Source organism: Elizabethkingia occulta, from assembly GCF_002023715.1.
Taxonomy (GTDB): Bacteria; Bacteroidota; Bacteroidia; order Flavobacteriales; family Weeksellaceae; genus Elizabethkingia; species Elizabethkingia occulta.
On record NZ_MAHX01000021.1, the window covers coordinates 57672 to 115342 of the forward strand.

General features: G+C 34.6%; 52 protein-coding genes (2 of these 52 cut by a window edge). 32 read left to right on the top strand and 20 right to left on the bottom strand.

Translation table 11 applies throughout. The annotated features are described in order from the left end of the window. The 11 genes from tssR to BAZ10_RS17375 all read left to right on the top strand — a co-directional run. A protein-coding gene (gene tssR, locus BAZ10_RS17325; RefSeq protein ID WP_078773097.1) for a type VI secretion system protein TssR domain-containing protein crosses the window boundary here: on the top strand, positions 1-732 show its 3' portion. 1635 nt of this gene lie to the left of the window's left edge; the window shows 732 of its 2367 coding nt (coding positions 1636-2367); its start codon lies beyond the left edge, outside the window; it ends in the stop codon at positions 730-732. Positions 733-853: 121 nt separating this feature from the next. Continuing rightward, positions 854-1261, top strand: a complete 408-nt coding sequence (tssD, locus tag BAZ10_RS17330; protein ID WP_078773098.1) for a type VI secretion system tube protein TssD — start codon at positions 854-856, stop codon at positions 1259-1261. 54 nt (positions 1262-1315) lie between these two features. Continuing rightward, positions 1316-2194 (top strand): lytic transglycosylase domain-containing protein, encoded by an 879-nt coding sequence (locus BAZ10_RS17335; protein ID WP_245803855.1) that lies wholly within the window; start codon positions 1316-1318, stop codon positions 2192-2194. A gap of 74 nt (positions 2195-2268) precedes the next feature. Beyond that, positions 2269-2709, top strand: coding sequence for a GPW/gp25 family protein (locus BAZ10_RS17340; protein WP_034870016.1), 441 nt, complete (start codon positions 2269-2271; stop codon positions 2707-2709). 19 nt (positions 2710-2728) lie between these two features. Next, positions 2729-4609, top strand: a complete 1881-nt coding sequence (locus BAZ10_RS17345; protein WP_078773100.1) for a type VI secretion system baseplate subunit TssF — start codon at positions 2729-2731, stop codon at positions 4607-4609. A 20-nt stretch (positions 4610-4629) separates the two neighbouring features. Further along, positions 4630-5574: a type VI secretion system baseplate subunit TssG gene (locus BAZ10_RS17350; protein WP_078773101.1), complete on the top strand. Its 945-nt coding sequence runs from the start codon at positions 4630-4632 to the stop codon at positions 5572-5574. 54 nt (positions 5575-5628) lie between these two features. Beyond that, positions 5629-6549 (top strand): TssN family type VI secretion system protein, encoded by a 921-nt coding sequence (locus tag BAZ10_RS17355; RefSeq protein WP_078773102.1) that lies wholly within the window; start codon positions 5629-5631, stop codon positions 6547-6549. Positions 6550-6558: 9 nt separating this feature from the next. Then, positions 6559-7704, top strand: a complete 1146-nt coding sequence (locus BAZ10_RS17360; RefSeq protein WP_078773103.1) for a hypothetical protein — start codon at positions 6559-6561, stop codon at positions 7702-7704. Positions 7705-7756: 52 nt separating this feature from the next. Next, positions 7757-8299, top strand: coding sequence for a type VI secretion system contractile sheath small subunit (locus tag BAZ10_RS17365; RefSeq protein WP_078773104.1), 543 nt, complete (start codon positions 7757-7759; stop codon positions 8297-8299). Positions 8300-8326: 27 nt separating this feature from the next. Continuing rightward, on the top strand, positions 8327-9685 hold the full coding sequence (locus BAZ10_RS17370; protein WP_078773105.1) for a DUF5458 family protein: 1359 nt from the start codon (positions 8327-8329) through the stop codon (positions 9683-9685). A gap of 135 nt (positions 9686-9820) precedes the next feature. Then, positions 9821-12313, top strand: coding sequence for an ATP-dependent Clp protease ATP-binding subunit (locus BAZ10_RS17375; RefSeq protein ID WP_078773106.1), 2493 nt, complete (start codon positions 9821-9823; stop codon positions 12311-12313). Positions 12314-12363: 50 nt separating this feature from the next. Here the strand turns inward: BAZ10_RS17375 and tssD (BAZ10_RS17380) are convergent, their stop codons facing one another. Then, positions 12364-12771: a type VI secretion system tube protein TssD gene (gene tssD, locus BAZ10_RS17380; protein ID WP_078773107.1), complete on the bottom strand. Its 408-nt coding sequence runs from the start codon at positions 12769-12771 to the stop codon at positions 12364-12366. A gap of 271 nt (positions 12772-13042) precedes the next feature. Between tssD (BAZ10_RS17380) and BAZ10_RS17385 the strand changes: the two genes are divergently transcribed. The 13 genes from BAZ10_RS17385 (at position 13043) to BAZ10_RS17445 (ending at position 29463) form a co-directional block, all read left to right on the top strand. Beyond that, the gene (locus BAZ10_RS17385; RefSeq protein WP_078773108.1) at positions 13043-15016 is read left to right on the top strand and encodes a type VI secretion system Vgr family protein; all 1974 of its coding nucleotides are present in this window, start codon (positions 13043-13045) and stop codon (positions 15014-15016) included. Between the two features lie 2 nt (positions 15017-15018). Continuing rightward, entirely contained in the window at positions 15019-16665 is a 1647-nt protein-coding gene (locus BAZ10_RS17390) for a T6SS phospholipase effector Tle1-like catalytic domain-containing protein (protein WP_078773109.1), read from the top strand. 55 nt (positions 16666-16720) lie between these two features. After that, positions 16721-17731 carry a DUF2931 family protein gene (locus BAZ10_RS17395; protein ID WP_245803857.1) on the top strand — a complete coding sequence of 337 codons (1011 nt, stop codon included), beginning with the start codon at positions 16721-16723 and terminating at the stop codon, positions 17729-17731. Positions 17732-17756: 25 nt separating this feature from the next. Beyond that, a complete protein-coding gene (locus BAZ10_RS17400; protein WP_078773111.1) occupies positions 17757-18737 on the top strand; it encodes a hypothetical protein in 981 nt (326 codons plus the stop codon). Between the two features lie 28 nt (positions 18738-18765). Then, positions 18766-19233 (top strand): DUF4280 domain-containing protein, encoded by a 468-nt coding sequence (locus BAZ10_RS17405; protein WP_078773112.1) that lies wholly within the window; start codon positions 18766-18768, stop codon positions 19231-19233. Positions 19234-19237: 4 nt separating this feature from the next. Further along, entirely contained in the window at positions 19238-21802 is a 2565-nt protein-coding gene (locus BAZ10_RS17410; RefSeq protein WP_078773113.1) for a hypothetical protein, read from the top strand. Next, complete coding sequence (locus BAZ10_RS17415; RefSeq protein WP_078773114.1) at positions 21786-22253, top strand: hypothetical protein; 468 nt, start codon at positions 21786-21788, stop codon at positions 22251-22253. Before BAZ10_RS17410 ends, BAZ10_RS17415 begins: the two co-directional genes overlap by 17 nt. Next, on the top strand, positions 22231-22947 hold the full coding sequence (locus BAZ10_RS19310; RefSeq protein WP_245803858.1) for a hypothetical protein: 717 nt from the start codon (positions 22231-22233) through the stop codon (positions 22945-22947). Before BAZ10_RS17415 ends, BAZ10_RS19310 begins: the two co-directional genes overlap by 23 nt. A 29-nt stretch (positions 22948-22976) precedes the next feature. After that, a complete protein-coding gene (locus tag BAZ10_RS17425) occupies positions 22977-23759 on the top strand; it encodes a hypothetical protein (RefSeq protein ID WP_131828234.1) in 783 nt (260 codons plus the stop codon). Between the two features lie 338 nt (positions 23760-24097). Next, positions 24098-25159: a linear amide C-N hydrolase gene (locus BAZ10_RS17430; protein WP_078773116.1), complete on the top strand. Its 1062-nt coding sequence runs from the start codon at positions 24098-24100 to the stop codon at positions 25157-25159. 195 nt (positions 25160-25354) lie between these two features. Continuing rightward, a complete protein-coding gene (locus tag BAZ10_RS17435; protein WP_131828235.1) occupies positions 25355-26935 on the top strand; it encodes a hypothetical protein in 1581 nt (526 codons plus the stop codon). A 516-nt stretch (positions 26936-27451) separates the two neighbouring features. Beyond that, entirely contained in the window at positions 27452-27652 is a 201-nt protein-coding gene (locus BAZ10_RS17440) for a hypothetical protein (protein ID WP_078773118.1), read from the top strand. Between the two features lie 20 nt (positions 27653-27672). Further along, complete coding sequence (locus BAZ10_RS17445; protein WP_078773119.1) at positions 27673-29463, top strand: hypothetical protein; 1791 nt, start codon at positions 27673-27675, stop codon at positions 29461-29463. A 233-nt stretch (positions 29464-29696) separates the two neighbouring features. Here BAZ10_RS17445 and fabF read toward each other — a convergent pair whose 3' ends face one another. The 4 genes from fabF to BAZ10_RS17465 form a co-directional block, all read right to left on the bottom strand. Next, positions 29697-30941, bottom strand: a complete 1245-nt coding sequence (gene fabF, locus BAZ10_RS17450; RefSeq protein WP_078773120.1) for a beta-ketoacyl-ACP synthase II — start codon at positions 30939-30941, stop codon at positions 29697-29699. A gap of 2 nt (positions 30942-30943) precedes the next feature. Beyond that, positions 30944-31495 (bottom strand): TetR/AcrR family transcriptional regulator, encoded by a 552-nt coding sequence (locus BAZ10_RS17455; protein ID WP_078773121.1) that lies wholly within the window; start codon positions 31493-31495, stop codon positions 30944-30946. A gap of 165 nt (positions 31496-31660) precedes the next feature. After that, positions 31661-32323 (bottom strand): WG repeat-containing protein, encoded by a 663-nt coding sequence (locus BAZ10_RS17460; RefSeq protein WP_078773122.1) that lies wholly within the window; start codon positions 32321-32323, stop codon positions 31661-31663. A 42-nt stretch (positions 32324-32365) separates the two neighbouring features. Continuing rightward, the gene (locus tag BAZ10_RS17465; RefSeq protein WP_078773123.1) at positions 32366-33196 is read right to left on the bottom strand and encodes a glycoside hydrolase family 16 protein; all 831 of its coding nucleotides are present in this window, start codon (positions 33194-33196) and stop codon (positions 32366-32368) included. 141 nt (positions 33197-33337) lie between these two features. Between BAZ10_RS17465 and BAZ10_RS17470 the strand changes: the two genes are divergently transcribed. Then, entirely contained in the window at positions 33338-33985 is a 648-nt protein-coding gene (locus BAZ10_RS17470; RefSeq protein WP_078773124.1) for a GNAT family N-acetyltransferase, read from the top strand. A gap of 40 nt (positions 33986-34025) precedes the next feature. Here the strand turns inward: BAZ10_RS17470 and BAZ10_RS17475 are convergent, their stop codons facing one another. Both BAZ10_RS17475 and BAZ10_RS17480 read right to left on the bottom strand, forming a co-directional pair. Further along, positions 34026-34853, bottom strand: a complete 828-nt coding sequence (locus BAZ10_RS17475) for a CPBP family glutamic-type intramembrane protease (protein ID WP_078773125.1) — start codon at positions 34851-34853, stop codon at positions 34026-34028. A gap of 4 nt (positions 34854-34857) precedes the next feature. Next, a complete protein-coding gene (locus tag BAZ10_RS17480; RefSeq protein WP_078773126.1) occupies positions 34858-36015 on the bottom strand; it encodes an alpha/beta hydrolase-fold protein in 1158 nt (385 codons plus the stop codon). 346 nt (positions 36016-36361) lie between these two features. Between BAZ10_RS17480 and BAZ10_RS17485 the strand changes: the two genes are divergently transcribed. The 3 genes from BAZ10_RS17485 to BAZ10_RS17500 all read left to right on the top strand — a co-directional run bounded on the left by BAZ10_RS17485 (position 36362) and on the right by BAZ10_RS17500 (position 40529). Continuing rightward, entirely contained in the window at positions 36362-37831 is a 1470-nt protein-coding gene (locus BAZ10_RS17485) for an AraC family transcriptional regulator (protein ID WP_078773127.1), read from the top strand. A 525-nt stretch (positions 37832-38356) separates the two neighbouring features. Beyond that, positions 38357-38551 carry a hypothetical protein gene (locus BAZ10_RS17495; protein WP_078773129.1) on the top strand — a complete coding sequence of 65 codons (195 nt, stop codon included), beginning with the start codon at positions 38357-38359 and terminating at the stop codon, positions 38549-38551. Between the two features lie 88 nt (positions 38552-38639). Continuing rightward, on the top strand, positions 38640-40529 hold the full coding sequence (locus BAZ10_RS17500; RefSeq protein WP_078773130.1) for an FISUMP domain-containing protein: 1890 nt from the start codon (positions 38640-38642) through the stop codon (positions 40527-40529). Positions 40530-40664: 135 nt separating this feature from the next. Here BAZ10_RS17500 and BAZ10_RS17505 read toward each other — a convergent pair whose 3' ends face one another. Next, on the bottom strand, positions 40665-42083 hold the full coding sequence (locus BAZ10_RS17505) for an aminotransferase-like domain-containing protein (protein ID WP_078773131.1): 1419 nt from the start codon (positions 42081-42083) through the stop codon (positions 40665-40667). A 96-nt stretch (positions 42084-42179) separates the two neighbouring features. On the opposite strand from BAZ10_RS17505, the gene BAZ10_RS17510 reads away from it, so the two are divergent. After that, the gene (locus BAZ10_RS17510) at positions 42180-43076 is read left to right on the top strand and encodes a DMT family transporter (protein WP_078773357.1); all 897 of its coding nucleotides are present in this window, start codon (positions 42180-42182) and stop codon (positions 43074-43076) included. 41 nt (positions 43077-43117) lie between these two features. Here BAZ10_RS17510 and lgt read toward each other — a convergent pair whose 3' ends face one another. The 8 genes from lgt to BAZ10_RS17550 all read right to left on the bottom strand — a co-directional run bounded on the left by lgt (position 43118) and on the right by BAZ10_RS17550 (position 51226). Continuing rightward, positions 43118-43957: a prolipoprotein diacylglyceryl transferase gene (gene lgt, locus BAZ10_RS17515; protein ID WP_059323596.1), complete on the bottom strand. Its 840-nt coding sequence runs from the start codon at positions 43955-43957 to the stop codon at positions 43118-43120. 7 nt (positions 43958-43964) lie between these two features. Then, entirely contained in the window at positions 43965-44432 is a 468-nt protein-coding gene (locus BAZ10_RS17520; RefSeq protein WP_078773132.1) for an OsmC family protein, read from the bottom strand. 47 nt (positions 44433-44479) lie between these two features. Beyond that, positions 44480-45559 carry a serine hydrolase domain-containing protein gene (locus BAZ10_RS17525; RefSeq protein ID WP_078773133.1) on the bottom strand — a complete coding sequence of 360 codons (1080 nt, stop codon included), beginning with the start codon at positions 45557-45559 and terminating at the stop codon, positions 44480-44482. A 131-nt stretch (positions 45560-45690) separates the two neighbouring features. Further along, positions 45691-46512, bottom strand: coding sequence for a GLPGLI family protein (locus BAZ10_RS17530; RefSeq protein ID WP_245803859.1), 822 nt, complete (start codon positions 46510-46512; stop codon positions 45691-45693). A 350-nt stretch (positions 46513-46862) separates the two neighbouring features. Next, positions 46863-47318 carry a GyrI-like domain-containing protein gene (locus BAZ10_RS17535; RefSeq protein WP_078773135.1) on the bottom strand — a complete coding sequence of 152 codons (456 nt, stop codon included), beginning with the start codon at positions 47316-47318 and terminating at the stop codon, positions 46863-46865. A gap of 224 nt (positions 47319-47542) precedes the next feature. Next, positions 47543-49075 carry a hypothetical protein gene (locus BAZ10_RS17540; protein WP_078773136.1) on the bottom strand — a complete coding sequence of 511 codons (1533 nt, stop codon included), beginning with the start codon at positions 49073-49075 and terminating at the stop codon, positions 47543-47545. A gap of 442 nt (positions 49076-49517) precedes the next feature. Beyond that, on the bottom strand, positions 49518-51014 hold the full coding sequence (locus BAZ10_RS17545; protein WP_078773137.1) for a hypothetical protein: 1497 nt from the start codon (positions 51012-51014) through the stop codon (positions 49518-49520). Positions 51015-51046: 32 nt separating this feature from the next. Beyond that, complete coding sequence (locus BAZ10_RS17550) at positions 51047-51226, bottom strand: hypothetical protein (RefSeq protein WP_078773138.1); 180 nt, start codon at positions 51224-51226, stop codon at positions 51047-51049. An 827-nt stretch (positions 51227-52053) separates the two neighbouring features. Between BAZ10_RS17550 and BAZ10_RS17555 the strand changes: the two genes are divergently transcribed. From BAZ10_RS17555 to BAZ10_RS17565, 3 genes are all read left to right on the top strand, one after another. Continuing rightward, entirely contained in the window at positions 52054-52236 is a 183-nt protein-coding gene (locus tag BAZ10_RS17555) for a bacteriocin (RefSeq protein ID WP_078773139.1), read from the top strand. A gap of 71 nt (positions 52237-52307) precedes the next feature. Next, positions 52308-52589 (top strand): hypothetical protein, encoded by a 282-nt coding sequence (locus BAZ10_RS17560; RefSeq protein WP_131828236.1) that lies wholly within the window; start codon positions 52308-52310, stop codon positions 52587-52589. 16 nt (positions 52590-52605) lie between these two features. Continuing rightward, on the top strand, positions 52606-53307 hold the full coding sequence (locus BAZ10_RS17565; RefSeq protein WP_078773141.1) for a hypothetical protein: 702 nt from the start codon (positions 52606-52608) through the stop codon (positions 53305-53307). A 91-nt stretch (positions 53308-53398) separates the two neighbouring features. On the opposite strand, the gene BAZ10_RS17570 is transcribed toward BAZ10_RS17565, so the two are convergent. The 4 genes from BAZ10_RS17570 to BAZ10_RS17585 form a co-directional block, all read right to left on the bottom strand. Continuing rightward, positions 53399-54946, bottom strand: a complete 1548-nt coding sequence (locus BAZ10_RS17570; RefSeq protein WP_078773142.1) for a glycosyltransferase family 39 protein — start codon at positions 54944-54946, stop codon at positions 53399-53401. Positions 54947-55049: 103 nt separating this feature from the next. Next, positions 55050-56093, bottom strand: coding sequence for a phytase (locus BAZ10_RS17575; RefSeq protein WP_078773143.1), 1044 nt, complete (start codon positions 56091-56093; stop codon positions 55050-55052). 12 nt (positions 56094-56105) lie between these two features. Further along, positions 56106-57368: a right-handed parallel beta-helix repeat-containing protein gene (locus tag BAZ10_RS17580; protein WP_078773358.1), complete on the bottom strand. Its 1263-nt coding sequence runs from the start codon at positions 57366-57368 to the stop codon at positions 56106-56108. Positions 57369-57375: 7 nt separating this feature from the next. After that, positions 57376-57671, bottom strand: partial view of a TonB-dependent receptor domain-containing protein gene (locus BAZ10_RS17585; RefSeq protein WP_078773144.1) — the final stretch only. The gene runs 2461 nt beyond the window's last position; 296 of the gene's 2757 nt are visible here — the last part of the coding sequence; its start codon lies beyond the right edge, outside the window; the stop codon is at positions 57376-57378.

Below are 57671 nucleotides of genomic sequence, written 5' to 3' on the forward strand. Positions count from 1 at the left end.
GAAGACAATAGCAATTCGCTTCTCATTAAGGCAATGGATACCTTGGTAACGCAGGTTACAGATGAAAATAAAATCACAGATAAATCTTTAACAGCTTATTTTAAGTCTGCTGTAGGATCTGCTAAGACTACTGTTGACGGTAGATATGCATTTATGTTTCAGGATGTTCCCAATCCGCTTCCGACTTCTTTTGCATCACAATTGGTTACTTATGATTATCCGACAGTTGCTTCAGGATACCTTCCTGTTGACATGAGAAAAAATAATCCGGGAATAGAGAAGGGAATATTGGTTTCTGAACAAGAGTATGACCAGCTTAAAAACTTCTATGATAAGATATATAAGGAAACAAATCCTGATAGTAAAGATTTTAATCAGAAAAGAGCAATATCACGTTATGTAAAGTTATTAAAAGAGAATAATCCTACTTTGGATGAATTTGATACGAATAAAATTTACAGTCAGCCAATGAGAGTAGCGGTTGCTAAAAGTACAGGTATGGATAATTCTGATGAGGTTATGATGTCTGAAATTAATCTGGAGCGTTGGAAAGATAAAAAAATAATAGGCAGAGAAACGGTACAGACCTATTTCAGGAATTATAAAGTACTGTCCAATAGGTTGTTGGAGAATAAGAATAACCCAAAGTATAAGGTGATTCAGAACGGAACAACGTTCTATTGGCTGAATGAATATTTTATGCCTTTTGTTACCGACAGAACAAAATCTTAATGAATTGGACAGTAGTAGAATTACTACAATTTGTAAATTTTTCCTAAAGGGGCAATTTACTCTGATAACAGAATATTATTTTTGATAATAACGAAAATTTTCTTTTAAAAGTATTGAAATTATGGCAGTGAATAATTCCAGAGGTGTGCTCAAGTTTAATGGAGGAGAAGCACAGAAAGTATTGAAACTAAACTATAGCGTACAACGCTCTACAGATGTATCCGGAAGAGTAGCATCTGATGCTTCTAACGCGTTGGTTAAGATTACAATAGAAGCAGGAGAAAGCGCTCATGTTCTGGAAAGTTTACTTAATAATAAATATAAGCCTACAACTGGTGAGGTTACTTTCAATAAAGCACATGAGGAAGGAACCCTTATTAGGCTTAATTGGGAAAACGGTTATGTAATCCAGCATGAAGTAGACTTTAATGCATTCAATGATAATAACATGCATATCACCTTCGTTGTAAGCGCCGAAAAGATTAATTATGGCGGGTCATCCTATGATGGCATGTGGCCGGGAAATTAAGTAAAACACCAGATCGTTGGGATAATAAGTTTCAGCGGTTATATTTCACAAGATATGAACTTAAACTTTTGCAAATTATTAGCTTGCGTAACTATACTTATGTTTTCTGGCAGAAATGCTACGGCACAGGTTTTAACAGTTACCGATACTTCCGATGCTCATGCAATGAGGATAAAGAGTACAATAAATGCTAACAGAGAAATTGTCGACTTTATAGAGCATAGTCTTGCTCAGAGAAAGTTACCTAAGCATTTAAGAAATCTTCCTCTTTTAGAATCAGGATTCGACAGAACAAGAGTTTCTTCTACAGGTGCTGTAGGGATATGGCAAATTATGCCAGCTCATGCTAACTATTATGGATTACGCGAAAGCGATCGTTCAGATATTTATAAAAGCACTCAGGTAGCTTTAAATTCTCTGTCTAACCTCCACCGAAAATATAAAGACTGGATTAGTGTTTTGGCAGCTTATAGCTGTGGTGAAGCCAATGTAGCAAAAGCTATGGAAAAGGCGGGATCCAAAAATTATGCAGATTATTACATCTATCTGCCGGATGAAACCACCAATGCGATCAGAAAGTATATCAACGCTTGTTATGTAACAGGCGAGCTGGATGAGCTTTTGCCAGGTGGTTCTGCTAATGCAACTAAGCTTAGAGCGAGAGTTGCAGATAATAATACGGAACCACAAAACAATACAGAAGAACAGCCTGTTGATTCATCGCTTTTAAAAACAACGATCAATTCAGGCTATGACTTGGCAACTATTGCACAATTTTTAGGTATTAAATTAGAGGATCTTCTTTACTGGAATCCTAATATTGAAAAGAATTTAAACGAAAAACAAGAGGTTAATTTTTATCTTCCTGCAGAACAAATGGGAAGATTCGAGGCAAACAGAAATAAGATTCTAAGGCTCTCTTTAACGAAGTAAAAAAAGATTTTATTTATAGCAAAACTCGATTAAATGTTATAATTTAATGGAGTTTTATGTTTATTAAAATAGCAATGGAAGGCATTAATTACAGATTCCCCTTTAATCCCTCTGCATTGATGACAGAGAATGGCAGTATAGAAACTTGTGATATAGCAGAAAGTATAGCACAGAATATTATGTTGTTAATTATTACCAAAAAAGGTGAGAACCGATACGACGAAAATTATGGTAACGATGTATGGAATGTAGAGTTCGATAATGGTATTTCTTCGGCGGTTTGGGAAAATGTGTTTATCAACAGCCTCAAAAGGCAAATCTCGGATTATGAACACAGGCTGGTAAACCCTCAGATTAAAGCGCACATTGTTTTTGTAGAGCATAATTATGATACCCGAAACTTTACAGAGATAAAGAAAAAAGTTAAAATTGCTATTAATGCGAAACTTGAAGCTACAGGAGAACAGTTCAATTTTGCTACTGAATTATTTTTAAGTCCGATGTCAATCGATTAAAAACTTATACACCACACCAATGCACCTAGACCAAAATATTTATTCTAAAGAAACAATTAAAGCCAGGATGTTGCAGAACGCAACAAAACTTTGGGGGGTAAAAAGTATCCAGTCTCTGGATCCTTTTGTAAAATTATTGATAGATGCTTTCAGTACAGAAGTCTTCAAAGCTAATAATGAAATTCAGAATGTAAATAGCAGACTTCTGGAAAGGCTGGCAAGAATGCTTACGCCTACCAAGTATACCCATCCAGTACCGGCACATGCAATCGCATTCTATACTCCGGAAGAGGATTTAGAATATGTAATGGATTACACCGAGTTTTTCTTTAAGAAAAGTATCAATTCATTTAGCAAAACACAGTCTGATAAGCAGGTAGATGTTCCTTTTACACCTGTAGACAATATCAGAACCATAAAAGCTCAGGTAGGTGCGATGATTGTAGGAAATACCTGTTATGCATTCGATGAGAATCTTAACAGAACGCCTATATGCAGAATAAATAACCGTATTGAGGATTTTAGAAAAATAAGCATCGGAATTAACGTTTCCCAATATAATGCGGGCAGGCTTCCTGAAAAGCTGAGTCTTTTCTGTGCAAATACTGCTTTTGAACATATTGATTATGTATACAGGCTTCTGCCGTATGTAAAAGTAACCAGTAATGGCAAACCACTTAGTATTAATCCGGGATTAAGTTATACTGATCAGCGCAAATATGAGGGCTTTGAAGAAGTTTTTAAAGAACAGTCTATCCGCTACAAAGTGACGGAGGATATTAAAAAAATATACAATTCAAAATTTATTGAAGTTGAAGGTATTCATGATGATCTAAAGCTTCAGCCAGGTTATTTCCCATTTGAATTAGGCTATCTTAAAGGTCAGGCTCCTGCGCTTGATCAGCTTATTAATGACAATAATTTCCTTTGGCTGACTTTTGAATTCCCACCCCAATTTACAGATCAGATTCTGGATAATTTCTCTTTTGCGCTTAATGCTTTTCCGGTTTATAACAGAGGATGGAAAAAAACAGAATACATTCTCGATATCATGGGAAACAATATCCCTTTGGAAACAGGAGTAGGCGAGTACTTTCTTTATGTGGAAGAGGTGGTAGACGGAGAAGGAAAGAAATATGAAGAAATTCCTTTTACACCCAATGATCATCTTAGCAAAGGACTTTATACCGTAAGAAAAGGTGGTATGGAAAGGTTTAGTAATCGCAATGCCGTAGATTTAATGGTGAATGTACTGGAGCTTACGCGTGATGAAGTTGCTGCATTTTCTGTTTTCAATAGAGATAAGCTTAGAGACCTTCTGGGAGAAATGTCGGATAAGATGAAGGGGATGATTAAAAAAGTTGAGAATGCTGATAAAGACCTGGTAGAAGATGTGAACTATGTAATTATAGAACCAATTGAATCTTCAGTGCATACATATGCAGCATTCTGGATTACCCATTGTGCTTTAGCCAACCACATCAGACCTGGTACCACTCTCAATTCTCAGCAAAAAGCAAAAAGCATTACATTTTTAACGGAGAGTACTGGTGGAGAGCTGGAACAAAAAGGATCGGACAGCATTCAGGCTTATCGCTATGCGCTGATGACAAGAGATAAGATCGTATCAATAGAGGATATAAAAGCTTATTGCCAAATGGTGATGAAAGATGAGCTTAAATCTATAAAAGTTAGTCGTGGAACCATTATAAGTGACAAGCCAAAAGAAGGATTTGTAAAAACTATTGATGTTAGTATTGTTGCTGAGAATTATGCTTTTTACGGAAAAAATTATTGGGACAATCAAGCAATCGTTTTAATGAATAGTATTAAAATGCGGGCAATAGACGGCGTAATTTATCGTGTAAAAATAGAGGAAGGCTCCTCAGTAGAAATTTAACTTAAAAAACAAGAGGATTTATGTTAAATGGTGATGGCTCATTTACGGATAGAAAATACAATCAGCTGCAAACAGACTTCAGGGTAGAAGCTGTTGCGGCAAATATTCTTAAATACTATGATTCTCAGGCAAATATTTACATTAAACGTATAGGGCTTAATGACAGAGCTTATTTAAAAGATATTAAAGGGATTACTTCTTCTTCCTATGATTTGGACGAAGAAAATATAATTATAGAAACCTACCGAGAAGGAATATATGACTATTTACCAGAGGGAATCTTTCATCCACCTTCATTAGGAGCATCCAGTACAAATATCGATAGTGTTGTAAGGGAAATAAGAAAGCAAAAAGCAGTTGAAGATGACGCCAGAAAATTTTTTCAGCCTTTTGAATTAGAGTTTTTCTATACCCATGTAAGTGCATTGCTTAAAGAATCAGAATTTGATGCGGAAAACAAAAATAATGCGCTTTTAGAATTTGCTTGTGAACTATGGCCTGTGCTAAGAAAGATAGATTTGAAGTCTGCTAAAATACTCGTGCATATTCTTCCGTTTATTCATGAGGTAAGAGGCAATAAAAACTGGATTGAGAAATTTTTAAGTGCATTTCTGAATGTTCCTGTCAATATTAGTTTTTTACCCAATGTTGTGGAAGAACAAGATGATAAAGAAGGTGTAACAGCATTAGGTAATGCCCGCTTGGGAGTTACATTCATTCCTACCGGGAAGCATATGGACGGGGATCGCAATTGGATGATCAATATAGGAACAATTCCCTATGATGAAATACACCGCTATATTCCGGGAAGTTCCTTTAGAGAACTATTAAGAGAATTGTATGATTTTTTCACTCCGGTTTCGGTAAAAATATTTGAAAATTTCATTACAGAAAAAAAAGATGAATCATTTGTTTTAAGTGTTGATAATGAATTGAATAGACTGGGTTATTCAACCTTTTTATAGCTCAGATAAAAGTGTTACATTTACTATGTATATAAAAGAAAATTATTGTTTATTATGGAGTTAACCTCTATCAAAGGTGTTTTTTTAAGGTATATTTTGATGCCGCTGTTTGCTGTTATTATGATGTTTATAATGGGCATTATAAGGAAGAATACTCCTGCAATTAAACTAAAACATATTATTGTTTATGTGCTGCTGAGCGGACTTATTCTGGCGATCCCCGGTTTTTTCGGATTTACCGGAAACCTTTTTAATCCTTACTGGTATTTAGGCGCACAGCTTGTCTTTCTGGGACTGGGTATTTTGCATGTTAATTTATTACATCATTATTTCAGAAAGCATTTCACTTCTACAACAAGAAGCATAATTTTCGACTGTGTTCTTAGTATCACCTGTATAGCCTTTGGAGGTTATCTTTTTGTATTAATTTTTAAATGGATTAGTACAGGACTTGGAAATCCATTTATGGCAGCAACGAGTATAGTCTCTTTTGTTATTCCGTTACTTTTCTATTACTGCTATATTTCCTTTATCAGTATTCCATTTGACATCTATAAAACTTGGAGATATAATCCGGATGAAAAGCCATTCAATTTTCAGGGAGTGGACTTTGATAAGCTAATGGTACTCAACGTAGAGCTGAGCAAAAATCTGGAGGATCAACAACGTTTCAGAATAAAAGCCAAGACACTGCCAACCGGTATTACTTATGGAGAATGGTTCTTTAGAGTAGTAGATGATTACAACCATAAAAATCCTAACTCCAAAATTCAGCTAATGGATTATAATAACAATTCCTATTACTGGATTTTCTATATCAAGAAATCTTTCTTTAGCTCGAGAAAATATATTGATTTTGAAAAAGATATTTCTTCGAATAAGATATCCGAAAATCAGGTCGTTATATGTAAAAGAGTAATACAACACCAGGAAGAAGGTGAAAAGGAAAAATTAGTAATAAGTGAAGCTAAATAACAGCACCAAATGATACAACCAATTAAACACAATGCCATCAATTGGGTGGATGGGATGAAGGTCTCCCAAATGCACCTTAACGAGCAGGACAATTTCATTATAGATAGTATTAGGGACTCTAATTCCTTACAAATTAATAATTTCAATTATGGACTATTGCCTATGACAGGGCAATTCTCTGAGAAAACCGTTTTCGAAATTTACAGTACAGCAACCAACGATGCCCAGCTGGTTATTAAAAATTGTAATGCAATAACCCTGGCTGGTTACAGAATTGAAATAAAGGATTTCAATATGAATATCAGAAGTCTGGCTAAAAATCTTAGCTCAGCTGAAGATAGTATTGATGGTGATTATTATATTCTGATATCTGTAAATCCGTTTAACAAAGTTCCTTTCGGTGAAATCGATCCAGAAGAAATACCGCCGCGTCACCCTTATTCCATGCCTAACTATAATATAGAAATGGTGGATGTAGCAGCACTGAATAATAATCTGGCGGGTGGAAATTATATCGTACTTGGAAAAGTTAATTTCAGAGCCAATTTTGCCCAGATCGACAGCAGCTTTATTCCACCATCAACCTCTCTTCAAAGTCATCAGAGATTGGTAGATTATTATCAGAGTTATGTTAGATCGGTATCCAATCTTCAGCAGTATGCATTTAAGATTATTCAGAAATCTTCACACAAAGATCAGAATACGGCATTAGCCAATAATGTAAGGGCACTTTGTACAAAACTTATCAATGCCCTTGCAGATAATTATTTCAGCTTTAAAAACTTAGTTCCGGAGCAACCTCCGATTTACCTTATTGATGTTTTTTCGAAAACAGCCTTGCATTTATACAATGCTACACAGATGATTCCGAATGCTGAATTAGAAGAAATGCTGAATTATAGCCTGGAGTGGAGTGAAGTTGCACCGCATACTTTCTTGGGTCAGATTACTACAGTTTCCGAAATCAACTATGACCATTATAATTGTGGAGAATATTTAAGAAATATTCAGTCGCTTTTAAACTGTCTGGAAACTGTTTTTGGAAAGCTGAGTGAGCTGGATTATATCGGGCAGAGAAAAGAAAATATTATTGTAACCGAGCAGGAAATTAGGTCCAATACCGATCCTAAAACAGGATGGAGTGTACTGGATTAAAATAATAAATAGGGATTACATTCTTCCGTTTTAGAAAAACTTTTAATAAAGCATGTCTAATTTTTTTTCTAACTTTAAGAAGTTGTTTAGTAATCTCTTTGAAAAACAAGATGATAAGATAACAATTAATAATAAAAAAACATCAAATATGGCAATGTATAATTACGGTGTCGGCGGAAATGAGATTAAAGTAGATGCCAATGAAGCAATTCAAGAGATACAGGAAAACAGATCCCTGTTAGTGAGTCAGTTAACTTCGGATGAATCTATGGTCCCTGAGGTTGTAAGGGGACTAAAAACAATAGAAGATGTTTTCAGACATTTTCAACCTTCTGTTTCTGTACAACATGAAAAAGAAGACGGATCATTTGTTGATGAAGAATTTCGTTTTCAGACTTTAGGTGATTTTACCCCTAAAAGTTTAACCCAGAATTCTCAGTACCTGCAACAGCTTAGTATTGAACAAGAGCAGTATAACAAGATCCTGCGTCAGTTGAAGAATAATAAAATTCTTCGCAATATGCTGGAAAACGAGCAGACAAAAGCAGCTTTTGTAGAAGTTTTAAAAGAAGTAGCAAAAGAACTTGAAAAATAGTTTTTCATCAAATCAAATAACATAATTATGGAAAATAAACCACAGGCGGCACCACAGCAGGAAAGTCAACAGCAGCAACATTCCGGAGCAAAGAGTAACCCGCTAAATGAATTGAATAAAGTAGGCGGATTTGGATTTGTAGAAACCGTTATTGACGGCATTGCTAATATGAACCCTACAAGAAAGGCAAGAAAAGAGATCTTCTTAAATGATGAAAATAAAGACAAAGAAAGAAAAGACTTATTACAAAAAATCAATCTTTGGGTGAGTCTTTTAGAAGGTGAATCTTCAGCTGAAAAAATGGCTGAATCTGCTAAAAATAAAGCTAATGCCGCTGAACATAATCTAAAGCATAATCTTAAAAATACTTTGGACTCTGTAAGAGATCTTGAAACATCATACCGTACCGTAGCACAATTTTATAAAAATACAGAACTGGATAAAGTAGACAATGTAAGCATTGTAAATGCTTCATTAGAGCAGATGAAGGATCTGGATAATCCGTTATTTATTGATGCTATTGCAGATGAGTTTAAACAAAACTACGATAGATTGGATCTAAGAGATAACTATTCTATTTTGGCAATTCCGGGATATCTGGGATCAAATAAAGTAGTTGAAAAGTGGGCTAAAATATGCAATGAGAACAAAGTTATGATGGTAACGGATTTTGCCAATTTAGATAAGCCAGATGATGTAGTAGATCTTTTCCATTCTGCTAATCTTACTGGTGGTGAACTTCACAGAAGTAATGTTATCATGACATGTAACTGGCTTGTCGGCAGAGGAAAGGCAGAAGAAGTAGGAGAAGAAGAAAACGTAGATCTTCCGCCATCTACTTCCCTGGCAGGTAAAATCCATAGAACATTAATGTCTCAGGTAGCTGCAGGTAAAAAACACGGTAATATCAATGAGGTAGATGCTGTTAAATTCGATTTGAAGAAAAGCGAGATCTCTCAGTTAGAAAAAATGGGATTGGTTCCTATGGTAAACGAGTATGGAAAGATTATGGCTTTCTCTGCTAAAACGTTGTTTACAGGAGATAATATCGGGCTTCAGACGTATTCGGTAGTAAGAGTATTCGATTATGTAACGAAAGTACTTTTAGATTTCTTAAACAGAAGAGCTTTTGAGAACTGGACCCCAAGAAATGAAGATGATCTTCGTAAGCAGATTGTTGCTTTCTTAGATGGTATTAAAGGAGCTGATAAGCTTATTGAAAACTTTAAAATCGTAAGATTCGAGCAGGATAAAGTAAATAAAGACCGTGTATGGCTGGATATCCGCTTAACACCTTATTTCCCGACCAAGAGCTTCGTGATTAAGCTGGATGGTCATAAAGGAGATGATGGTAATGAGTGGGATGCTCAATATACACAGGAATAAATAGCTGAAAAATTATAATATTGAAGAGGGATTTCATAATAAAACATGAGGTTCCTCTCTTTTTTCCGATGGAAGAAATATCCTGAATTTTATTTCTTTCCGGAAGACACACCACATCAAATCAATAAAATATAAATGAGTGTATTAATTTCAAATGAAACTGTTAAACAGTTATTTCATATAGCCCAGTCTATTGCCAGAGAAAATTATAATTCTACTTATGGAGCTCCGCACCTTTTGCAGGCCTCTGTGCATCAGGATATAGGACTTCGCGAATTTTTACAAAGTATTGAAAAAGATCCCGGATATTTATATGACTGGGCAGATGTCCGGATCGAGGATTATCCCAAAACGGCTCATTTGCCGCAAGAAGTTGAAGCGGCAGATCATGTAAACGAGATTCTATCTCAGGCCGATGATATTCGTATAAAGCTAGGACTGGATGAGGTTACTCCGGTTTGTGTTTTAGCCAGTATAGTAAAGCCGCATGTTGTTTATGACACACAGGAACTAAAATCACTTCCGCTTCGGGAACACGAAATATTAAACCATTATCGCGGAAATAAAATAGATTCTCAGGGAAATGGAGATGATGTAACGAACTTTCCTTCCTACGAAAAACAATCTTTTCCTTCCATAAATAATTACTGCATAGATAAAACTCTGGAAGCAGCCCAGGGGAAATTAGATCATATTATCGGACGAGATAAAGAATTAAGAACTCTTATAGAAATTCTTTGCCGGAGAAGTAAACCCAATGTTATTATTGTGGGAGAACCTGGAGTTGGTAAAACTGCTTTGATAGAAGGATTTGCCCAGGAAATTAATAAAGGTAATGTGCCTGAAATCTTGAAAAATGCAACTCTTTTAGAGTTGGATACCGGAGCTTTACTGGCAGGGACTTCTTATAAAGGAGAAATAGAAGACCGACTGAAAAAAGTAATTAATGAATGTAAAAAAATAGATAAAGCTGTTTTATTTATTGATGAAATTCATGCCCTTTTAGACAGCAGAGGCAGCGCCGGAAATGTAGCTAATTTGCTAAAACCGGAACTTGCAAGAGGAGAGATTACCGTAATAGGAGCCACAACTCAGGAAGAATACCGTAAGATTATTGAGCCCGAAAGAGCCTTCAACAGACGTTTTGAAGTTTTACTCGTAGAAGAACCGGATGATGCTACATGTATCAAAATGATAGAAGTATTATTAGCCGGATACAAAGATCATCACAAAGTTGGGGTTGAAAAATCTGCACTTTCTGAATGTGTGCGTCTTTCAAAGAGGTATGCAAAAGGAAAAAAGCTGCCAGACGCAGCTATAGATTTATTGGACAGAACAATGGCCGCCATTAAAATGCTTGATGAGCTTTCTGAAAATGAACTCGCAAAATGGAAAGAAGAATATGATCATCTATTGAAACAAGAGTACCTAGATGACAAAGACTTACTGGACGAGTTAATATGGCATTACAGGCTTTTGCAGGACAGGTTGAGTCCTATTTTATGGGGTTCCTTATCCGAACAGCATAAGGTTGACAGTTCGATGAATGTGGAAGAAGTGAAGAAAATTATTGAGGATACTTATACAGAACTTCAACAACATGCAGGAGTAAAGCGGGAGAAAGTAGGTAAACTGGAATTAGCTGCTGTAATGGCTGCTAAAACAGGAATTCCTATTGGAAAAATACAGGCTCAGGAGAAGGAAAAGCTAATCAATATGGAGTCTTTACTCTTAAAAAGAGTCGTAGGACAGGATCATGCACTAAAGATATTATCAGATGCCATTGTTGAGAACAGAAGTGGTCTTAATAAACCGGGACAACCTATTGGTTCATTCTTCTTACTAGGTCCAACAGGTACCGGAAAAACAGAATTAGCCAAATCAATTGCTGAACTTCTTTTTAATGACGAAAAAGCTATGATTCGTTTTGATATGTCAGAATTTAAAGAAGAGCATTCTGCAGCATTATTATATGGAGCGCCCCCGGGTTATGTTGGTTATGAAGAAGGTGGAATGCTGGTCAATAAAATCAGACAACAGCCTTATACCGTAGTATTATTTGACGAGATAGAAAAAGCGCATCAGTCTGTATTTGATGTATTTCTTCAAATCATGGATGAAGGAAAAGTTCATGATAAGCTAGGTAAAGAAGGAGATTTTAGCAATGCATTGATTCTTTTTACTTCGAATATTGGTAGTGAGGAGATTGTAAGGAAATTTGAAGAGGGTATAACACCGGAATCTAAAACGCTTATGCAGATAATGTCCGATTCAGGGAAGTTCCGTCCGGAATTTTTAGCACGTATTACCGAGATTATTCCTTTTGCACCAATTACAGAACAGGTGGCAGAACGGATCTTTAGAATTCAGTTAAAATCTCTGATTCAGTCTCTTACCAGATTGGGTATTGATTTTGAAATTTCGGATAATGCAGTACACCATTTAGCTGTTAATGGTTTTAGCAGCAGATATGGAGCCAGACAAATATCAGGGGTAATTCGTACTCAGCTTGCACGTCCAATATCCAAAAAGATTGTAAGGGAAGAGGTGAAGGCTGGCCAGATCATTAAAGTTGACTGGTCTACAGAATCTGAAACATTAAACTGGGAAATAAAAGACCAAATATAAAAAAAGCGGAACCTTGGTTCCGCTGATTTTTGTTTTTCCTTAAGAAAATCTTAGTTAACAGGCCAGATACCATCGTAAGCACCGCCACCATAAGTGATTTTCTCAGCACTGATAACGAAGCTTACCAACATGTTATTGCTGTCTATAGCATCAAAGTCAACTTCGTGTTGGATTACATACCCGTTCTCCCAGTTAAGTTTGATAAGGGTTCCTTCTTCATGAGACTTGTTGAATGTAACTTCCCCTGTAGTTGGTTTGTATTTACCATTCAATAGAGATTCGATGATGTCGGATTTTTCAGTCGCTTCAACAGTAATTTTGATAATTGCATTAGAAGGGTCAGAAGCCACTCTGCCAGAAACGTCAGTAGAACGTGCAACGCTGTAGTTAAGTTTTAATACTTTTTGGTCAGTACCGTTGTTGAATTTTAAGATAGCTCTTGAATTGTTAGCAGCCATAATTTCTAGTATTTAATAGTTAAAGATTGATATTTTTATTTCAGTGTTATACTCAACTTTCATTTCTGATAAGTCAAAGATATAAGGCTTTTATCATTTGAAAATCAATAAATTCGGAAAATATTGAAATTGTAGTAATTCTACGATTTTATATGATTTTCAAAAAAAGTACATTTGTTTAGTACATTGGAGAAGTATATTTTGTAGATAACGAAATTATCAATTCTTCAATAGAAAAATAAAAATATAAACCCCTCAAATCCCAATATGTATGAAAAAGAATGGCCATCCGGAAGACGTATTTTTTTCTCCTCCAAAGTTTGCACCGGACAATAATGCAGACGGCATAAAAGAGAACCACCACTCGGGTATAAACAGGCTTGTAAAGCTTTCTATTGTAGTTGATGGGCAGGTCATTAAATATTACAAGCATTTTAAATTAAAACAAAGTGCAAGAGGGCATCATTATTTTGAATTAACTCTTGCTCATGATGCTTTAGGTGAAAGACAGGATCATGAGCTAAGTCAGGCCAATCAGTTTTTAGGCAATCGTTTGACGGTTAAAATAATGTATAAAGATATCGCGTCGAGTCCGGAGCGTATTTTTGTAGGTGTTATTACTCAGGTAGGGTTTAGTCAGGATAGTCATAGTTTAGGGAATATAGTATTAAAAGGTTATAGTCCTACTATTTTGTTGGATGCAGCGCCTCATACGCAGAGTTTCGGAGGGACTCAGCCAGTTAATATGGGGATTATCGCCACAAATGTTATTAAGCAGGGAATAGACAGTAGTAAGTACGATGTACGGGTAGACGCTAAAGCATCATCCCAGATCTTATATAGTGCTCAGTATGATGAGACGCATTATAATTACTTAGCAAGAATGGCAGAAGCCTATGGTGAGCAGTTTTATTATGATGGAGAGGTGCTTCATTTTGGTAATATGCCGCCGCAGAATAAGCCTATAGAACTTACTTACGGCAGTAACGTAACCGATGTAAATGTAGAGTTAAAAGCAGTACATCTTAAACCTGAATACTATGGTTATAACAGTAGTAGTAATACAAAGCTAACCTCCGGAGAAACCTCCATCAATCATAAAAGTGATCTGGCTCAGAAAGCCTATCAGAAGAACAAAGGAATCTTTACAACTCCCTCATTGCGAGTAGCACCAATCAAGGCAATTACAGATATGGATGTGGTCAATTCGCAGACCAGTACTTCAGGAAGTCAGGCTGTTGAGGTTTTTACCGTATCCGGAGGTACAACGGTACCTTTTCTTTATCCAGGCTGTGTATCGGATCTTAAGATGCGCAAACAAGACAGCAATCAGACCAGCTATTTTACACGATTGATGGTCACCGAAGTTACTCACGAGGTAGATACTTTGGGGCATTATACAGGGCATTTTGAAGCAATAGCATCCGATACGGGTTACATGCCCAAACCAGATTTTGTAGTACCTATAGCCCAACCACAGATTGCGACAGTAATCTCTAACACAGATCCTGAAAGCCAGGGTAGAGTAACTGTCAAGTTCGATTGGCAGCAAAGTGATACTACAAACTTTATCCGTATGATGAGTCCTGATGCAGGGGGAACAGATCAGATCACCCAGAATCGTGGTTATGTAGCGATACCAGAAGTAGGAGATCAGGTAATGGTAGGTTTTGTACATAACCATCCTGACAGACCATTTGTAATGGGCGGTATTTTCCATGGCGGAACAGGTCTTGGAGGAGGCGTGAACAACCATTTGAAATCAATCCAGACTAGGAGTGGAATAAAGGTTCTGATGAATGATGCTGAGGGAAGTGTAAATATTATCGATCCCAGTGGTAATACTTATTTCATGGACGGAAAAGGAAATATAACTGTAACCGCTCCAAAAGATATGAATTTTAATGCCGGAGCAAACCTTAATATTTCAGTAGGGCAGAATATGACCACTACAGTAGGCGCTAATCAAAGCAATACCATTGGAATGAACAAAGTAGATAATATCACAATGAATCATAATGAAAGTGTCGGGGCAATGAAGAATATGGCTATTGGGGCCAATTTTATGACGAATGTGACCGGAAAACTCACCCATTATGTAAAAGGAGATATGGAAACCTTTGGAGAAAAAGAACATCGATTGACAAGCTTGAAGGGTGTAGAGGTAAACAGCAAAGGAAATGTGGAACATCACGCTGAAAAAGAGGTGATGAATAATAGTGGAGAGAAATCTAAAAGCCAGTAAGAATGAGTATTGAGTATTTTGTAGAAGGTAAGATACTTACACAGACTGAAGGTAATAACACTACTTTTTCTAAAGAAGGAATTGTACATAACAGTACGAAGTATGTCAATCAGAAAGGTGCAGATACAGGAGTAAGCTATAATTCTCCAAAGACTATTCATCCTAATGATAAGCCAATTAATACCGTAGATGTAAGTCTTAATCTTTTTTTTGACGGGACTTTTAATAATAAAACAAATGTACAGGAAGGGAAGCAGAAAGATCCCTCTAAACGAAAAGGAAGTTATGATAATGATTTTAGCAATGTAGCAAGAGGCTACGATGCTATTGATGCAAATGCAGAGAATCAGGTTTCATGGTATATTGAGGGTATAGGAACTGTAGATTCCAAAACAGACAATGACACTTTGGGACTGCCTGCACGTGGTGGGGGACTTGGTGTAGGAGAGCGGGGAATTGCAGCTAAAGTAACAAAAGGCTGCATTAAAGGAGCTGAGGCACTTAGAACTAAATACAGAGGGAAAGTTATTAATGTTTTAACCGTAAATGTATATGGGTTTAGCCGTGGTGCAGCAGCAGCACGACACTTTATGCATGTGGCTACAAATGCACCGACAACACAAAAGCTCAGTAAAAATAAATTACAAATATATCCACCTGAGGTATTTGAAAAATCTGATAAAGAAGAGCGTTCGGAACAGTTTTTTGTATTAGAAAAAACAGATTCTCATCTTATGAATTATGGATATTTCGGTGCTTGTTTACTGAAAAATGAACTTGTTGTTAATCAGGTAAGATTCAACTTTGTAGGACTATATGATACGGTAGCGTCTTTTGGTATTAATCATAAAGGTTTTAGTCTTTTTGGTGTGAGTATTATTGATAGTGATGCCGAGCAATTAGGTCTTAATGCTGTTAAAAACGGATCGTTTGTATTTCAAATTGCTTCTGCTGATGAGTACCGGGATAATTTTAGTCTTACGAATATAGAGAGTGCAGGAATAAAAGGACTGCAGATTACGCTTCCCGGTGTACACTCCGATATTGGTGGCGGATATGTAGATAAAGAAAAAAATAAAGTATTACTATATATTGAAAGAGGAGGAAGAACGGTATGTGATAAATTCAGGAAAATTCTAATAGAGGAGGGCTGGTTCAAAGACTCTAGCAATGAAATATGGGTAGAACAGGATGCTATTCATCCGAGTAATGTAAGTCCTCAATATAAGCTTTGGGGAGAAAGAACGTTATCTAATCATTACGATAAAGTGTCACTATTCCATATGTTTGAGTTTTCAAAACAATTTAATGTAAAGTATAATCCTAGTATTGAAAAGGATAATAGCATTACAGATAATTTTATTCTGAAAATCAGCAGTCAGCTTCTGGGTTACATTCAAAAGTGTAATGAACTTAGAAATAAATATGTAAACCTCTATAATGAAGGAGCTAATCCATCTGAACAGCAATATGTGAAGACTGCAAAAGAATATTCTTATCTGGACTCATTTATTAATATGGAGGACCTTAAAAAATTAAGACGAGAGTATCTGCATTGGTCTTCCAATATGGCTACTTTCGGAATGGGGCCTAGTGAATCAGGAGCCTTGACTAACTCACAACGCAAAAGGTATATCATAGATGGATAAATTCAAAATCATTATATTTTTATTGGGAATTCTCCCGCTTATTAACTGTCAGAAAATGAAAAACGAAAAGCCTATACCATCTTATAATGTGCAGATTTCGCATCCGGGAAATAACTATCTTATAACTCCGGTAGAGGATAATATTATAACGTTGGAGGGAATACCTGCTCATTTACCTTATGGTAGTTCTTCAGGAACTTGGGGGAATTCCGGAAAAGGATTCACTGAGCAGCAAGGGACACCTATAGGTGTGAATATCGTTTATTTTTCCAGATATGAAGATGCTTTTTATCGTCTTAAAGTTGATTTTCCAAAAGATAAAGTACAGGATCTGATACAAAGAGCCTATGCTAATGCAGAGTCTAAATCTTCAACTAAACCTTTAAAAGAATATATCAATATAAACCAGGAGCCTGACTATGATAAAACTTATAATGGTTTAGGAAAGTCTTATGATAAGTTCAGTGATCTTATTTTTGGATTTGCCCCCAATGGCATTGTAGTAGTATGGCTTGGCTTTGGCCCAACACAAATAGAGCTTGGAAAATATACCGCAGAGCGTATTAAGGATGATAAAATATATGCTGATAAACTATTTTCAAAGATTTCTCAGACAAGAGAAGATATTAAAAAAGATATGTTTATAGAAGGAGCTTCTTCAAAACAATGGGAAGATTACAGGACGCTTTATAATTGGTCACCTAGAATAAGTTCTGAGAATAAGGGTTTTCGATTGTTTAATGTAAATGTTGATTATTATAATGCGGAAAGAGAAACAATGCTTCGTCCATGGGTAGAGAATATACCGATAAAAGATAGAGCTATTCCTAAGGAGATCACTTTCTTTTGGGAAACTGCAAAGGGAGAATCTTTTGAGGGACGTGCATTTTTTGATTGGCAAAAGACAAATGAAGCTTTTAAAAAAGCTGGTAATAATTTAAAACTGGAGTTTAAAATTGCTCCCGATAATAATAATTATGAAATTCTCCTGAATGGAGAGCCTTTTAAGACAGATAGTCTAAGAGTATACAACAGTAATTTTACATTTAAAGAATCTTATAAGTAATTATAAATAAGCCGATTGTTTTTAAATGATTAGTACAGATAAAGAATATGTGAAAATAAGAATTGATGGAATTCTTAATCTGGAGGATATTTCCAGAAGCTATGAAATGACAAGTAAGGAACTTATGGAATTTCATAATAAGCATTGTGCGCTTCACGAACTTCTGACATTAACATTACCTAAATATATTGAGCATTTATATATTCCTGAAAGAGCTTTTAAAAAACAAGAAAGTAATCAGCTTAAAAGTACAAAGCTGGATTTACCAAATACTGAGAGTACAAAAGTATATGGTGTTATAGTGAAGTTTTTTCCTAAAGAATTACAGCTTCATTATAAGATTAAGATAAAAAGAAAACAAAGTGGAGTAGAAATAACCAAAGAGAAAACATTTGTTAATAATCAGGAGGTAGATAAGACTGTAGAGCAAATTTTCGAAAAAGCAGAACAAGCACTTTATCCATTAAAAGTTATGATAAAAGATAATGGAAATATTCGAAGAATTGATAATGTTGAAGAAATCGCACTAAGATGGAGGTCTGAACATTTACCGAAAGTAAGAGAATACTATGTATCGGAAGTTGCTAATGAAATAATAAGGCGGTTAGATGTTGTTTTAGGAGATGTAAATAAAAAATTGGATCTGCTTTTTAGAAATATTTTTTATAAGCTTTTTTTTCTGGACGTGTATCTGAGTTATGAGCAGTTTTCTAAAAGGGGAATCCTTGATATTTATTTTTCAGGGCTTGGACGTGAAGTCTCTTATAAAGCAGAAAGGATAGTAAATAAGCAATATACTTCGGGTAATAAAATTGTATTAGAAATAAAAGGACAAGAACAGGAAGATCCATTGAATGTAAAATCTAATAAAGGACAAATAGATTTACTTTACAAATTACACAAAGAAACAAGGGAGATATTTTCTATTAATGGAATAATTTCAACCTATGAGAAAGCAATAGAGCACAGAATAGAATTTCAGCTTTATGAATTGAATTCTCAGTAAATTAAAATAAACACTAAAACACCAAAATATGAGTGAAAAACATTTAGTCTGTCAAGGAGCGCTATGCATGTGCAATTTCGGTACTGCGCCAGATAAGCTTAAAGTGAAAACTCAGAGCAAACGCTATATTAATGATAAAGATGGTGCTGATAAGCTTATGGCTACCCATATGGATATTGGTAAGACTTTTGAAAAAAACACTTTTGGAAGCTGTAGTAAGATGAACAATAACCCTTGTCAGGTTACCGTTACAGAATGGAGTGGGTATTATGATAAAATAACCTTAGAAGATAATAAAGGCAAAGCCTTATTGGAAAGTAGTAAAGCTACTTGTCCTATCGGGAGTAAAGATTGTATCAAGATCGTCAATCATGGTCAGACCGCTGAAATTTCTTCTCAAAGTGTTGAAAATGCTGATCAAGAAGTATTAGCAGAATTGTTCCCGTTTGTTCCATTATCTTCAGGAGAGGATAAAATACTCAATATTCAAAATTAATATTATGAAAGAGAATTTACATATAAAATTTGTTGAGAGCTCTATCAGCAAAATAGATATGGATACCGGTTATGGCGTTTTAAAACTGCCTAAAGCTTCTTCTTTTTCTGTAGTAGTAGAGGAATATGAAAAGGAAACCAAAGCTTTTGACGATGAGTTTGATAAAAATGTTGAGTTATCAAAAAAGAGATGGAATGAGAGATCAAAAGCAGGTTGGTCTAGTGAAAAGTTGTTGGAAAACTGGAAGGCTAATGAAGCAGAAAGATTAAAAACTTATAAAGAAAAACAAAAAAATATTCAAGATAAATATAAAGATGTTAATTGGACTTGGGTTTTAGCACCTAGAAAATTAGATTCAAAAAGTTTGGCTCACAATGCCTCTTTTAACAAAGGAATAGAAGGAGCTCAGACAGTTCATTTTCCTGAGGTATTAGAAGGTGGTGGACTGGCTTATATTGAGGCTTTTTTTCCAGAAGCAGGCGCTCAGGGAAAAAAGCCATTTGGCCTTTTTGTGCAGGCAATAGGAATTCCTAGTATTGTTCGGACAGCATGGACTGATATGCAGGATAATCCGATACCAGTGGGAACAAAAATATATTGGGGATCTCATGTGAAATTACATATTTACACTTCAGGTTTATATGGACAAGAGGTAGAGGTAACTTTAAAAGATAAAGATACTTTTATATTAGACTCGGATGATGATCTTAATTTTGGTGGTCAGGCTAGCTTTATGTCTGAAGTAGATGCTGTCAGAGCTAATAAAAATGAAGAAGGTAAAGAAGGTGTTGCAGGGATGATAACTGAGAATGAAGAAAAAGTGCGACGTACCTATATTCAGAAATCAGTTATTAAGGTTTGGATAGATTATAGTTGGATAAAGGATGGGGGAAGTAATATCAAAATATATCCTTTAATTAAATCTGTAAAAACAGGTAAATATTTTGAAAATTTTGAAAGGAATTATCTAGAAGTTGGATATGATGGTAAACAATATAATTGGGAAAAAGATTCTTCAAATAAGCCTGCACTAGTTGGGCAAATCGAAACGAATATAGCAGCATACCATCCATGCCATTATAATGAAATAGCATTGCAATATGAAGAAAAGAAAGAAACAAAAACTATTGAAATTTTCAAAGAACAAGAAGGGGTAAGCTATCCTCAAAATGTTGATGTTGGAATAATTGCAGGTAGTGACCCAAAGAATTTTAAATTAAAGGTTGATGAAAAAACTGAAACTTTGGATTGTATCTTTCATGGAAAAAATAATGATCACGCTAAGAATATCTTTGTTTATAATAAGAACAAATTACCTAAAGAATTTAGCATTATAAATCTAAATCCTAAGTATATTGAAGGAACAGGTAGGTTTGTATATGACAGGCTAGATATGTTAAAGTATTTCTGGTTGCCTAATGATTTTGCAAATACTAATAAATATTCACATTTTAAAATAAATGCTTCCACATGCAGGCATAATCATATCTGTAATTTGACAATTCTCCCTGATATTGAATGGGAATTGGCATTCATAATTACAACAATGGCTGGGTTCAGGATAAAAGCTGAAAATACTACAGTTACAAGATTAGAACAAGGATTGGGTAAATATCAATTTAAGGGTATTAAAGCCGAGCAGTCTGGAAAGCTAATTGAAAAAGGAGGAGTAGGGTATTCTCTGAATATAAAATATTCTATTGATGGGGGTGCTTTTTATGAACAGATATCTTTGGATTTTGTAAGGAATATTGAGAAAATTATTGATACCTATAATGCTATTGCTGCATTTGCTGCTATTTTTAAAGGAGAGGAAGAAAGTGTTACATCCGCAGCTATCTCCAAATCGGTCATTAATAAGATTACATTTGATATTGATCCGCCAGCAATTGTTTTTTTGTTGAAATGGAAGTATGATTATGCAAAAAAGAATAAAGTTCCTGTAGTTAATTTTATTGGAGCTGCAGGATTTAAGCCTTTAATTGGATTTAAGATAGGAGTTGATTTAATGCAGAATCTTTCTTTTTTAGGACTTGCAGGAAAAGTACTGGACTTTATTAATAAAAATATTATAAAAAAATATTTAAAAACCGACTTGTATATATTATTAGAGGTTGGAACAGCTCTTAATTATGATATAGGACTTTCTTATAATGAAATTGATGGTTTTGATCTTAATGAGAAGCAGAAAGCAGTGGTAGATATAACATTTTCATTTAAAGCCGGAGTAAAAAAGAAAGATACTATTATGGTTAGTGATGTAAGGAGAATGGAAGGAAATACAATACCTGCGTACCCCGCTGAGCAAGAAACATTTAAAGTGGAAGGAGCTATTACTACCGGAATAAGGTATACAGAAGAACATGGTTATGAAAAGGGAAAAGGAAAGTATAAAAAAACAGATGTAAAATGGTTAGGAGCTGAAATGACAATAACGATTGTAACAATAGCTCAAAATAGAAAACAAAATGCTCCGCCAAACGACCAATTTAAAGACAAATTTATTATCATGGCGCCTAGGCCAATTGGTGAGCCATCAACAACATATGATAATGAGCAAAAAAAATGATATCAGAATATATAGTTCCAGAAATTTTTTAGTCATTGAAGACTTTATTTTAAAGATAAAAATAAACTATCAGGCTATTGAAAGTATAATAATATACCATGTCGGAGAAACTTATAATAATCAAATTAATATTTATTTAACCGATCTGGTTATTTATGAACAGGTTAAAAATACTTGGTGGGCGGGATTACTTTTTAAATTATTTTTAAGAACCAATCGAGAAAAATTTATTTTAGAACAAAGTTATTCTGATGAAATTCTTTTGAAAATTATAAATGAGATAAATGAGAATCTGCCTGATGTTTTTATCCCTACTGATCTTCAAAATAGTATTTTTTGGAGAGTTACCGATAAAGGTTATTCAATACCTTTTTTTAAATTAGTGTATAGTAAAAATGCTTTAGGGCTTTATGATACTCTTGTTAAATATGGAAAATTTAAAAATGAATAATATGCTATTAAAAAAAGTTATAAATATTAGTTTTACATTCTTACTGATTTCTTGTGCGAAGTCACAAAACTCTAATTATATATGTAATGATTGTGGTAGTTTTGACTTGTCCAAAATCTCTTTTAATGAAAATATTGATCAACTCACATCAAAAACAGAAGTATTCAAAACCGTTTTTGTAAATGAGGGATGTGAAGAGAAAAGAATGGAAGACATTTTAAAATCTGATAATGTATGTGCTTTTAAATATAATCTTTATGAAACTCCAAAAAATAAGATACACTTATCATTCTCAGATAAGCTTAAATTTAATAATCTTCATCTATTAGCTGATTCAAAAAAGGAATTAGTTGCCTATTCTTCTTCCGAGGATTTCAATGGAAGCGAGAAAGACTTTACATCGTTTGTAGACTTTTTAACAAAAAAGTTGAATACAAAACCACAATATAATATTTTGCTTTTGGATGAGACTATTGTTTATCAGTGGGATACAAACTCTTATATTTATCAATTTACAAGATCAAAAAATAAACAACAAAAAGAGGTTGTAATTAACGGGAAAACAATAATGGATAGCTATTATTATGTAACATTTAGTGTATATCAAAAAGATAAATTAAATTCGAAAATTAAAAGTATTATTCCCCGTAATGAAAACTTCATTATTTATAATGATAAATATTTTAAGAAATAAAAAGTTAATAAGGTAAAATTACTATTGAAATGATGATTAAAGAACCATTTTACGAGTTGGAAGTTAAAACAAGAAACTGTAGTATAGAAATTTTAATTAATGATTTACCTGTATTTAGCTTCTATGAGGAGGGAAATATAGCAGTGGATTATCCAATAAATACTGCAATTATTAGGAATGGAGATCAGTCTATGCAGGTGAGGTTATTTTCACAGAATGGCAATAATATTTCAAATGATGCTGCATGTGAGCTTAAAGTATATGTAAAAGAAGCAAACATAGACGGAGCTCAACGAGATCTTATTTACAACGTTCCTGATATTACCTTTTTTGATAAAACTGTTCCTGTTTTTATTGAGAAATTAAAATTTAAAGCAGATATAGCTTATAATAATAATGGTTGGTATAATTCTATAGATTTAAAAACTATAGATGAGAATAGATTATTTAATGAGCTAAAAGAGTATATGCTAAAAATAACCTCAATATATAATCTTAAAGATGCTAAAGGTTATAATACATTATATTCAGATAGAATAAAAGAGCATAATAATAGTTTCTATTTAACGCCTTCTGAGATTAGAGATAATGAAGAAGAAATATTCAGTGGTGTTCCACAGAAAATTGAAGGTTTAGATATAGACCTTTACAAATTAGTTTTTTATGGTGATAATAAGCTAGTTTCTTTACAAATGAAAAATCAACCTCCAGGATTTGTATTTGAATCTGAAAATAAAGATGAATATGGCTTTACTGAGATGGTATTATTTCATAAAAAAGACATTAGTTCACCTCTAACTCCAATAAGATAATTTAACTGGTATTGAAGCAGTAATTCATCCTAAAAACGAGATTTATTTAATTTAAATTCATTATTACAAAAGCCCACAATATTGTGGGCTTTTGTAATATATATGCAGTATTGAGGTATTTTTATTTTATAATTACGATTAACTATTTATAAAAGCATTATTATTTATAAATGTAAAATAAATATAATTGAATTATGAGTTTATTGAATAGTTTTTAACTGTGTTTTAATGATTTTGATTCTATTTGTTATTAATTGTTTATATGTTTTTTGCTGAATTAATGTGTTGTTTTGGGAATTTTTTTCTATTTTTAAGGTAATTATTAAATCCATAATCATATGAGAAAAAATTATTCACTTAAGCAAAAATTATTATTTGTTTTAGCCTTTGCAGTAGCTCCACTTGGAAGCTTTCTGGATGCATGTACCAGAGTAGTATACAAAGGACCTGAAAATAATGTAATCACTGCCAGATCAATGGACTGGAAAGATGAAATAGATGCTAATTTATGGGCCTTTCCTCGCGGTATGCAGCGGGACGGAAATGTTGGTGCCAACTCCATAAAGTGGACCTCAAAATATGGTAGTGTGATTACAAGTGCTTGGGACATAGCCACTACTGATGGTATTAATGAAAAAGGACTTGTTGCAAATGTACTATGGTTGGTAGAAAGCCAGTATCCGAAGTTTAATCCGAAAGGAAAATCCAAAGGTGTAACTATTGCTGCATGGGCACAATATGTACTGGATAACTTTGCAACGGTAAAAGAAGCTGTAGATGAGCTGAAAAAAGAGAAATTCGTTATTGTTTCTGATTTTATTCCGGGAACACAGAAATTTACAACTTTACATTTATCGATTTCTGATGCTACGGGGGATAATGCTATTTTTGAGTATATCAATGGTAAATTAGTGATTCATCATAGTCCTTCTTACACGGTAATGACGAACTCTCCGGAATTTGACAAACAATTAGCAATTAATCAGTACTGGCAAGGAATCCCCGGAACTGTTATGCTACCGGGGACTAATCGTGCTGCAGATCGTTTTGTGAGAGCTTCTTATTATATCAATGCTATACCGCAAACTGCAGATATACGTACTTCTGTTGCCAGCGTATTTAGCGTGATCAGAAACTGTTCAGTACCTTTTGGTATTTCTTCAGAGACCGAGCCAAATATTTCTTCTACGAGATGGAGATCTGTTGCAGATCATAAAAATCTGGTATATTATTTTGAAACGGTGAAAACACCAAATACATTCTGGGTAGATCTTAAAAAATTAGATTTTAGTAAAAATGCTCAGGTGAAGAAGTTAAGTGCCAGTAAAAATGAATCTTATGCCGGAGAAACATCTCAACAGTTTGTCGCGGCTAAGCCTTTTACATTTATCGGAATATAAATTGTTAATCTATAAAAATAGGCTGGTTATAAAGATAATCAGCCTATTTTGTTTAAAGTTGTTCTTGTTTCTGTATTTATTGGTATAGCTGAATAAGAGTTTATCAGTCCATAGATAATATTCTATTTTTCCATTTTTATATTAAACTTATATTTGTCACTGAAAATAAACGGGTTCAGTAAGAATAAAGTTAATATGAAGCATATTTATTTTTGTTTATGTTTTTTTTTTAGTATTTCTGCAATAGATAGTGAAAGGGGGAGTCACAATTACTCACAGTTTATATACACTCTAAATATTTCAGAATTATTTGCATCCTTTTTTAGAAATGAATCTTCATCATATACCAAAATAACTGAGGCTGATAAGCTATTGCAATTATCTGATTCTTATCTTTATAAGAATACTCCTCAATCAATAATTTATGCGCACAAAGCCAGAATAATAGCAGAGGGAATAGGTGACTCCAAAAGAAAGGCTGAATCTTATTATTATATTGCAAGAGGACTTATTTTCCTGAGACAGTTGGAAGAAGCTTATTCATATATAGAAAAAGGAATGAATGAGGAAATTGTAGTGAAAGATGATTTTCATAAAGCTTTGTTCCTAAACTTAAAAGCAATATACCAGGGGAAAGTTTCATTAGCCCAGAAGCAATTAGAAGGAAGTCTAAAGGCATTAGATTTAATCAGCTCAAAAAAAGATGTAAATTCAAGGTTATTATGCTCTCAGCTTTATATGCTGATGGCAGATGCTTATACTGAAATGAATAATGATAAGAAAGCACATTTCTATGCTGATCAGTCGATAAAGTCAATTCAAACGATTTCGGAACAAGAATATTTACAAGCCCCAAAAATATATTACTGTAAAGCCTATATTTATTTTTATAAGGCCTGGTTATATCTTAAACAAAATCAACCTGATCTTGCTTTACCTTTTATTCAAAGGGCACATAGTGAAGCATTGAAAGAGGGGCAAGGGTATATGGCTCCTTTTATGGAAGTATATGGCGATTACTACCTACAAACTGGAAATTATTCTAAAGCAATCGATTATTATTTACGGACAATTGGTAATAAAAAAGAATTTGGACAAACTCCTGAATATGTCCAGTCAAAAGTTGCGACCGCTTATAGTATGCTGGGGAAATATGATAAAGAAAGTTTATATCTGAAGGAATCTTCCGATATGTTAAAATTAAATATCGAGAAAGATAAGGTGCATTTGCAAAGAGAGTTGCAAAATATTCAACAGGATTATAACACTGAAAAAAGCAAAGATAAAATACGAAATGCTATAATATTGGTGCTTATAATATTGGGTTATGTATTTGTATTGTTATTATTCTTGTTTAAATATCGCAAAATCAAAGAAAAGAAAAAGAGAATTTCCGAGGAAAAAGAAAAATTGTTAATACATAAAAAAAGTATTATAGCTGAAAAAGAAAATATTATAGAGGCTCTCCGATTGCGACAAAAAGGAAATCAATTTTCGGAACTGATAGAAATAGCTAAAGAAAATTCTCCTCAGTTTTGGGTTAGTTTTCATCAGTTATATCCGGAAGTGTATGAGAAAATGGTAAATATTAGTCCGAAAATAAAAGTTCCTGAGCTTACTTTTTGTGCTTATCTGTATCTTGGATTTTCCACGAAAGATATTGCTGAATATACTTGCGTAACGGTTCGTGCAGTAGAAACAAGGAAGAGCAGATTACGAGAGAAGTACAGTATCCCTTCCGGTATAGATTTTTATAACTGGATAAGAGAATTATAAGATAAATCTACGTAAAATAAATTTATGAGGATTTTATAAGGTCTATACTGGCTCTACACAAAACCTAAATGTTTTGCTTTTATTGAATTTTATAATAAGATAGTTTCTTCAAAATTTTACATCAAAAGGAAAATTATTTCATGGCCTCTACCAGAAAGTAGAGGCTATTTTCTTCTTCTATTATTATTGATTGGTATGCTTTTTATTTTCTTGAAAAAATATAAAATAATTGTTTATAATATTGAATTTCAGTATTTTATATTCTGTGTAGTAGTATTGTAGTAATGGTAAATTTGTAATGAGATTTGATATTATATAATCTTTGCACCATTAATGAACATGCCTAATATCTAAGCATTGGTTCTCTCCCAGAACACAAATCTTTTTAAAAACTTTTTCAAAAAATTATCATCATTTGTTTTGTAAAAACCAGGTGTGGTTTTGAGCGGATATGTTTATATCCGCTTTTAAAACAAATGATTTGTAATAGAGCAAACAATATGAAATACAATAGTTATGATGAAAAACGACAAAGAAACTCTATGTAAAAAAGAATACGTGCCTCCTGTACTAATGACCTTATTTATTGAAATGGAATGTGGTATTGCCGCAAATTCTGCAACATTAAACCCAGGAGATATAAATACGCCACCAACTCCGGGCGTTGGAGACTGGAATGATGGTGGGAATACCGGAAATGGTGATTATGATTTTTAACCCTTTAAAGAAGAAATATTATGCGAAATAAAAATAAATTCATTTGTACACTTCTGTTAATAGGGGGATTCATTAATAGTATTAGTTCGTGTTCTTCCCGTGAAGATGGTGTGATTACAGAGCCAGATGGAAAAACAGTACTTAATATTAGTGCTAATGTTATTGAAGATGAGATTGTTACGTTGGCTAATACTGCATCTCAAAATGGAAATAGAGTTTTACAGAATTCAGTTATAACTAAAGAGCAAATATCTTACGGAAATGATTTTGATGCATTGGTTGAAATAACTGCATCTTCTGGAAAGCTTTCCAATACTAAAGCTTCTTTGGGGAATAAGTCTATAGCTGCTACCAACCCCAGAATGGGAAATGGGATTAGTTACGTTGTTCGGATTTTTCAGGATAATGCTGGGATTAGAGGAGCTCAAATTGGGCCTGATTATAGCTTTACAGTTGGTGGAACAACTCCAAAAATAACTATAGATGGTGGAACAAAATATCAGTGGTATGCTTTTTCATCCAATGAAGCAACTGTTCCTGCAACAATGATAGCAGCTGGAAAATCTGTTATTGATGCACCAATTTCATCCAACAAAGACATTTTATATGCTTCAGGTACAATTAGTACCGTAAGTGGGAATAACTATCTGGATATTAATTTTAAACATATGACCACCCGAATTGATGTAAATATTGATAGTAAAGGGATGTTTGTACCAATGTCAGGAAATAGCGATGCTACAGTAAATATAGGGACATATAATGGAGCTGCATTTACAGGTATTATTACACAGCAGGCCTTTGACTTAGGTACAGGTACTTTTTATGGAGGGGCGGCTCCAATTCAGTCGGATAAAGCTTTAGACTCACAAGTCTATTCTTCAAAAGTAGTAAGCTTTTATAGCTCGTCAGGAGTATTTATTCCTTCCGGAAATACATTAAAAGTAAAGCTGACTAATATGGAATTCAAGCAATTTAATAATGTGCTACATAAATTTAACCGTGTTTCTTATGTCACGTTACCACAGAATTCATCAAAATTATTGGGTACAAATTTTAAATATAATGTAAATGTACGCTTGATACAATCTGCAGTAAATGTTGGCGGAGTATTGTGGGCTCGTAATGATATCTCTTATGAAGGTTCTAATAGTTACAATATTCCAAATACACGTATTAATGGATTTGACGGATTTCAACCTATTGGTAATCTGTATCCTACAGTTTATTATTGGAGCTGGAATGCCTTGACACCTGCAGATGCTCCTAACAGTAGCAATTATGATACTGCACAGGATCCTTGTGTACAGCTATATCCGGTTGGTACATGGCGAATGCCAACTTCAGTCGAGGCTACAGCATTGACAACCAAAACTCCTGATAATACCCGTGCTACATTTAGTATTTATACTAATGATGCTACTTTTGGCATAAGCTTTAATCATACATCGGGGGCTAATACTCCGGAGTATGGAAACCCAAGAAGTGAATTATATATTCAGTATAATGGTTATCGCCCTGTAAATTATATACCAAATGAAAATTCTCCATATCCAAATAGTATTACAGGATGGGCATATACTGCTAAATCTACACCGATTTCTACTTATCCTGATACTGTAGGAATGTTCTGGACAAAGGATTCCGGTGTAGCTGCAGGGACAGCAAAAGCTTTTGTTCGCAGAGCAGTATTTTCAAATAATGGAATAGAGAATACAGTTTCTTTTCCTGCAGGTAATATTCAGGATATTGATAAAAGAACAGGCCTGAATATTCGTTGTGTACGATCCGTAGCAGCACCTAATACCTAAAATATTTATATCCGGCTTGAACTTAAATATAAATGTATGGGATAATGTTATACAGAAGTTAAATAAACAATCACTTATTATAAAAACTGTCAATATGTGTTTAGTAAGTTAATGCTATCATTATGTTTTTGTTTTTTGACAGTTTTATATTTTTACAGGCAATCATTTTTGATTGCCCGTTTTTATTATGATCATCTTCACTGAGTAAATATCTCAAATGAAAAGGTTATCACTTATTCCGTATATTTTTTAAAGATACTGGTTGCAATGTGACCGCCAAAGCCAAACGTATTGTTCATGGCGTAGATGACTTCTTTGTTTTTCTTTTTACCAAGTGTAAAGTCAAATACGTCTTTGTATTCAGGCTCCGGTTCCAGAGTATTAATTGTTGGTGGAATAATATTTTCGCTCACAGCTTTAATACAGGTAATAGCTTCAACGGCACCAGCTGCACCCAGTAAATGTCCGGTCATAGATTTTGTTGCGCTAATATTCAGCTTATTTTCTCTTCCAAATACCCTTTCTGCAGCCCTAAGTTCGCTAAGGTCTCCTTGTGGAGTAGAGGTAGCATGAACATTTAAGTAATCAATATCGTGTGGTTGAATACCAGCATCTTCCAAAGCGGCAAGCATTCCAAGATAAGCTCCTTCTCCGTCAGGATGAGTGCCAGTGATGTGATAGGCATCTGCAGCCATACCGCCACCTACAATTTCAGCAATAATATTGGCGCCTCTTTGCTTTGCACTTTCCAACTCTTCCAGAATTACAGCACCTGCACCTTCACCAATTACAAAGCCATCTCGGTTTATATCAAATGGTCTTGATGCAGCCTGTGGATTTTCGTTGTTTGTAGAGAGTGCTTTAGCGGAATTAAATCCTCCGACAGAACTTTTTGTTATTGCAGCTTCAGAACCTCCGGTAATAATCATATCGGCCTTGTTCCATTTGATGTAATTATAGGCATCAATAATAGCCGTATTAGAAGTTGCGCAGGCAGATACTGTAGTGAAGTTTACACCACGTAATCCATATTTTATTGAGATAACCCCAGAGGCAATATCTACAATCATCTTGGGTATAAAGAACGGACTGAATCTTGGAGTTCCGTCTCCTGATATATATTCTGTCATTTGTTGCTGAAACGTTTCGATACCACCGTTTCCTGATCCCCATATTACACCGATACGGTTTCTGTTCATCTTCTCAAAATCGATATTTCCGGTTTTTACAGCTTCCTCTACAGCAACCAATGCATACTGAGTAAAAAGATCGTATTTGCGGGCCTCGGCCTTTTCAATGAAATCTAGAGGATTAAAGTCCTTAAGCTCGCAGCCAAATTTAGTTTTGAATTTTGAAGTATCAAATCTGGTAATAGGGGCAGCACCGCTTTTACCTTCTGTTAATGATGCCCAAAAGTCATTTATATTATTTCCTATCGGAGTTACTGCACCGATACCTGTTACAACTACTCGTCTCATAGTTATGATATTAAATCGTTTATAATCGTATTTTTTATTTCCTGAAAATTCTGATGGTAGGTTATTCTCGAAAGATGTTCGGCTCCCAAGATATTGGTGATGATCATCAATGCTTTTGTATGATGATCCATACTATAATTAAAAAAACCTTCCTTTTTGCCGTCTTTTAAAGTATCTGTAAGCCAATTCAGTGTATTATCTGTTAATATTTTCAGTTCTGCCTGAACTTCTGGCTCGAATGAATAATAATCATTGGATAATGCTCCCAGAATACTAATACGCCCTTCGGATTTTGCAACCGCATAAACAGATAAAAACTTTATAAGCTTTTGAAGTGGATTTTCATTTGCTATTTTGCGTTTAAATTTTTCTAAAAGAATATGGTGCTTCTGAATTATGGCTATAACCAGTGTTGTTTTGGTTGTGAAATGATAATGTATTGAGGCATTTTTAATACCCAATTCCTTTGATATATCGCCAAAACTAAAGGCATTATAACCTTTTTTCCGGATCAGGTTATCACCTAACAAAATTATTTTTTCACGCGTATTCATAATGCAAATATACTTACCTACTAGTAAGTAGGCAAATTTTTATTGAAATATTTAAAGTTTAATGACTTGTATTTCGGGAAGTTATTACCAACAACGGGGAAAAAAATGAATATAAAAAGGGCACTAAATCTATATTTAGTACCCCTCTTAGTAATATTTAAAGTTCTAGTATTTCTTTATAACCTGTCCTTTTTTATCAAGTAATATCTTTTTATTTTGGAAGGTTATGGCTTGTCTTACGCCCTTTTTTAAGAGAATTATTTCTTTAAATCTCTGTCCGGATTTATTGATATAGCCTGATTCTGTTACATTTCCACTCCAGCTCCAATGTACATCGGTTAGAGAACCTCCTTCTCGGGCAATTTGTGAAGCAGTTTTTCCATTGTCATAAACTCTTTCTCCACCTATGAAGTATTCAGCTAATCCATCCTTAAAAGGTGCTGCAAAATCAAACTGAGCCATAATGATCTTTTCCCCGCTAAGATTGGCAAAACCAACTTTTTTTCCTTCAGTAAATCTTAACAAACCTTCTTCTACATAGTCTGGACCGTTATCATAAATATAAGGTCTTAAAATTATACTTCCTTTTTTATTTATTCCTATCCATCCCTCTTTTGAATCCAACACAATGGCCATTTTACAAAGCTCATCAGAGTAAGTAGAGATAAAACTAGCGGGGATTTTAATTATATTGTTTGGGGTTTTATAGCCATATAATTCTGTTCCTGAAGCCGAATCTGAGAATACTTTATAACATTCATTTTTCTTTTGAGCTGAGAATAGCGCTGTAAATATTAAAAGTATAAGAAAAGAGAAACGAATATTCATGAGGGTACAGTACATTATGACCAAATATATGGAATTTACAAATTACTTGCTGCCTTTAGGTGATTTTTCAAAACTATAAAATCTTACCCGGTCAATTTCCATTTCAACGGGCAACTCTTTAGGGTCTACTTTGCCAACCCAGGAGCCTCCGAGCTGCATATCCAGCAATAGATAGTATTTGTGATCTGTAAAAGGGAATTGCCCCTCTTTATCTGTTTTTATGCGGGGATAGGAAAATGTTTTGTGACCGTTGATAAAGAAGACAAGGCTGTCACTGTGCAGTTCTATAGCATAGGTATTGAAAGAATCTGGTTTTATTTTTCCGGTACTTCCGTGTTTTGGATTGTCTTTTATATTAAGCTTGTGTGTATAATAACTGTGAACAGTTTGGTAGGCAATACTATCATGATTTAGTCTTTCCATAATATCGATCTCGCCACCTCCAGGCCATTTGCCATTCTGAGCCAATAGCCAAAAAGCAGGCCAGGCACCTTTTGCAGCATTTAGCTTAGCTCTCACTTCCCAGCGTCCTAACCCAAAGGAAACTTTATCTTTTGTATAAATACCGCCTGTAAGAAATTTTGCAGTATCCTGAGATAGGTTGATATTGTTAATCCCGCGGAGTATTAGTTTTCCGTTCCTCATATCATAGCATTCATCATTATTACTCATATGTCTGTCCCAGTCAGAAGTTCCTCTGGGAATCTTACTCCAGTATTTGGCATTGAATGCTTTTTTATCGTTAAAATTATCCTGCCAGACAAGCTTTCCTTTATGGTACTGATTATAGACAGAGCATGAATTTATAAAGATGAACAGAGGGGAGAGCAGAAATATACGGAGCATATTTCGGGTTGAAAGTTGATTTTTCATGGTAGGTTGTTATTAGTTTTGTTTTATGAATATAAAGATAGAAAATAACAGACAGAGTGATGTGAATAAAAGTACCCACTATTTTTGTTTATTTATTTATATCATCGCTGTATCTTTATTCAGGTTTATAAATTCTGATTGATGAAAGAAAAAGTTCCCTCTGTTTTTATAGAAAAGTGGTTAAATGGCTGGTCAGTATCCAGAGAAGTATCACTGCCGGTTAAATATAAGTCTGGATTTAAGGTAGAGGTTGGTTGGGAAAACCAAAAGACCCGTTATGTTTTCCCTGCTCTGAATGAAGATTTAATTCATTTGGCAGAATCGATTGAAGAACCGTGGGTTTTCCTTAAGGTCTGTGCTGCCTGTAGTGAGCTTACAGAAATCTTGCCTGATAGATGGACCGTTCAGCCGCAAGGCTATCTAATGATGAGCGAAAATAATTCTGACAAATTTGAAAACCGAGTACTAGCAGACGGCTATAGCATGGAAACTGAAATTTCTGATGATGGAGTTTATCTCATTAAGATTAAAGATAAAAATAACGAACTAGCTTCCTCTGGCAGAGTTGCATGCATTGATGGCTGGGCCATATATGACCGAATTGAAACCAGTCAGTATCACCAAAGAAAAGGATTGGGAAGTTACTTATTTGCTGAACTCCAAAAAATTGCAAATAAAAAGGGAATTGAAAATAATATTCTGGTTGCTACTGAAGAGGGACGGTTATTGTACGAATCTTTAGGCTGGAAAGTGGTAAGCCTATATACTTCTGTTGTAATCCCGGGATAATTTCTCAGGATAAAATAGATTGATGTTTTATTGTTAAAAGTTATAGAGTACTTCGCTGACTAATATTTTGTGATTTTGTAAGAAATATGACTAAAGCTAATGCAATGCACATCACAAAAACAAACGCCATTAAGCCAATATTTTCAGCTTTCTGTTCGTAGCCGGCCTCAACAATGACCTTATATATACCTGTTCCGTTTTTAAATCCTGTAATCCATTGCCCAAGGTTCCAGGCAAAATGTAATCCGATTGGCAATGCCAAACCTTTAGTGCGTAATGCTGCTATACCAAACAAAAGACCCCCAAATCCAGATCCAATAATAGCCATTTTCCAACTCATACCTGCCAGGATATGTTCAGCAATAAATACAATTATAATAATAAGCAGAGAGATTGTAGATTTCAGTGAATTGTTCAGAGCATTTAGCGGATATGATCGGAAAACAAATTCTTCGCGTAAAGCAACAAAGAAGTATAAGAGTATATTTAAGATAATTGCTTTTGTGCTTAGACTATTTAGGCTTAGAGTCAAGTGATCGTGAAAAAAAAGCAAAGAAATGAGTAGTTGAAATATTGCAGCCATAAGCCCGATTGAAATACCGGTAAAGAATCTTTTTAAAGTTAATTTTCCAGGAAGAATACCAACCATATTGGGTGTTAGCTTTGACCATTTGGTAAAGATAATTACCAGAATAAATGTAAGTCCTGATGAAGCAGCTACAGTAGTCAAATCCTTATATTCAACAGGTAATTCCTTAGTTGTACCAGATACTACAATAAATATAACAAGACTCAGTATATAGAACAATAATATAAGTAAGTAGTATGTATAGCTCTTTTTAACAGGGCTTTGAGCAATAGATTCCATATTATTAGTTTTCCAGTTGTTTTAATATTTCTTTTCCATCCATATTATCAGGGTTTATACTTACTGATTTTTTATAATTTTCGATAGCCGTTTTTTTGTCACCTTTTTTCATATAAGCTTCTCCCAAACTATCGTAGGCATTCCAGGAGTTCGGATAATTCCGGATATTCTCTTTAAAAAATTTTATTGCTTCTTCTGTATGTCCTGAGCGGAGTTGTCTGTATCCCAGATTATTGACAAGATTTTCCGGAGGAATAGTTTTATATGCAAATTCTTCGCTCAGCTTATTAAAATAGGATTGCAGTTCAGAGTACGATTGTATTGTGGGATTATAATTATCAATAAACCAATTGCTATAAATAAATTTTAATCCATCGTAAATACTCTTATAAGTAACGGAAAAATGATTTTCATCGTTATACTTCTGAAATTTCCAATTAATACCTGAAGGAGCATCAGAGGTGAGTACATTTTTAAGAATATCAATGCTTTTGGTATCCTCATCGCCAAGGGTAATAAACATTTTCTCTGAAATGCTTTTATTTTTCTTTAGAGCAGCTTGATATTGGTTTAGTACATCTTTATTTTCCCCATATAGTACAACCGGAGATATGAGAACAGATGCCCGAAATAGATATGGATTTCTTGCTTGTGCATACAGACTGAAAAGGCCTGCTAATGAGTGTGCACTAAGAATGCGGTAAGGCTGTGTTCTATAATTTTGATCGATGTAAGGTACTAATTCATCCTGTACAAACTGAAAGAATTTAGAATTTCCAGCTGCATCAGAGGTGTTGTTATTTTCTTTTCCGGGAGTAAAGTCCCGTGATCTGCTAACATTTACGATCCCAACTACAATCATTTCGGGCGTACGGTTTCTGTCGTAACCTGAAAGGTAATCGGTTAGTTCTGATACGTATTTAAAGTGTCCTTCGCCATCAAGCAAATATAGTACAGGATAACGCTTATTTGAAGTATTATAGCTGATAGGAAAATGTATCCAGATACTCCTTTGCTCTTTTAGCACTTTTGAATCTATAACAATAGCTTTATTGTCACTCAATGGAATAGTCTCAACTTGTCCATACAGATTGGTGAATGCCCCAAAGCATACTATAATATTTACAAACAAGATAAAACATAGATTGGTAATTTCCTTCATAGCTAAAAGCTTTATTACCAGACTAATATACAATGATTAGTCTTTTAAAAAATATATATTAACAAAAAATGTCTAATTACAGAACAGGTACGATTACTATACGAATCTTTGGGTTGGAAAGTGATAAGTCCGTATACTTCTGTTGTTGTAGTTCCTTAAAACATCCACTTAAACTGAATTATGCTTTATCAGAAATAAAATGTCTTTATTAAGAATAGAAACATAATACAGATTCAATTGGCGTAATGCTATTTTTTATGTGTTTATTATTTGTTTTTTCTTTATAATTGCTTTCGGATATTTTGGGTTAATAACTCTGATTATTCCGCGATACACACAATGATTTATGATGAAAAACCTTTACTTACTAGTAGTATTACTTTTTTCTCAGTTCGTATTTTGTCAGAACCTAAACGAGAAATATAATGAATTAAGAAAAGAAGTAAACAATTCTCCTGATAATGTAATAAAAGAAAGCAGAATTTTAAAAGAGAAAGCTTTAAAGACGAATACATTTGCTATTGTGTCAAAGGCCGATTATATTACAAGCTTTGCCTATTATTTAAAAGGAAGTCCCGATTCCTGTATTTATTATGCCAATGCTGCTATTGAATCTGCTAAAAAGAACAATTATAATGAAGGTGAGGCTCTGGGATTGAGAATCCTTGGAACGCAGTACGCTAAGATGGGATTATTAGACAAATCCAGAGAACTACTTGATCAGGCACTTATTTTGGTTTCTAAGCAACAAAATGATGAGGCCTATGAAATTAAAGGCGGAATTTATGGCTCTTTACTCGTATTAATGGATAACAATAAGGAATTGGATAAAAAGATTGTTATTGCCCAAAAAGCCATTAATAGCTATTTGAAAGTAAGTAGCGAAGCCTCCAGAAAAGAATTACTACCTTCAGCATATACGAACCTAAGCTACCTCTATTCCAAAACCAAGAAATATGATTCGGCTTATGTGTATTCACAAAAGGCTTTAGAGTTTATTAACGTCAATGATACTTATAAACTGGCTTTTACCTACCATGATATTGGTTATCTTTTGGCTGCACAGGGTAAATACTCTGAAGCTATTGAGCAATATAAAAAAGCGTTAAGCTATTGTAAAGGAGAAAGCTTTTACGATAAAAAGTTAGAGATATTAAAAGGTCTTTCCGAAGCTTATGGAAATGCAGGTGATAGTAAAAATGCACTTTATTATTTGCAACAATACCAAAAATTATATCTAAACGGAACTCAGAAAAATCAACATGCTGTAAACGAAATATACAATACGGCCAGTAAGCCGGTTCCTATCAAAATAGCTCCGGTTTTAATAACGACTGCCTGTATTGCTTTTGGATTGATGGTCATTTATTTCTTTTTAAACTATAAAAAGAAATCTGAAAAAATAAATAGTCCGCAGGAAGAGAAAAAAGAATCTCTGCAGACTGATATTAATATAAGTGTAGAAACAGAAGAAAAAATTCTCCATAATCTAAATGAATTTGAAAAACAGGAAGCTTTTATAGATAAAGAGACTTCCTTATATAGTGTAGCTAATAAATTCCAGTGTAACACAAAATACTTATCACTTGTCATAAAGAGGCATAAGAACAAATCATTTGTTCAGTATATTAATGATCTTAGAATACAGTATGTTATTAATAAACTGAAAACAGATTCTAACTTTAGTAAATTTAAAATCTACTATTTGGCAGAACTTTCCGGATTTTCTTCACAAAGAGCCTTTACTTCTGCATTTATCAATAATACCCAAATGAAGCCCCTGGAGTATATAAAGAAATATTATTCTAAAGAGTAAGAGTCTGTTTAAATCTTATAGTTAATACTCTTCGATAGTTCGTCGAGCTCACTATAGATTTAGTTCAGAGTGACATTGTTTATCTAAAATATCTTTCTTTACAGGTGTCAGACTGATCCTGTCGAAGTCCAGATTATTTTTGAATTAAAATCTAAATAGGTTTTAAAGGAATACTTTAAGAGATATTATGTCAAATAAGAATGCTGTTCTTAATCTGAAATTATAGGATTATTTTTATTCCTGGTGTCGGATTTCTGAAAATAGCTACCCATTTTAGTAAAACATAACCTAATAATGTGTCTTTATGCAACGTGTTTATTTTTAGCATGTTGCTATTTTTTGTGTGTTCGTTTTTCTGAAAATGAACCTGTTTTTTTATTGTTATTTCCTTTATCGTATGTGGCTTTTCTTTTAGGAAGATGTTTGAATTTTCATATTTGCAATAAATTTTTACGATCACAATTCCTACTACATATGGCAGGAATTTATTAATAGACAAATAAAAATTTTAAGACACAAACAAAGATGGAAACAACAAAGAAAGATGAAATGTTATTTCATGGTAAAAAGCACGTGTATATCCCACCCGTATTAGAGATTGTTTTGGTTGAAATGGAAGCAGGAATATCTGCTACATCTGCACTCGTAAAACCTGATACTACTGTACAAACAGATTGGGAAGGGACTGATACCCAAACCGGAGAAATTATTTGGGAATAACCTTCTTTTCTCATTAGAACCTGTTACAAGGCGCTAGTGTGAATTCCAATGCTTTAAAAACATTTTATCTAAAAAAAAACAAACAAATATGAAAACAGAACAATTTAAAAGTTTAAGTATAACTTTATTATTGGTACTATTGTCTTCCTGTAGAAGTAATGATACAGACAATACTTTAAATCCTGATTCTAAAGCTAATACTGCTATAAAAATTAGCCTATTGGGCTCAGATTTTGCTGGAGCTACAGAACCTGAGTTTACAGCATCGACTGGAAAAGGTAATATAGCGTCTTCTAATGTAATACAAACCCAGATTACAATGATAGATCCAAGTACCTTTGTCTCAACAGAGGTAACACCGGTTTTTCAAGGATTAAATACTCAGGCAGCCGTCAATGGTGTAAAAGCAGCTGTGAGTGGTAGTAATCTGGGAAATGGGATGCAGTTTCGTGTTATAGCCTATAGAAGTGCATCCTCTACAAGCCCGGGCACCTACGTTGCTCATAGAGATTATAGAGTTAATGGTGCTAATGTAGAACTTGTTAATCCCGCAGAAGGTGACCTTTGGCTGGATAATAGTATTACTTATGATATAGTGGCATACTCTTTTGCGGTGGCTTCTTTACCTAATATTACTACTGAAAAAGGTAATATAAGTGGTGCAAAAGCCGATTATATCAATAATACTGATATGATGTATGTAAAGATGCCTAATCAAACATTTGTGAAAGGTAATAATACACTTGGTATTATTCTTCGCCATAAAACAGCATTAATAGAGAAGGTAAATGTAAATGTACTAGATTCTCAACTATCTTTTTCAGGAAGTGGTATTACGAACACTGTGCTTACAATTCCACATGCTAAAGATGGATCTATAGCTTTCAGTGGGGCTAATGCCGGAATTATCTCTGGACGTACTGATTATGAAAACAAGGCCATTAATCTAACGTCAATTAATGGTACTGCAAAATCTCAAAGCCAAACTCTGAATAATGTTTTGATTAACACCAATACCAGCATTGATAATAGTAAGATTGCTGTTTTCTCGGCTAATGTTACAATAACTGATAATACGAAAACACCGGCAGTTACTAAAACACAGTCAATTAATTCCTCGTTTAAATTACTTCCGGAATTTAGGCAAAATCTGAATGTTGAGATTAAAAAGTGTGGCGCGTATACAAGACCAAAAGGTGCTAGCCAGATGACTATTGAAAATAAAGTGTGGCGCGAATTTATGTGTAATGATCTTGGAGTGGATACCAGTGGTAACTTTAATCCATTTGACGTAAGCAGTTCCACTAATATTAAAAGGTTCCATGGAGCCAGATACGAGTGGGGAAGTAATGGATTGAGTAACCAGCAAAATATAAGATGGATTACTAAGGACGTAGATCAGGATACAAGGTATAATCTGGGATTAACCTTCAATTCTCCGGGAGCTCCGGCGGGTAACCCCAATGGTGCCGGATGGAGAGGAATAGGATGGATTGCAGGAGGATTGTTCCCATGGACAGATACTTCTTCCGGAGCTTCTACGCTTCCTGCCGATTCCTGGACAACCAGTGGTAATGGAGGAGCGAGCAACCCTTGCCCAAGTGGTTATCGAGTTCCTACTAAAGAAGAATGGAGTGATGTAGCCAATGCCGCAGATGGATTTAATAAATTCACGAGAACAGGAAATGCAAGCGTTGATTTCGGAGATGAATATGGCAGAGGACGCTGGCTGGGGAATGCATTATTTATTCCTTTTGGTGGGTACCGCCGGGTTACTTCTACTAAAGTGCCGAGTTCTGCTCAGGGGGAATTAGCAGCTCGCCGTACAGAGAATGCATTTTACTGGACAAGTTCAAGAGATGAGAGTGGGGCAGATTTGGTTTATTTCTCTTCCATAACGCCATCAGGAACAATCTCTTCAGGGACAACGCATCCTACACATGGGATGGCTGTTAGATGTATAAAAGAATATAATTAGTTATAAGGATTATGCCTTTGAAAAAAGGTATGATCCTTTCAAAAGAACAATCTCATCATTTGTTTGTAAAACTGATATGTTTTACCGGTAGTTCCAAGAGCTACCGGTTTTATTTATTTGCTTTTGGAAATATAATTATTTAATAAGTGTTTTGGCCAGATTGCCCACTTCTATTAATTTTTCTTTCAAAGATTCATTCCATGGTAGTCCTAGAGTCAGGCGCATGCAATTATGATATTGATTCTGAAGTGTAAATACACGTCCGGGAGCAATACATATATTCTTTTTCATGGCCAGTTCAAAAAGCTCAACCGTATTAATATCTCCGGAGAACTCTACCCACAACGCGAGTCCGCCTTTGGGCTGACTTATTTTAGTCCCCTCCGGAAAATATTGGGCTATAGTCTGGGCATAGTTTAAATAGTTTTCCTGAAGTGTTTTACGAAGTTGCCACAGGTGTTTTTCATATTTACCACTCTTTAAGAAGCTGCCGACACTTTCATTGATAATAGAGTTGGAACAGATAGAATGCACCAGTTTCAGCTTCATAATCTGGTCTTTGTATTTTCCTGGCGCAATCCATCCCACGCGGTACCCTGCAGCAAGAGTTTTAGAAATAGAACTGCACCAGAGTACATTTCCTTCTGTATCAAAAGCTTTACAGCAACTTGGTCTTTTGTTACCAAAATGGAGATCTCCATAAACATCGTCTTCCACAATAGGAATATTGTGTTTTGAGAGAAGCTCTACTACTGCTTTTTTATTTTCATCAGGCATGCAGCTGCCTAAAGGAGTATTAAAATTTGGGATCAGAAGACATATATCTATTTTTGAAACCAGTTTTTCCAGTTCTTCAACCAAAAGTCCCGTTTCAGGATGGGTTGGAAGTTCCAGTACTTTCAATCTCAAACTTATCGCCAACTGTAGTATTCCAGGGTAGCAAGGACTTTCTATAGCAATTGTATCTCCCGGTTTGGTAAGAGCCATCAGGCAGAAAGATAAAGAATTCATTCCGCCGTTGGTAGTAATAATATCATCTTCATTTAGATTTCCACCCCAGTTAAGAGATCTGGCAGCAATCATACGGCGAAGAGTTACATTGCCCTGTAGAGATTCATAAGATGTTCCACCTCCTTTTAGAGTTCTTGTAGCCTGTATTACTTCTTTTTTCAGTTGGGGTAGAGGAATTAGTTCACCGTCTGGTGCTCCAATAGAAAAAAGCATTAAATCCTCACGGCCAATATTTGTAAATACCTTGCTAATAAGCTCATTGGGCTCATTACTGCTGGCAACAGGGGATGGCTTACTCGTTTCAGGAAGTGGTAAACGCAGATATGGAAGCTGGCTTACAAAATACCCGGATTGAGGAACCGAATAAATCAGAGACTGTGATTCTAGCTCCAGAAAAACTCTTTTGGCTGTGTTCATACTTACATTATGACTATGGCATAAAGCTCTCACAGAGGGCAGTCTTTCACCTTCTTTCAAAACCCCGCTTTTGATCTGAGCAGAAATTTTGTGCGTAATGGAACTGTACAGGAAATCATTTTTCATATTACAAATATATCTGTATCCATTGGAATTTCAAAAATTGAGACTGTATTTATTTTTTTTAACCCTATACATTTGTACTTAGAAAAAAGAAACATGATGAAAGATACTGTAATATCTGGTGTATCAAATGATAACACAACCAAAGGCTGGATAAATGGTTTTATAGGAGTTTTACTTTTCAGCGGGTCGCTACCGGCTACCAAAGTCGCTGTTATGGATTTATCTCCTTATTTTGTAACAGCAGCAAGGGCTTCTATAGCAGGAGTTATTGCGTTACTTGTCCTGCTTATTTTTAAAGAGAAAAGACCATCGAAACAGCAAATTGTTCCTATTATGCTAGTTTCTTTTGGAGGTGTTGTCGGGTTTCCATTACTTTCCGCTATGGCCTTGCAGTATTTTACTTCAGCTCATTCCATTGTATTTATAGGACTGCTACCTCTGGCAACAGCTATCTTCGGAATTTTTCGTGGTGGAGAGAAAGTACCAAAGCCACTTTTTTGGGTGTTCTCAATTTTAGGGAGCCTTTTGGTTGTAGGCTATGCTGTGGCACAAGGAATTTCTGTAGCACCAGTTGGAGATTTGTTAATGATTCTGGCGATTATATTATGTGCTCTTAGTTATGCCGAAGGCGCAAAGCTTTCTAAAGACCTTGGCGGATGGCAGGTTATTTCGTGGGCACTGGTTATCGCATTGCCGATTACTGCTCCGTTAACTTTCTTTCTGCTCCCTGAATCTATCGGTACAGTCAGTATTTCCGCGTGGGTCGGTGTTGCTTATGTAGCCTTGTTCAGCATGTTTATAGGATTTATATTCTGGTACAAAGGGCTTGCACAAGGGGGAATTGCAGCTGTGGGTCAGCTACAACAGTTACAACCGTTTTTCGCGCTAGCACTAGCCTCCACCTTACTTCATGAGAAAGTAAGTATAGGTATGATTGCAGTTACACTAGGAGTTATCCTTTGTGTACTGGGTGCCAAGAAATATGCTAAATAAAATTTCAGTTTTTTTTTAGACTGGGGCTCTTTTTGCCTGATTTATGAAGTCTGAAGTTTCTTCATGCCCAGAAGATTCCTGATGATAAAGAAGAGTCCCAGTATTATAAATGGAATACTTAAGATTTGTCCCATATTCAGAACCATTCCATGTTCGAAGCCTACTTGATCTACTTTAATAAATTCTACAGCAATTCTTAAGATGAAAATAAGGCAGATGCTTATTCCAAAATAAAAGCCTTTTCCTGCTTTAAAGATTCCCTTCTGATAAATAAAATAAACCAAAAAGAAGATAATAAAATAAGAGATGGCTTCATATAGCTGTGCCGGGTGTCTCGGAACATCATCTACATGTCTGAAGATAAATGCCCATGGCAAATTAGAAGGAGTACCTATTATCTCAGAATTCATCAGATTGCCTAATCGGATAAATGCACCGCCTAGCGGAGCTACAATAGCAATAATATCAAAAATTCGCAGAAATTGTATTTTATATTTTCGGGCATAGAATATCATCATGATAATCAGACCTATTACACCACCATGGCTGGCCAGTCCGGCATATCCGATAAAATGATAAGCACCGTCTTCACCTTTCTGGATAGGTAAGAATATTTCTAATGGATGTTGGGAATAATAATCGAAGTCATAGAATAGACAATGTCCTAATCTTGCGCCTACGAGAATTCCGATAAAGGCGTAAGTAAATAAAGCTTCATGTGCTTTTTCACTTAATTGTTCCTTTTTATATACTTTTCCCAGAAGATTGTAACAAAGAATTAGTCCTATACAAAATAATAAACCATAATATTTTAGCGGAAATCCACCACCTATATTAACGATTTCGGGATTTACATTCCAGTTGATGTAGAGTAAACTCATTTATTTTTTATTTTGTTTTAACTATTGGATTATGTTTTACAGGAAAATTCACGGAATTGGCAATAAAGCAGTATTCATGTGCTTTTTTATGAAGCTCGATAGCTTTTTCAATCATATCGCTACTTTTAACAATAACAACGGGATTTAGTGTTACTTCTTTAAAGTAGCCATTTCCATTTTGTTCTTCAATCATTATACCCTGAGCTGTGTCTGTATATTCCTCCACGATAATATGATTCGTAGAGCAGAAGTGCAGATACCAAAGCATATGACATGATGAAAGAGAAGAAACCAATAAGTCTTCGGGGTTATGTTTGGTAGGATCACCGAGAAAAGCAGGATCGGAAGACGCCTGAATTACAGCTTTTTGTTCAACAATAATATTGTGGCTTCTTTCGTAGTTTTTATAATGATCCGTACCCGAACCTTTATTACCGGTCCATTCGGTCCTGGTCTGGTAATGATGCTCCTTCATAAGTGTTTTCCATTTTAAAGGCCAAAGATACGGAATAAATGCTTAAACTATCTTTGCGTTCCTAAGGTCTTGATGGCCAGATTAGCAATGTCTGTCGTAACTTTTGTAGGGGAATTACAATCGCAGTTGCTGAGTCCAAGAACATAGATGTCCTGTTTTGGAAAATAGATTCCCATTGTTTTAAATCCAAAAATGCTTCCGCCGTGTTCTCTTGTCGGCTGTCCTATGATTTCTTTAATATGCCAGCCATAACCATAAGTAAATTCCTGACCGTTGTTGAGTTTATATTTTCTAAAAGCTTTTTGGGCATTTTCAGGTTTTAGCAATAAATTCTGATTAAGCGCTTTTTGCCATTTTAGCATATCAGTTGTAGTAGACATTAAGGATCCCGATGAAAACGGAACACTAAAACTGATAACGGTTTTGTTTACATAAACATTTCCTTTTTGATGATAGCCATAAGCTCTGTTTTTGATAACTTTTCGATCACTGGCATAATATGAATTTGTCATTCCGGCTTTATCAAAGATATTTTTCTGTATAAAATTTTCGTAAGTATCTCCAGAAGTTAATTCTATGATGTAACCTAAAAGAACATAGCCGGCATTGTTGTATTCAAACTTTTCTCCCGGGGAAAAATCAATGGGTTCATTTTTAAAAAAATCAACCATCATTTTAGGCTGCATTTCCTTTTGCGCAATTTCTGATAAAGACTTCATCTTGGTAAAGTCTCTGATTCCGGAGGTATGGGTTAGCAGATGATGAATTGTGATTTTATCTCCGGAAGGGTAGTCCGGTACGTATTTGGATACGGGATCCGTTACTTTTAGTTTCCCTTGCTCTTCAAGAATAAGTATTGAAATAGCCGTAAATTGTTTGGTTATAGAGCCTAATTGGAAAACGCTTTCAGTACTCAGATCTGTATTTAATTCCAGATTAGATTTCCCAAATGCTTTCTTATAGATAGGTTTTCCATTCTTTGTAATCATAAATACCCCACCTGGGCCATTCATATCTCCAAATTCCGTCTTGATAATACTATCTGTTTTTTGCTCTAAATTCTGAGAAAATAGTGTAGTAATGACAAACAGAAATAAAAATGCTGAAAAAATTCTTTTACTGTACATAGTTTTAATTCATCTTATTTAAATATACATAATATTATGTTATACAAGATAGTGTATTTATAAAATTACCTGAACAAATACCTGGTTTATTATTCCAATACTATTTTCATTTAGATTATACTTAAAAGATTCTAATGTCTCTTTAACATCTCTATTTCGATAATGTTATTATCTTTTAAAAAATCTTCTTTATACTCTTTTATCAGTTCACGCTTTCTTTCAGCACCATTTATAAATTTTCCTCCTGAGTAATGATCCGGAATTTCACCAATATTACTAGACGGATCACTTCTGTAATTTCTAAATGCTTTTATATATTGTGGGTAGGTTATTTTTATGGCATCAGTATCTCTACTTCTTATGGGATATACAAAATTTCTTTTTTCATGTTTGATACCCTTTATTTCCCAGATGTAACTTTTAGTATCATCTTCGATTTTTACTATTAATCCGGGCAATCCTCCAAATTTATACGGACCATTTGGAATAGGAATTTCCTGACAAAACCATGCCGTCCATTTTCTTCCTCCGTATTTTGCAGTTGCCTTTTGAGCCTTAAAGTTTAGTATCTGAATAGTCTCATGTGAGAGCTCCCAATGAATTTGAATTTCTTCATTAATATTATAGCGTCTGCTAGCTATATTTTCGAAGAATTCCAAATTATTAGGGGAATCGTTTCTTTTAATTACTCTGGTATAAGTCATTATTTTATTTGGAGGCATAGAGTTTATTCCTCTTTTAAAATTTTCAGATAGTACAGAATCTACTGCATAGGCACTCTGACTGAAATATTCAGATTTTTCCTTACCAATGCTTAAAATCATTATTTCATTCTCAATATTTTGTTTTTGAGTGGAATCAGAAATGTATTTGTACTCATAAATAAATTGTTGATTCTGACTGAAAAGTATATTGCTGATAAGAAGTACTAAAAGTAAAATGCATTTGTTCATTTTAGTATTTCTATAGACCATATTAATTAAGACTTGAAAAGAATAGATAATGTATTGAACTAATACTTGTTTATTTGCATTTCGTTTAATAGATATTTGTAGTGATTTGAATTTCATTGTAAAATGGTTAAGTTTTTTGTTGATTTTTAGTTTTTAATAAAATTAAGAAAAAAATGAATTAAATACTTTTGATAATATTCATTTTATGCTATCACCTTATTTGTAAAATAGTTTCAGAAATAATTTATAATATCCGGGTCTATATATCGATTTCAGTTGGTTTAATAATAAAAGCCGGTAAAAGAATATTTACCGGCTCTTTCTATTTATTATGAAAATGTGTAATGTTATTATTTAACCGCTACATATATATCAACTTCTGCATTCTCACGATCTTGTGCTTTTTCACCGTAGATTTCAAAATCTGCTGTATAGCTTCTGTCGAGACCTGTATCCCATATCTTCAGCCATTCATTGTAAACAATCCCTTCTGTAAGGTTTCCTTTAGTTGTCTGTTTACTATAGTCAGAAGTTTCGATAATCTTTCCGACCATTCCTTCAGGAATAGTATCCAGATTGTCTACTTTACATCCTAAGATTGTAGTATAAGGCTTTGTATAATCTTTCTCATAATCTGTATAAATACAATAGATCGCATGATCGGCCTTATTCGGAATCTGATCCATAATTCCTTCAGTCATAAACTTATGCCATAGTACAGGAATATCCTGGGCTGCCTGCTGATTTTCATTCGTTGTCCTTACAGCAATACCTATCACATAAAAGGTGTCGAGTTTGTGGTGCATAATTTCTTAGTGTTTATTTTTATAATTACAAATTTATAGTACTCCAGTGACAACCCTTTGTCAGTAGCAATATTTAGGATTGATGAATAAAAAAACGGACAGCCTGAAAGACTGTCCGATAAAACTGTTGTATGAGACAGTTTTTACACATAAATGAATGATAATATTACGATGAAATAATATTCAGGTTAAATTTTGTTATACTATATCTATACTTAATTTTATTATGGATTACAGGTAACAATCTGCTTACCTGTTCCGTTACCGGACATATAAGTAATATTAATAACAGATTGTGTTGCCGTAACGGTATTGGTTCCGGTTGTATTCCATTTTATGGTATTCAGTGTATTTCCGTTGTACAATTCCAACGGTTCTAATGCGCCTCCGGATGACTTGCTGCCAAAAAGTGAAATTTTTCCGTCTTTACTGATTACAACCCTTACTAACGGAGCAGAAGGAGTTCCTTCAAGATCCCATATTTCATAGGTTCTTTTAGCAGGCAGTGCTGCAGGACGCAAAAGCGCCGGAATAACATCACTTCCATACACTGTTCCGTCAGCGAAACGAACTGTGCGGGTTGCCCCGTCATTCCCCTGGAAATTTATTTCTTTACTGGCCATTTGTGTTCCGTTAATGGTTAGATTAAAAGAATTATCCAGTTTATAGATATCGAATACAAAACCAAAATCTGTAGCAGGCATTGTGAAAGTTTGTGTTACCCCGTCTTTTACAGAGAAAGGAACCGGGTTAATATCTTGTCTGCATGGACCAAGTCTTAAGTTTAAGTTATATCTAACTCCGGGAGTAATTTTTAATTTATCTATTGTCATACTTTTCGATACCCCGTCTACGGTTACAGTTCCTAAATTAAGCTGTCCCGTTGTGGTGGTATTCGAAATGACCTGGGTTGGACTGCTTGTAACGATTGGTAAGTTTTGGGCAGAAAAGGACACGGGCTGACTTATAGAACCATTATAGGTTAGGGCATCTGTAGCAAAGCTGATGTCTGCGGAGCTATTGGCAGGTGTAATAGTGGCATTGCTTACTGCGGAAATATTTCCTACCTGCCTTGCATCCAGCTTTGTCGTAATCTGACTGTACTGATGTTTTAGTATAACATTCAGATTATTAACGCCATTACCCGTTACGGTCATGGTTTTTTTGAAATACATTAAATCTCCATTGATGCTGGATAATTTTGCATTAGCCAGAGTCCCTCCGTTGTTTATAGATGGGGTAGAAGATGTACTGTTTAAAGAGTAAGCAACAAAAGTATAGTTTTGTCCTCCGTTTAATAGAAAGCCATCTGTTTCTCCGTTTTTATAGGTAAACTCTTTTTCGGTAACATAGTTTCCGTCTTTGTCATATACTGCAACTTTATACCTGACACCAACACCTAGCTCTGTGGGCTGATTTGCCGCTGCCATTGGATTGACAGATGCCTGTGCCTTACTAGAGATTGATGATGTATTAGACTGAGGAGTAAGGGTCGCCATTACAAAGCTGTCGTCACCCAAAGGAATCTTTGTTTGTTGCGGGCTCGTGGCAGCTACCATGGTTTTATTTGTGGAAGCCTGGAATACAGGGACTTCTTCTTCTGATTCAATTCCGGCAAGGTTTACCTGTACATTGTATACCGAATTAGCGGTCGTTGTGTTGTCGCTTATTCCACCTTCTGCGCTGCGGCAGGAAGTAACTGCTAAGGACAATGCTAGTAGGGGAAAGCCTACTGCTTTTAATTGTAATTTCATCATTTTGTATTTTAAATTGTGTGTTTTTTGTGTTTTTGTCTTTTAGGTTATGGGTTACAGATAACAGTTTGTTTTCCTGTTCCAAAGCCGGACATGTAGGTTGTCCCAAATACAATCTGGGCAGCAGTTACGGTATAAACTCCCGTAGTTTTCCACCTATTTTTGTTAAAAGTAGAACCGTTGTATAGTTCCATAGGTTCCAATGGCCCACCGGAAGATTTACTTCTGAGTAATGATACTCTCCTCAGTACTCCGACAAGGGGTAATGGTAAGAGATAAAGCTGATAGTGAAGAACTCGTTATTTTAAATTGTAAATGTTTCATCATTTATATGTTGTGTTTGTGCTCTAACTATCAAAAAGGGCAGGCAATACGGGGATTGCCCGCTCTTAAAAGCTGTCAACAGCTTTTTATTAATAAATGATAGATAAATGAAATTTTATCATTACGGAGTACAGGTAACAATCTGTTTCCCTGTCCCGAATCCTGACATATAGGTAGTTCCCAGTACCATCTGAGAAGCTACTACAGTATTGCTCCCCGTAGTATTCCAGGTAATTTTATTAAAAGAATTACCATTGAATAACTGTAACGGTTGAAGTGCTCCGCCACCGGTTTTACTTCCAAACATAGAAATCGTTCCGTCTTTACTGATTACGACTCTTACCAATGGCTTTCCTGTTGTTCCTTCCATGTTATATATAGCTGGAATAGTAGCATCCTGCCATGCCGTACCGTCTGCAAATCTGATATTTTGTGCTGGGGAAGAACCTCTTTCAAACTGAATTTCTCCGGTGGCCATTTTAGTACCATTTATGGTAAGGTTAAAAGAGTTATCCAGTTTGTAAATATCAAATACAAATCCAAAATCTGTAGCCGGCATGGTGAAGGTTTGGGTAACTCCGTTTGCTACAGAGAAAGGAACCGGATTAATATCCTGTCTGCAAGGCCCAAATCTAAGGTTTAGATTATATCTTACTCCCGGAGTAATTTTCAGATTGTCTATTTTCGCAGGCTTGGTAACTCCGTCAATAGTTACATTTCCCAAATCGAGAAGTCCTGTAGTTGTTGTATTGGCAATAACCTGAGTAGCAGCACTTGTAACTACAGATTGATTAAGACCGCTGAAACTAACAGTCTGACCAGAAGAAAGAGGTCCGTTATAAGTTAAAGCATTTGTTGCAAAGCTAATATCAGCAGAAGAATTAGCAGGAGTTATCACAGGATTGCTGATAGCTGAAATATTACCAACTTGTCTAGCATCCAGTTTTGTCGTAATCTGGCTATATTGGTGTTTTAGTACAATATCCAGCGTATTGACTCCATTTCCGCTTACCGTCATATTTTTCTTAAAATACATCAGATCTCCGCTGATACCCGATAATTTTGCAGCAGCAAGAGATCCGCCATTATTTACCGCTGGAGTAGGAGCTGTCGAGTTTACAGAATAAGCTACAAAAGTGTAGTTCTGGCCACCGTTTAATTGGAAACCATCTGTTTCTCCATTTTTGTAAACAAATTCTTTTTCGGTAACATAATTTCCACTCGCGTCATATACGGCTACTTTGTATCTTACACCAGTGGTTAGCTCTGTAGGTGGAGTTGTTGCAGCTATGGGATTAATAGATGCCTGAGCCTGACTCGCCAATGAAGGTGTATTGGACTGAGGTGTAAGAGTTGCCATTATAAAGCTGTCATCGCCAAGTGAAATCTTTGTTTGTTGCGGACCAGATGATAATGCCTGACCTGATTTGCTTGCAGAAGCTTGTAAGGCAGGAGTTTCCTCAATATCTTCTATTCCGGAAAGATTAACTTTTACATTGTAAGCAGAATTACTAGTGCTGTTATCACTTATATGATCTTCGGTACTGCGGCATGAAATAACCGCAAAGGATAATGCTAGCAACGGAATGCCCGCAGCTTGTAATTTTAATTTCATCATTTAAATTGTTTGTGTTTGCTTAATCTACTAGTTTACCATTCGATAGTTCGGTTGTCATCAGGATCTTGTGTCCATTCTTCCTGAACCTGACCACCACTATTTGGAGGAACAACTTTTGCAGAGCCGGCTGCTATACCTTGCTCCATTTCCAACCGTAATACATCCAGAGCAGGAGCAGAATACTCCTGTTTAAGGTTTTCTTTAATCATCATTTGTAATCTTCTTTATTTGTTTGTGTTTTATCTAAATTTCCAACATGTTGGAACTGTGATCCAATTATATTTGCATAAATTATAACCATCAGAATTTTGCACACTAAGGGTGTGGTATGAGGTTTAATTTATTATTCTTTCGGTGATTTGGATTCAAGTATTCTGAATAAAAAAGCTAGTACTATTCAAAAAAAATACATCAGCTTTTTATTCAAAAATCTAAATGGGATTCAGGTAAGCAGAAAGGCTGCCTCTAATTGTAATTATTAAGTTTCTCATCATCGTGTGTTGTTTGTTTGTGTTTTTTGCTTTTGTAAAGTAAACATCCTATAAAAGAGGATGTTGTATTATTACGATGACAAATATAAAACTTTTAATTTTATTAAGAGTACTGTATGCCAATCATTTATGTCAATTATGATAATTTTAACAATCTATTTATTTTTTTTGAATATCAATTTTTATAGTATTCATCGTAGATAGACTATGTTTTTTCATGCATGGTAAAAAGTGAAATATTTTTTTAAACCGTCCATTTTTTAACTTAGGTTTATTCTAAAGTTTAAAATTATTTGATCAATTTTGTCATTGCATTTTTAATCTTTATTAAAGATAAAAGCTTGGTATTTTATCCAAATAGATTGAGTAAATACTATTTTTAGTACAAATTTTAAAGATAATAACCGTATAAACCTTTTTGTTAACTGCTAAATTCAGTGTTAGTGATGTAATATTAAAAAAATACTAATTATATATTATTTTATAAATAAAATATTCTAAATTTAAGACGTAATTATTAATTATTAACGTTAAAAAAACACAGTCTTATGAATCTAGAAAAATTACAACTTAAAGAATTGTCTACAACAGAAATGAAAGAAATTACAGGTGGAAGTTTCTTTGGAAGAGCTTGGAAGTGGATAAAGGAGCATGTAGGAATATTTGATTATGGAGAAACAATTGAAACAAGTGGATCTGCGATTGGTATAAAAGTCGGAGTGGATATTTAGTTAAAATGGTCATTATGAATTAAAACTTCAAATTTTAATTCATAATGTTAATCAGTTTTATATTTTTAGGTATGAATAGATTATATTATTTTTTGATATTTGTAATGAACTTTTGGTATGCACAGGTTACCCCGTCAATACCAAAAGAAGAAAAAAAAGTTTTCAAAAAAGAAGAAAAAATTAGTAGATCTAACAAAATTTATTTATTGGATACTATAGGGTTCAAACCTAAATATTCATTGCCAATAGATAAAGGCTCTCGTCCATTTGGAAAAATGTATCGAGACAATTTTACTGGTAGAACATATTTTCAAAATGGTTTTGATAGAACTGTAATTTATTCAAGAAATTGAAATAAATAATTATAAGATGAACAATAATATTTTATTCCTTCTGTCAGTATTATTTTCTTCAATTATATTTTCTCAAGTTAAGAGTGATACTGTTAATATTCCCGAAATTATACTGAAAGAGAATAGTCAATTAAATTTTACAAAATTTAATGAGAGTTTAAGATATCATGAACTCTACTCAAATAAAAAGACAGTCTTCAACGGAATTTATAAAAGAAATGGCAAAGTCATTCCCTTTAGTGGAAATTTTGTAAATCATACAAAAGAAGTATTATTTGAACAGAAACCAGAAAATGATAGCATAAAAAATATTCTTACATCTACAATTATCTCTTCCATAGAAGTTAGAAATTATTATTACAATCTTATTTTTAGTGAAAAAAAGAAAGAAGTATTGTCAAAGTTCTATTGTATAGAGAAAGGAGAGGGATTGTGGTTTTTTCAAGCAATTAAAGAGGATTTGAAAGAAGATATAAAAATAGATCAAGATACTAAAGTAAATTTCTTGGTAAAATTAACTCCCGATGGCAGATTATTGTATATTAAATCAATGCTAAAAAACAATAATAATAGTGGCATAGCTAAAATATACAATCATAATTTTATGTTGTCTTTTACTCCTTACAAAAATGGTGTGAAATTTTTAGAATATGATATTGATGTTATTAATATTCGTAATAGAAATTCAATTCAAATAAAAATGAATTTTATAGATTAAGTTTCTATTCCAAGTAGTAAGGTATAAATGGGAAGAGAAGAACTGAAATTAAGTTCTATATCCAATTAAATTATTAGACAATTTTATAATTCTATCTGGATTTTACCTTATTAATCTCTTCCTGGAGTCTTGGTATAATATCTATTTTAGCGCCGGAGAAACTAAAGATAGTTGTACCGTATTCTCGCGCGTATTTATTGGTCACAGAATCTGTTATTACACTCTTTTTAAACAAAGGTGAAGTCTCTTTTAATTCGGCATTTCTTTCACTATGGTTTTTCACCCGGATGAGATGAATATATTTTTTATGAAGATCGAACCAGTTAATATAATCAGCATTAAAGGAAACAGCGTGTATTCCGTGTTTTGAATAAAAATTGATGGCACCAGCCTGTCCGTAATTATCACAAAGGACAAGAGTCTGTGCCGGATCGTTGATTTGCAAATAAGCTTTGTCGACTTTGACTGCAAGCTCTTTCCATCCGAGCATATCTGCAAAATCCTGAGGCAACGGATACTCTTTGCCATCTTCCCAACGAAGCATTCCCAGCTTGTGAAAAGTTTCTTTATGTGTTATATAGTACTGTGGGCTTCTATTGGGAAAAGCTACTAAATACATCGGAATAAAAGATGTTATAGCCAGAATAACACATATAGGTTTTAATATTTTCAGAGATTTTTTCTCCAATAGATGTGCGATGTAGACAGAGCCAAAAGCAAAGTAGACAGGATAGATACCAATAGCGTAATAGTCTTTTGCTTTTAGGAAAATAAATACACCGAGAGTAATAAAAAAAGACCAGAATAATAAGCGGTACTTCTTAAAAGGCTCGTATCTGATAAGTGAGTATAGTCCGATAAGTACTATAATATTGGTTCCCGGAAAAAATAAAAATTGAGAGCGTATAAAATCCAGTCTGTTGACATTCACAAGCTGTGTGTCTGTTAGTTCTTTCATGTGATGGATAACCGGAAAGTTATTTTGGTACTGCCACAAAAGATTTGGTAGGATCAATACAAATACCAATGCCAGAATAAAGTATAACTTTTTGTTTAAAAATATTTTTCTTTCAGGTGATATGATAAAAGCAGGCAGAAGCCCAATAATGGCAAATGCAATATTGTACTTATTCAAGAACCCAAAAGCAAAAGTAATGGCGGCATAATACAACCACTTAAGCTGTTGCTGACGGGTATATTTTATAATGAAAAAATAGAGTAGAGTCCAGCAAAGTACATCTAGTGAATTTGGCTGATAAAGGGTGTTAAGACGAAATAAGACTGAAAAGGTAACACAGCTGGCACCCAGAATCAGTGCAAATAAATTTCCGCCAATTTCCTCAATTGTTTTCCATACTACAACGGTGGTTAATGCGCCAAATAGTGCAGGGAAAAATTTAATCCAGAAAACAGAATTTCCCAAAAGCTTTATGATATAGGAGATCCAAGAAGTAACCGGGGGAACAGACAAATATCCCCATGCCAAATGATTAGCCTGATCCAGGTGTAGATATTCATCTCTTTGCAGATCGTACTCAGGAAGAATTAGAGAATACTGTATAAGAAACTTCAGGATAATAAAACTAAAAAGTATAATGGCTTTAGTGGAAGTATCGGAATTTATAATATTACCTTTCATATTACAGTATGATTTTAATGAAAAAAAGCAGACCTAACAAAGCCTGCTTTACGAAGATACAGTAAAAAATGTAATATTTTGAAAATCTTTTTGTTATGATTTGTTAGTTGACATCCAGCTCCTCACCAGCGATATCTTCCCATCGGTAATAATGGAAGGTTTTGTCATCACTCATAGCTACAAAAAGCCCGTGTCTGAATGTCTTATTCAAAGGAATGCTTACTATATCGGAGCCATCACTTTTGTTGGCCATCACTTTTACAATTTTCAGAAGTTTATTTTTTCCTTCTCTGCTGAAAATATGAAACTTATTAGCACCCTGGTCGGATACCAGGATATAGCCTTTTTTAGCTTTTGTTTTGTAAATAGAAATTCCTTCATGGTCTTCTGTAAACCCAGTCTGAGCAAATATGGCTAGTTCCTGATTGCCTTTAGTCGGGTCAGCATAGTATTTTCTTACTCCAAATTGTTCATCCGAGTAATAAACATAGCCGTTCTCATTATCTACAGCAATAGATTCTATTTCCTTTTTACCGCTGTAATTACCAAATTTTCGTACAAGTTTGGCTTCTACAAATCCTTTTCCGGAATCTGATAACAGATATTGCCAAAGGTAAGAGCCATCTTTAGGACCTGTCTTTCTACCGGTAATTGCATATATATTCCCTTTTGGATCTGTGTACAAAGAAATCCCCATAAGATCTCTTTCTCCTTCTCCGGTTTGTCCTTCAAACATTGGTAAGCCTCCGTTATCTATAGGCTTCATATCTGGCAGAGAAAAAACTCTTAGTTTATGGGTATACCTTTCTGTTGTTACTGCAATATCTGTCTTTCTACCATTTAACATCAGTCCGTAGGCAATATCAACATTATTAGGTCTTTTTAATCCGGTTACAGAAAGTTCCTTCTGTATTTTTCCTTCCAGATTAAAAACAAAGAGTCCTCCGTTTATATCTTTATCCGTACCTATTACAAGACTTTTAGACGGATCTTTGGGATTTACCCATATAGCAGGATCATCAGAATCAAAATTTACAGGTTCGGTAACAATAACCGGTTTAATAATTTCCGGGGAAGCAACGACTTGCTTTTGTCCGGAACAAGACAGCGCAGAGAGACCGATAAGGGTATATAAATAGTATTTCATGATATCAGTATGTTATTGACCGTAAGCACCGATGTAAGAGGATGGTTCCGGAGATTCATAAAGTGTATTGTTAATGGTAAGTCCTTTCGGGAAGTTTCGGATAATATTTGTGCTTCCTTTGCTTAGCGCAGGAGAGCCTGATGAAAGATGAAAATCCCATGCATCATTAAATAAAGCACTGGTATAGCTATTATTCAATGGATAATTCTTAAACTTAGGATCGTTTGCCTGAGGAGTTGTACTGATCACATCATTGCTTCCGCTGAGGATATCACCATTGTTGGGTGTAAATCCGGTAACAGCATCGGCTGAATAACCATAATAAAGGTTATTGGAAGATTTGGAACGGGTATCGGGTTTGTTTTTAGTATCCTGTTTGATACCAAATCTGGTATTGGCAAACAAAGTATTGTAGACTTCAGCATAAACGGAACTTTCCAGCCATATGGATCCACCTTTAATATCGGGTCTTCTCCAGCCTGTATTGATAATAGTATTGTTATAAGCAACTACATGGGCCTGAGGTGAGCGGCCTCCGGAGTTGGAAAGTTTTAGCGCATTGGTGTTGTTGGAGAAGAATAAATTGTAACTAACATCGGCAAGTACTCCGGATTTAATGTTTACACCTTCTCCGCCTTTATTTCCGGTGCTGTAAAATTTATTTTTGGAAATGATAAGCTCACCACCTTCCAGATAAGTAGCATCATCATGAAAGTTTCGGATAACAGAATTGGTAATTACTAATTTACCTTTGGTATTGGAGAACCATAAAGCCGGAAGGTTTTCACCTGCTTTGGCTTTGTATAATCCCATTTTTACTGATGTTGATGCTTCGGTAGTAGTCGCTCCACCAAGCTCTATAATCGTATGGTCCAATAGCATTTCGGTACAGGTAGGAGTAGCCAGAATACCACCCCATATCTGTCCCCATGAATCTGGCTTTCTGGTTTCAACAGGTCCTGTTATTTTTACAGGATTTACAGCTGTTCCCATACTGTAAAGATTTCCTCTTACAATAAATTCTGGTTTTGAATTAGGATCCATAATTACCGTAACTCCTTCTTCCAGAACAAGCGACTTTCCTTCAGGAACGATAATATCCCCGCTTACATATATTGTTGTGTTTTTGTTCCATATACCAAATACTTCGCCATGTACACCGCTGGTATTTGGAGCCTCCACGGATGTGTCAACCATAGAGTTGGCATTCTCGCAGGATTGCGTAACACTTAATAGAAAAGCTAAGGCAAATATTTTATAGTATTGTGTTTTCATGGTCTCTTTAAATTTTGAATTTAACCCCCAGTAAATAGGTTTGTTTGTAATAATCTTTTCGGATAAGAGTTTCATTATCAGATATCCTTTGATACGGAATGTTTTGGTTTTCCGGATTACTTCCTTTTATAAATAACTCCATCGGTGTATTTAAAAGATTATTAGCCTTTAAGAATATGGTTACTCCGTTTTTCAGCTTCTTTTCTATAGAAAAATCCAGCTGTACAAATCCTTTTTGCCAGATATCATTATCCAGATACTGAGATATTGTATTAATTCTTTCACCGGTATAAGAGCCTGCCA

Coding starts and splice junctions, on each gene's coding strand:
- tssD (WP_078773098.1), top strand. CDS start 854: ATGGCAGTGAATAATTCCAGAGGTGTGCTCAAGTTTAATGGAGGAGAA.
- BAZ10_RS17335 (WP_245803855.1), top strand. CDS start 1,316: ATGAACTTAAACTTTTGCAAATTATTAGCTTGCGTAACTATACTTATG.
- BAZ10_RS17340 (WP_034870016.1), top strand. CDS start 2,269: ATGGAAGGCATTAATTACAGATTCCCCTTTAATCCCTCTGCATTGATG.
- BAZ10_RS17345 (WP_078773100.1), top strand. CDS start 2,729: ATGCACCTAGACCAAAATATTTATTCTAAAGAAACAATTAAAGCCAGG.
- BAZ10_RS17350 (WP_078773101.1), top strand. CDS start 4,630: ATGTTAAATGGTGATGGCTCATTTACGGATAGAAAATACAATCAGCTG.
- BAZ10_RS17355 (WP_078773102.1), top strand. CDS start 5,629: ATGGAGTTAACCTCTATCAAAGGTGTTTTTTTAAGGTATATTTTGATG.
- BAZ10_RS17360 (WP_078773103.1), top strand. CDS start 6,559: ATGATACAACCAATTAAACACAATGCCATCAATTGGGTGGATGGGATG.
- BAZ10_RS17365 (WP_078773104.1), top strand. CDS start 7,757: ATGTCTAATTTTTTTTCTAACTTTAAGAAGTTGTTTAGTAATCTCTTT.
- BAZ10_RS17370 (WP_078773105.1), top strand. CDS start 8,327: ATGGAAAATAAACCACAGGCGGCACCACAGCAGGAAAGTCAACAGCAG.
- BAZ10_RS17375 (WP_078773106.1), top strand. CDS start 9,821: ATGAGTGTATTAATTTCAAATGAAACTGTTAAACAGTTATTTCATATA.
- tssD (WP_078773107.1), bottom strand. CDS start 12,771: ATGGCTGCTAACAATTCAAGAGCTATCTTAAAATTCAACAACGGTACT.
- BAZ10_RS17385 (WP_078773108.1), top strand. CDS start 13,043: ATGAAAAAGAATGGCCATCCGGAAGACGTATTTTTTTCTCCTCCAAAG.
- BAZ10_RS17390 (WP_078773109.1), top strand. CDS start 15,019: ATGAGTATTGAGTATTTTGTAGAAGGTAAGATACTTACACAGACTGAA.
- BAZ10_RS17395 (WP_245803857.1), top strand. CDS start 16,721: ATGAAAAACGAAAAGCCTATACCATCTTATAATGTGCAGATTTCGCAT.
- BAZ10_RS17400 (WP_078773111.1), top strand. CDS start 17,757: ATGATTAGTACAGATAAAGAATATGTGAAAATAAGAATTGATGGAATT.
- BAZ10_RS17405 (WP_078773112.1), top strand. CDS start 18,766: ATGAGTGAAAAACATTTAGTCTGTCAAGGAGCGCTATGCATGTGCAAT.
- BAZ10_RS17410 (WP_078773113.1), top strand. CDS start 19,238: ATGAAAGAGAATTTACATATAAAATTTGTTGAGAGCTCTATCAGCAAA.
- BAZ10_RS17415 (WP_078773114.1), top strand. CDS start 21,786: ATGAGCAAAAAAAATGATATCAGAATATATAGTTCCAGAAATTTTTTA.
- BAZ10_RS19310 (WP_245803858.1), top strand. CDS start 22,231: ATGGAAAATTTAAAAATGAATAATATGCTATTAAAAAAAGTTATAAAT.
- BAZ10_RS17425 (WP_131828234.1), top strand. CDS start 22,977: ATGATGATTAAAGAACCATTTTACGAGTTGGAAGTTAAAACAAGAAAC.
- BAZ10_RS17430 (WP_078773116.1), top strand. CDS start 24,098: ATGAGAAAAAATTATTCACTTAAGCAAAAATTATTATTTGTTTTAGCC.
- BAZ10_RS17435 (WP_131828235.1), top strand. CDS start 25,355: ATGAAGCATATTTATTTTTGTTTATGTTTTTTTTTTAGTATTTCTGCA.
- BAZ10_RS17440 (WP_078773118.1), top strand. CDS start 27,452: ATGATGAAAAACGACAAAGAAACTCTATGTAAAAAAGAATACGTGCCT.
- BAZ10_RS17445 (WP_078773119.1), top strand. CDS start 27,673: ATGCGAAATAAAAATAAATTCATTTGTACACTTCTGTTAATAGGGGGA.
- fabF (WP_078773120.1), bottom strand. CDS start 30,941: ATGAGACGAGTAGTTGTAACAGGTATCGGTGCAGTAACTCCGATAGGA.
- BAZ10_RS17455 (WP_078773121.1), bottom strand. CDS start 31,495: ATGAATACGCGTGAAAAAATAATTTTGTTAGGTGATAACCTGATCCGG.
- BAZ10_RS17460 (WP_078773122.1), bottom strand. CDS start 32,323: ATGAATATTCGTTTCTCTTTTCTTATACTTTTAATATTTACAGCGCTA.
- BAZ10_RS17465 (WP_078773123.1), bottom strand. CDS start 33,196: ATGAAAAATCAACTTTCAACCCGAAATATGCTCCGTATATTTCTGCTC.
- BAZ10_RS17470 (WP_078773124.1), top strand. CDS start 33,338: ATGAAAGAAAAAGTTCCCTCTGTTTTTATAGAAAAGTGGTTAAATGGC.
- BAZ10_RS17475 (WP_078773125.1), bottom strand. CDS start 34,853: ATGGAATCTATTGCTCAAAGCCCTGTTAAAAAGAGCTATACATACTAC.
- BAZ10_RS17480 (WP_078773126.1), bottom strand. CDS start 36,015: ATGAAGGAAATTACCAATCTATGTTTTATCTTGTTTGTAAATATTATA.
- BAZ10_RS17485 (WP_078773127.1), top strand. CDS start 36,362: ATGATGAAAAACCTTTACTTACTAGTAGTATTACTTTTTTCTCAGTTC.
- BAZ10_RS17495 (WP_078773129.1), top strand. CDS start 38,357: ATGGAAACAACAAAGAAAGATGAAATGTTATTTCATGGTAAAAAGCAC.
- BAZ10_RS17500 (WP_078773130.1), top strand. CDS start 38,640: ATGAAAACAGAACAATTTAAAAGTTTAAGTATAACTTTATTATTGGTA.
- BAZ10_RS17505 (WP_078773131.1), bottom strand. CDS start 42,083: ATGAAAAATGATTTCCTGTACAGTTCCATTACGCACAAAATTTCTGCT.
- BAZ10_RS17510 (WP_078773357.1), top strand. CDS start 42,180: ATGAAAGATACTGTAATATCTGGTGTATCAAATGATAACACAACCAAA.
- lgt (WP_059323596.1), bottom strand. CDS start 43,957: ATGAGTTTACTCTACATCAACTGGAATGTAAATCCCGAAATCGTTAAT.
- BAZ10_RS17520 (WP_078773132.1), bottom strand. CDS start 44,432: ATGAAGGAGCATCATTACCAGACCAGGACCGAATGGACCGGTAATAAA.
- BAZ10_RS17525 (WP_078773133.1), bottom strand. CDS start 45,559: ATGTACAGTAAAAGAATTTTTTCAGCATTTTTATTTCTGTTTGTCATT.
- BAZ10_RS17530 (WP_245803859.1), bottom strand. CDS start 46,512: ATGAACAAATGCATTTTACTTTTAGTACTTCTTATCAGCAATATACTT.
- BAZ10_RS17535 (WP_078773135.1), bottom strand. CDS start 47,318: ATGCACCACAAACTCGACACCTTTTATGTGATAGGTATTGCTGTAAGG.
- BAZ10_RS17540 (WP_078773136.1), bottom strand. CDS start 49,075: ATGATGAAATTACAATTAAAAGCAGTAGGCTTTCCCCTACTAGCATTG.
- BAZ10_RS17545 (WP_078773137.1), bottom strand. CDS start 51,014: ATGATGAAATTAAAATTACAAGCTGCGGGCATTCCGTTGCTAGCATTA.
- BAZ10_RS17550 (WP_078773138.1), bottom strand. CDS start 51,226: ATGATGATTAAAGAAAACCTTAAACAGGAGTATTCTGCTCCTGCTCTG.
- BAZ10_RS17555 (WP_078773139.1), top strand. CDS start 52,054: ATGAATCTAGAAAAATTACAACTTAAAGAATTGTCTACAACAGAAATG.
- BAZ10_RS17560 (WP_131828236.1), top strand. CDS start 52,308: ATGAATAGATTATATTATTTTTTGATATTTGTAATGAACTTTTGGTAT.
- BAZ10_RS17565 (WP_078773141.1), top strand. CDS start 52,606: ATGAACAATAATATTTTATTCCTTCTGTCAGTATTATTTTCTTCAATT.
- BAZ10_RS17570 (WP_078773142.1), bottom strand. CDS start 54,946: ATGAAAGGTAATATTATAAATTCCGATACTTCCACTAAAGCCATTATA.
- BAZ10_RS17575 (WP_078773143.1), bottom strand. CDS start 56,093: ATGAAATACTATTTATATACCCTTATCGGTCTCTCTGCGCTGTCTTGT.
- BAZ10_RS17580 (WP_078773358.1), bottom strand. CDS start 57,368: ATGAAAACACAATACTATAAAATATTTGCCTTAGCTTTTCTATTAAGT.